General features: G+C 74.2%; 54 protein-coding genes and 1 pseudogene (2 of these 55 running past the window's edge). 32 read left to right on the plus strand and 23 right to left on the minus strand.

All coding sequences use genetic code 11. The features are described 5' to 3' along the window. The 3 genes from FHX73_RS36135 to FHX73_RS36145 form a co-directional block, all read right to left on the minus strand. On the minus strand, positions 1-239 hold the 5' portion of the coding sequence (locus tag FHX73_RS36135) for a cupin domain-containing protein (RefSeq protein ID WP_145910231.1). The gene continues 145 nt to the left of window position 1, outside the view; only the first 239 of its 384 coding nucleotides appear in the window; its start codon is at positions 237-239; the stop codon falls past the left edge of the window. Between the two features lie 28 nt (positions 240-267). Further along, positions 268-1,665 carry an NAD(P)/FAD-dependent oxidoreductase gene (locus FHX73_RS36140; protein ID WP_145910232.1) on the minus strand — a complete coding sequence of 466 codons (1,398 nt, stop codon included), beginning with the start codon at positions 1,663-1,665 and terminating at the stop codon, positions 268-270. A gap of 119 nt (positions 1,666-1,784) precedes the next feature. After that, on the minus strand, positions 1,785-2,483 hold the full coding sequence (locus FHX73_RS36145) for a TetR/AcrR family transcriptional regulator (RefSeq protein WP_145910233.1): 699 nt from the start codon (positions 2,481-2,483) through the stop codon (positions 1,785-1,787). Between the two features lie 220 nt (positions 2,484-2,703). Here FHX73_RS36145 and FHX73_RS36150 point away from each other — a divergent pair, with 220 nt between their 5' ends. Both FHX73_RS36150 and FHX73_RS36155 read left to right on the plus strand, forming a co-directional pair. Continuing rightward, positions 2,704-4,137: an APC family permease gene (locus tag FHX73_RS36150; protein WP_145910370.1), complete on the plus strand. Its 1,434-nt coding sequence runs from the start codon at positions 2,704-2,706 to the stop codon at positions 4,135-4,137. Positions 4,138-4,181: 44 nt separating this feature from the next. Further along, on the plus strand, positions 4,182-5,819 hold the full coding sequence (locus FHX73_RS36155; RefSeq protein ID WP_145910234.1) for an amidohydrolase: 1,638 nt from the start codon (positions 4,182-4,184) through the stop codon (positions 5,817-5,819). A gap of 3 nt (positions 5,820-5,822) precedes the next feature. Here FHX73_RS36155 and FHX73_RS36160 read toward each other — a convergent pair whose 3' ends face one another. From FHX73_RS36160 to FHX73_RS45735, 3 genes are all read right to left on the minus strand, one after another. Next, complete coding sequence (locus tag FHX73_RS36160; RefSeq protein ID WP_246214094.1) at positions 5,823-7,160, minus strand: MATE family efflux transporter; 1,338 nt, start codon at positions 7,158-7,160, stop codon at positions 5,823-5,825. 100 nt (positions 7,161-7,260) lie between these two features. Next, positions 7,261-7,647, minus strand: coding sequence for a hypothetical protein (locus tag FHX73_RS36165; RefSeq protein WP_145910235.1), 387 nt, complete (start codon positions 7,645-7,647; stop codon positions 7,261-7,263). A 97-nt stretch (positions 7,648-7,744) separates the two neighbouring features. Continuing rightward, positions 7,745-8,008 (minus strand): hypothetical protein, encoded by a 264-nt coding sequence (locus tag FHX73_RS45735; RefSeq protein WP_211786439.1) that lies wholly within the window; start codon positions 8,006-8,008, stop codon positions 7,745-7,747. Between FHX73_RS45735 and FHX73_RS36175 the strand changes: the two are divergent. Both FHX73_RS36175 and FHX73_RS36180 read left to right on the plus strand, forming a co-directional pair. Continuing rightward, positions 7,968-8,306, plus strand: a pseudogene (locus tag FHX73_RS36175) (SDR family oxidoreductase); the annotation flags it as partial. The gene FHX73_RS45735 and the pseudogene FHX73_RS36175 sit on opposite strands and share 41 nt — an antisense overlap. 34 nt (positions 8,307-8,340) lie before the next feature. After that, positions 8,341-8,772 carry an NUDIX hydrolase gene (locus FHX73_RS36180; protein WP_145910236.1) on the plus strand — a complete coding sequence of 144 codons (432 nt, stop codon included), beginning with the start codon at positions 8,341-8,343 and terminating at the stop codon, positions 8,770-8,772. A gap of 3 nt (positions 8,773-8,775) precedes the next feature. Here the strand turns inward: FHX73_RS36180 and FHX73_RS36185 are convergent, their stop codons facing one another. Then, positions 8,776-9,174, minus strand: a complete 399-nt coding sequence (locus FHX73_RS36185; protein WP_145910237.1) for a (4Fe-4S)-binding protein — start codon at positions 9,172-9,174, stop codon at positions 8,776-8,778. Continuing rightward, positions 9,174-9,476, minus strand: a complete 303-nt coding sequence (locus FHX73_RS36190; RefSeq protein ID WP_246214095.1) for a GNAT family N-acetyltransferase — start codon at positions 9,474-9,476, stop codon at positions 9,174-9,176. Before FHX73_RS36190 ends, FHX73_RS36185 begins: the two co-directional genes overlap by 1 nt. Positions 9,477-9,835: 359 nt before the next feature. Between FHX73_RS36190 and FHX73_RS36195 the strand changes: the two genes are divergently transcribed. The 8 genes from FHX73_RS36195 to FHX73_RS36230 all read left to right on the plus strand — a co-directional run bounded on the left by FHX73_RS36195 (position 9,836) and on the right by FHX73_RS36230 (position 16,465). After that, positions 9,836-10,084 carry a helix-turn-helix domain-containing protein gene (locus FHX73_RS36195; protein WP_170305236.1) on the plus strand — a complete coding sequence of 83 codons (249 nt, stop codon included), beginning with the start codon at positions 9,836-9,838 and terminating at the stop codon, positions 10,082-10,084. A gap of 231 nt (positions 10,085-10,315) precedes the next feature. Beyond that, on the plus strand, positions 10,316-11,854 hold the full coding sequence (locus FHX73_RS36200; protein WP_145910240.1) for an MFS transporter: 1,539 nt from the start codon (positions 10,316-10,318) through the stop codon (positions 11,852-11,854). After that, entirely contained in the window at positions 11,851-12,150 is a 300-nt protein-coding gene (locus tag FHX73_RS36205; RefSeq protein WP_145910241.1) for an NIPSNAP family protein, read from the plus strand. The genes FHX73_RS36200 and FHX73_RS36205 overlap by 4 nt, the downstream gene beginning before the upstream one ends. Positions 12,151-12,341: 191 nt before the next feature. Further along, positions 12,342-13,271, plus strand: a complete 930-nt coding sequence (locus tag FHX73_RS36210; RefSeq protein ID WP_170305237.1) for a formyltransferase family protein — start codon at positions 12,342-12,344, stop codon at positions 13,269-13,271. Between the two features lie 71 nt (positions 13,272-13,342). After that, positions 13,343-14,110, plus strand: a complete 768-nt coding sequence (locus FHX73_RS36215) for an ArsR/SmtB family transcription factor (RefSeq protein ID WP_211786441.1) — start codon at positions 13,343-13,345, stop codon at positions 14,108-14,110. Between the two features lie 67 nt (positions 14,111-14,177). Then, the gene (locus tag FHX73_RS36220) at positions 14,178-14,972 is read left to right on the plus strand and encodes a maleylpyruvate isomerase N-terminal domain-containing protein (protein ID WP_170305238.1); all 795 of its coding nucleotides are present in this window, start codon (positions 14,178-14,180) and stop codon (positions 14,970-14,972) included. A gap of 73 nt (positions 14,973-15,045) precedes the next feature. Beyond that, entirely contained in the window at positions 15,046-15,990 is a 945-nt protein-coding gene (locus FHX73_RS36225) for an isocitrate lyase/PEP mutase family protein (RefSeq protein ID WP_145910244.1), read from the plus strand. Between the two features lie 121 nt (positions 15,991-16,111). Continuing rightward, positions 16,112-16,465, plus strand: a complete 354-nt coding sequence (locus tag FHX73_RS36230; protein ID WP_145910245.1) for a DUF3303 family protein — start codon at positions 16,112-16,114, stop codon at positions 16,463-16,465. Positions 16,466-16,554: 89 nt separating this feature from the next. Here FHX73_RS36230 and FHX73_RS36235 read toward each other — a convergent pair whose 3' ends face one another. Beyond that, the gene (locus tag FHX73_RS36235) at positions 16,555-17,508 is read right to left on the minus strand and encodes a LysR family transcriptional regulator (RefSeq protein ID WP_145910246.1); all 954 of its coding nucleotides are present in this window, start codon (positions 17,506-17,508) and stop codon (positions 16,555-16,557) included. A gap of 201 nt (positions 17,509-17,709) precedes the next feature. On the opposite strand from FHX73_RS36235, the gene FHX73_RS36240 reads away from it, so the two are divergent. From FHX73_RS36240 to FHX73_RS36255, 4 genes are all read left to right on the plus strand, one after another. After that, on the plus strand, positions 17,710-19,251 hold the full coding sequence (locus tag FHX73_RS36240; RefSeq protein WP_145910247.1) for an aminotransferase-like domain-containing protein: 1,542 nt from the start codon (positions 17,710-17,712) through the stop codon (positions 19,249-19,251). Positions 19,252-19,451: 200 nt separating this feature from the next. After that, positions 19,452-20,339, plus strand: coding sequence for a ThiF family adenylyltransferase (locus tag FHX73_RS36245; protein WP_145910248.1), 888 nt, complete (start codon positions 19,452-19,454; stop codon positions 20,337-20,339). Further along, entirely contained in the window at positions 20,340-21,293 is a 954-nt protein-coding gene (locus tag FHX73_RS36250) for an aspartate/ornithine carbamoyltransferase family protein (protein WP_211786442.1), read from the plus strand. It abuts the gene before it with no gap. Positions 21,294-21,528: 235 nt separating this feature from the next. Further along, positions 21,529-23,484 (plus strand): FAD/NAD(P)-binding protein, encoded by a 1,956-nt coding sequence (locus FHX73_RS36255; protein WP_145910249.1) that lies wholly within the window; start codon positions 21,529-21,531, stop codon positions 23,482-23,484. A gap of 272 nt (positions 23,485-23,756) precedes the next feature. Here the strand turns inward: FHX73_RS36255 and FHX73_RS36260 are convergent, their stop codons facing one another. The 5 genes from FHX73_RS36260 to FHX73_RS36280 form a co-directional block, all read right to left on the minus strand. Further along, positions 23,757-25,187, minus strand: a complete 1,431-nt coding sequence (locus FHX73_RS36260) for a nucleobase:cation symporter-2 family protein (protein ID WP_145910250.1) — start codon at positions 25,185-25,187, stop codon at positions 23,757-23,759. 409 nt (positions 25,188-25,596) lie between these two features. Further along, positions 25,597-26,328 carry a DUF5995 family protein gene (locus FHX73_RS36265; RefSeq protein WP_145910251.1) on the minus strand — a complete coding sequence of 244 codons (732 nt, stop codon included), beginning with the start codon at positions 26,326-26,328 and terminating at the stop codon, positions 25,597-25,599. Positions 26,329-26,446: 118 nt separating this feature from the next. Continuing rightward, positions 26,447-27,022 carry a GNAT family N-acetyltransferase gene (locus FHX73_RS36270; protein WP_145910252.1) on the minus strand — a complete coding sequence of 192 codons (576 nt, stop codon included), beginning with the start codon at positions 27,020-27,022 and terminating at the stop codon, positions 26,447-26,449. Between the two features lie 41 nt (positions 27,023-27,063). Further along, positions 27,064-27,633 carry a GNAT family N-acetyltransferase gene (locus FHX73_RS36275; RefSeq protein ID WP_145910253.1) on the minus strand — a complete coding sequence of 190 codons (570 nt, stop codon included), beginning with the start codon at positions 27,631-27,633 and terminating at the stop codon, positions 27,064-27,066. A 155-nt stretch (positions 27,634-27,788) separates the two neighbouring features. Then, on the minus strand, positions 27,789-28,343 hold the full coding sequence (locus tag FHX73_RS36280) for a hypothetical protein (protein WP_211786443.1): 555 nt from the start codon (positions 28,341-28,343) through the stop codon (positions 27,789-27,791). Positions 28,344-28,499: 156 nt separating this feature from the next. On the opposite strand from FHX73_RS36280, the gene FHX73_RS36285 reads away from it, so the two are divergent. The 4 genes from FHX73_RS36285 to FHX73_RS36300 all read left to right on the plus strand — a co-directional run bounded on the left by FHX73_RS36285 (position 28,500) and on the right by FHX73_RS36300 (position 32,368). After that, positions 28,500-29,555, plus strand: a complete 1,056-nt coding sequence (locus FHX73_RS36285; protein WP_145910254.1) for a sensor histidine kinase — start codon at positions 28,500-28,502, stop codon at positions 29,553-29,555. Further along, complete coding sequence (locus FHX73_RS36290; RefSeq protein WP_145910255.1) at positions 29,552-30,244, plus strand: response regulator; 693 nt, start codon at positions 29,552-29,554, stop codon at positions 30,242-30,244. The genes FHX73_RS36285 and FHX73_RS36290 overlap by 4 nt, the downstream gene beginning before the upstream one ends. Positions 30,245-30,284: 40 nt before the next feature. Beyond that, positions 30,285-30,917: a GNAT family N-acetyltransferase gene (locus tag FHX73_RS36295; RefSeq protein ID WP_145910256.1), complete on the plus strand. Its 633-nt coding sequence runs from the start codon at positions 30,285-30,287 to the stop codon at positions 30,915-30,917. Positions 30,918-30,997: 80 nt separating this feature from the next. Then, the gene (locus FHX73_RS36300) at positions 30,998-32,368 is read left to right on the plus strand and encodes a cytochrome P450 (RefSeq protein ID WP_246214096.1); all 1,371 of its coding nucleotides are present in this window, start codon (positions 30,998-31,000) and stop codon (positions 32,366-32,368) included. On the opposite strand, the gene FHX73_RS36305 is transcribed toward FHX73_RS36300, so the two are convergent. Next, positions 32,335-33,369: an MDR family NADP-dependent oxidoreductase gene (locus FHX73_RS36305; RefSeq protein WP_145910375.1), complete on the minus strand. Its 1,035-nt coding sequence runs from the start codon at positions 33,367-33,369 to the stop codon at positions 32,335-32,337. The two genes, FHX73_RS36300 and FHX73_RS36305, sit on opposite strands and share 34 nt — an antisense overlap. Positions 33,370-33,477: 108 nt before the next feature. Between FHX73_RS36305 and FHX73_RS36310 the strand changes: the two genes are divergently transcribed. After that, a complete protein-coding gene (locus tag FHX73_RS36310; protein WP_145910258.1) occupies positions 33,478-34,464 on the plus strand; it encodes an Lrp/AsnC family transcriptional regulator in 987 nt (328 codons plus the stop codon). 121 nt (positions 34,465-34,585) lie between these two features. Further along, positions 34,586-37,012 carry a SpoIIE family protein phosphatase gene (locus FHX73_RS36315; protein ID WP_145910259.1) on the plus strand — a complete coding sequence of 809 codons (2,427 nt, stop codon included), beginning with the start codon at positions 34,586-34,588 and terminating at the stop codon, positions 37,010-37,012. Positions 37,013-37,087: 75 nt separating this feature from the next. Here FHX73_RS36315 and FHX73_RS36320 read toward each other — a convergent pair whose 3' ends face one another. Further along, positions 37,088-37,657, minus strand: a complete 570-nt coding sequence (locus FHX73_RS36320; RefSeq protein WP_145910260.1) for a helix-turn-helix domain-containing protein — start codon at positions 37,655-37,657, stop codon at positions 37,088-37,090. Between the two features lie 48 nt (positions 37,658-37,705). On the opposite strand from FHX73_RS36320, the gene FHX73_RS36325 reads away from it, so the two are divergent. Next, positions 37,706-38,620: a class I SAM-dependent methyltransferase gene (locus tag FHX73_RS36325; protein WP_145910261.1), complete on the plus strand. Its 915-nt coding sequence runs from the start codon at positions 37,706-37,708 to the stop codon at positions 38,618-38,620. Positions 38,621-38,659: 39 nt separating this feature from the next. Here FHX73_RS36325 and FHX73_RS36330 read toward each other — a convergent pair whose 3' ends face one another. Further along, positions 38,660-39,709, minus strand: coding sequence for an alpha/beta hydrolase (locus FHX73_RS36330; protein ID WP_145910262.1), 1,050 nt, complete (start codon positions 39,707-39,709; stop codon positions 38,660-38,662). Between the two features lie 162 nt (positions 39,710-39,871). On the opposite strand from FHX73_RS36330, the gene FHX73_RS36335 reads away from it, so the two are divergent. The 3 genes from FHX73_RS36335 to FHX73_RS36345 all read left to right on the plus strand — a co-directional run bounded on the left by FHX73_RS36335 (position 39,872) and on the right by FHX73_RS36345 (position 42,318). Continuing rightward, positions 39,872-40,228, plus strand: coding sequence for a SpoIIAA family protein (locus FHX73_RS36335; protein WP_145910263.1), 357 nt, complete (start codon positions 39,872-39,874; stop codon positions 40,226-40,228). Between the two features lie 111 nt (positions 40,229-40,339). Further along, positions 40,340-41,338: a zinc-dependent alcohol dehydrogenase family protein gene (locus FHX73_RS36340; protein WP_145910264.1), complete on the plus strand. Its 999-nt coding sequence runs from the start codon at positions 40,340-40,342 to the stop codon at positions 41,336-41,338. Positions 41,339-41,466: 128 nt separating this feature from the next. Continuing rightward, positions 41,467-42,318 carry a metallophosphoesterase gene (locus tag FHX73_RS36345; protein ID WP_145910265.1) on the plus strand — a complete coding sequence of 284 codons (852 nt, stop codon included), beginning with the start codon at positions 41,467-41,469 and terminating at the stop codon, positions 42,316-42,318. 48 nt (positions 42,319-42,366) lie between these two features. Here FHX73_RS36345 and FHX73_RS36350 read toward each other — a convergent pair whose 3' ends face one another. Continuing rightward, positions 42,367-43,461, minus strand: coding sequence for a hypothetical protein (locus tag FHX73_RS36350; RefSeq protein WP_145910266.1), 1,095 nt, complete (start codon positions 43,459-43,461; stop codon positions 42,367-42,369). An 88-nt stretch (positions 43,462-43,549) separates the two neighbouring features. Further along, positions 43,550-43,951 (minus strand): hypothetical protein, encoded by a 402-nt coding sequence (locus FHX73_RS36355; protein ID WP_145910267.1) that lies wholly within the window; start codon positions 43,949-43,951, stop codon positions 43,550-43,552. 307 nt (positions 43,952-44,258) lie between these two features. On the opposite strand from FHX73_RS36355, the gene FHX73_RS36360 reads away from it, so the two are divergent. Continuing rightward, entirely contained in the window at positions 44,259-44,849 is a 591-nt protein-coding gene (locus FHX73_RS36360) for a hypothetical protein (protein WP_145910268.1), read from the plus strand. 68 nt (positions 44,850-44,917) lie between these two features. Here the strand turns inward: FHX73_RS36360 and FHX73_RS36365 are convergent, their stop codons facing one another. Then, on the minus strand, positions 44,918-45,307 hold the full coding sequence (locus tag FHX73_RS36365) for a hypothetical protein (RefSeq protein ID WP_145910269.1): 390 nt from the start codon (positions 45,305-45,307) through the stop codon (positions 44,918-44,920). Positions 45,308-45,530: 223 nt separating this feature from the next. On the opposite strand from FHX73_RS36365, the gene FHX73_RS36370 reads away from it, so the two are divergent. The 3 genes from FHX73_RS36370 to FHX73_RS36380 all read left to right on the plus strand — a co-directional run bounded on the left by FHX73_RS36370 (position 45,531) and on the right by FHX73_RS36380 (position 49,059). Beyond that, the gene (locus FHX73_RS36370; protein WP_145910270.1) at positions 45,531-46,472 is read left to right on the plus strand and encodes an alpha/beta fold hydrolase; all 942 of its coding nucleotides are present in this window, start codon (positions 45,531-45,533) and stop codon (positions 46,470-46,472) included. Positions 46,473-46,486: 14 nt separating this feature from the next. Further along, the gene (locus FHX73_RS36375; RefSeq protein ID WP_342795352.1) at positions 46,487-47,725 is read left to right on the plus strand and encodes a glycosyltransferase; all 1,239 of its coding nucleotides are present in this window, start codon (positions 46,487-46,489) and stop codon (positions 47,723-47,725) included. A gap of 62 nt (positions 47,726-47,787) precedes the next feature. After that, positions 47,788-49,059: a wax ester/triacylglycerol synthase domain-containing protein gene (locus FHX73_RS36380; protein WP_145910271.1), complete on the plus strand. Its 1,272-nt coding sequence runs from the start codon at positions 47,788-47,790 to the stop codon at positions 49,057-49,059. A 104-nt stretch (positions 49,060-49,163) separates the two neighbouring features. Here FHX73_RS36380 and FHX73_RS36385 read toward each other — a convergent pair whose 3' ends face one another. Beyond that, complete coding sequence (locus tag FHX73_RS36385) at positions 49,164-50,567, minus strand: MFS transporter (RefSeq protein ID WP_246214097.1); 1,404 nt, start codon at positions 50,565-50,567, stop codon at positions 49,164-49,166. Positions 50,568-50,709: 142 nt separating this feature from the next. Between FHX73_RS36385 and FHX73_RS36390 the strand changes: the two genes are divergently transcribed. Then, complete coding sequence (locus tag FHX73_RS36390) at positions 50,710-53,394, plus strand: excinuclease ABC subunit UvrA (RefSeq protein ID WP_170305239.1); 2,685 nt, start codon at positions 50,710-50,712, stop codon at positions 53,392-53,394. 41 nt (positions 53,395-53,435) lie between these two features. On the opposite strand, the gene FHX73_RS36395 is transcribed toward FHX73_RS36390, so the two are convergent. Both FHX73_RS36395 and FHX73_RS36400 read right to left on the minus strand, forming a co-directional pair. Continuing rightward, positions 53,436-54,383, minus strand: coding sequence for a Gfo/Idh/MocA family protein (locus FHX73_RS36395; protein WP_145910272.1), 948 nt, complete (start codon positions 54,381-54,383; stop codon positions 53,436-53,438). 53 nt (positions 54,384-54,436) lie between these two features. After that, entirely contained in the window at positions 54,437-54,751 is a 315-nt protein-coding gene (locus FHX73_RS36400) for a UBP-type zinc finger domain-containing protein (protein ID WP_145910273.1), read from the minus strand. A gap of 298 nt (positions 54,752-55,049) precedes the next feature. On the opposite strand from FHX73_RS36400, the gene FHX73_RS45175 reads away from it, so the two are divergent. Beyond that, positions 55,050-55,199 carry the start of a ricin-type beta-trefoil lectin domain protein gene (locus FHX73_RS45175; protein WP_170305240.1) on the plus strand. The gene runs 1,236 nt beyond the window's last position, so the window shows 150 of its 1,386 coding nt (coding positions 1-150); it begins with the start codon at positions 55,050-55,052; the stop codon falls past the right edge of the window.

Below are 55,199 nucleotides of genomic sequence, written 5' to 3' on the forward strand. Positions count from 1 at the left end.
GGCCCGTCCTCGATCTCGATCGTCGCCCGTCCGCTCACCACGACGAACAGTTCGTCGGCCGCGACGTCGGACAGCACTCCGGGCGTGAGCTGCCGGATCCCGCGCACGGTCCGCCCGTCCGGCGACTCCCAGAGCACCCGTCCCGAGGCCTCGGGCGTCCCGGCCAGCACCCGGGCCGGGGCCAGCGGCTCGGGGTCGAGCTCCGCGTTCGGGACGTACACGGCAAAACTGTCATACATTCAGATCACAAACTTTCAGCACGGGGTGTCAGCTGTCGAAGCCGAGGCCGACCCGGTCCAGCGCGCGCAGCCAGGGGTTGCGCCGGCCGCCGTTCGCGTCCGCCCGGGCCAGTGACCACTTGGTGAGGCCGATCCCGATCGACCGGGCCGGCTCGGGCGGGAACGGCAGCGGCTTGCGGCGGACCATCTCCAGCCCCGTCCGCTCGGTCCGCTCCCCGGCCAGCAGGTCGAGCACCACCTGCGCACCGAACCGGGTCGCACCCACGCCGAGACCGGTGTAGCCCGCCGCGTAGGCCACCCGCCCGCGGTGCGCCAGGTCGAAGAAGGCGCAGAACCGGGTGGAGGTGTCGATCGCGCCGCCCCAGGCGTGGCTGAACCGGACCCCGGCGAGCTGCGGGAAGGTGCGGGCGAAGTGCCGGGCCAGGGTGGCGAAGGTCTCCGGCCGCTGGTCGCGCTCGGCCCGCACCCCCGCGCCGGGCCGGTACACCGCGTCGTAGCCGCCGAACAGGATCCGGTCGTCCGCGCTCAGCCGCACGTAGTGGAACTGGTTGGCGCTGTCCGCCCAGCCCTGCCGGCCCCGCCAGCCGACCGCGGCGAGCTGATCGGCCGTCAGCGGCTCGGTCATCAGCGCGTAGTCGTAGACCGGCACGGTGTACGGGCGGTGGCGGCGCAGCAGGGCGGGGAAGGCGTTGGTGGCCAGCGCGACCTTCGCCGCCCGCACCCGCCCGTAAGGGGTGCGCACCGCGATCGCGGGGCCGGACTCGGCGAGCGCGGTGGCCGGCGTGTGCTCGTGGATCCGCACCCCGAGCTCCAGGCAGGCCCGCTTGAGCCCCCAGGCGAGCCGGGCGGGGTTGACCATCGCCACCCCGTCCCGGTCCCAGAGTCCGCCGAGGAAGGTCGGCGAGTCGATCTGGGCCCGCACTTGTGCCCGGTCCAGCAGCGTGAGTTCGCTGCCGTGGCGCGCGGCGAGCGCCTGGTGCTCGTGCAGGCCCGCCAGTTGGTACGGCTCGGTGGCGACGGTGATCGAGCCGGTGCGCTCCCAGTCGCAGTCGATGCCGTAGCGCTCGACGGTCCGCTCGATGCCGCGCAGGTTGTCGGCCGCCAGCCGCTCCAGCAGCCCGAGTTCGGCCGGCCAGCGCTGGTGCCCGTTGCCGAGTCCGTGGGTGAGGCTGGCCTCGCAGAAGCCGCCGTTGCGCCCGGAGGCGGCCCAGCCGACTTCCCGGGCCTCGACCAGCAGCACCTCGCGCTCGGGGTGGCGCTCCTTGGCGAGCAGCGCGGTCCACAGGCCGCCGTACCCGCCGCCGACCACCAGCAGGTCGCAGTGCGCCTCGCCGACCAGGGCGGGCAGCGCGGCGGGGCGGCCGGGGTCGTCCAGCCAGAACGGGACGGGTCGCGCGTCCGCGAGGGCGTGGACGGGGTCGGCCATGGTGGCGGGCTCCTTCGACGGGAGGTGCTGGGGGTGCCATCAAAGGAACGTCATCGGAGCGGCTAACGTCAATGGTGTTGTCATAAGCGGGCCGAACGTCCCCCGCGTCCCTGCGCAGGTCAGCTGGGCAGTCGGGCCGCGATCGCGTCCAGCATCAGCTCCAGCGCCACCGGGTAGCCGCTCAGCCGCATGTCGGCGGCGAGCAGCGGCACGGTGGCCGCGATGTGCGGGTGGGTCGCGGGCTCCAGCCGGGCGTAGGCCTGCTGCCAGACGGCCAGGTCGGCGGCCTGCGCGGCGGCGGGCAGCGAGAACACCGCGGAGTCCAGCGCGGCGAAGGCCAGCGCCTGGTCCACGAAGGCGTGGTAGATCCGCACCGCCTCCGGGTCGGCCAGGCCGGCCCGGCGCAGCACGCCGAGGATCGCCTCGACCGCCCTTATCTCGTTCTCCCGCCCGGTGGTGCGGTGCGCGGCCAGCAGCGCGGCCTGCGGGTGGGCCTGGTAGCAGCGGTGGATCCGCAGCCCGATCTCCGCCAGGTCGGCCCGCCAGTCGCCGGTCGGCTGCCAGCCGTGCTGGGCCCGGCCGATCAGCTCCTCGGCGAGCGCCAGCAGCAGGTCGTCGGTGCTGCGGAAGTAGCGGTAGATCGAGCTGGGGTCGGCGCCGAGCGCCAGGCCGAGGCGCCGCACGGTGAGCGCCTCCGCGCCGTGCTGGGCGACCAGGCGCAGCGCGGTCTCCACGATCAGCCGCTCGGAGAGCACGGTGCCCTGCTTGGTCGGCCGCCGGCGCCGCCGGTCCGGCTCGGGAACCACCCGGTCTGTCATGGCGGGGAGCTTATGACAACGGCATTGACCTGTGAAGCACCTCACGGGTTTCATGGCGAACCCCGCTTCCGGGCGTCCCCCACCCCGCACCCGGACCTCTCCCCCACTCCCCCACGAACACGGCGGTGATCCGTTGGCCACCAGAGCCAGGAGCACGGGCAGCGACCCGACCTCCTCCACCAGCACCACCGAATCCACCAGCTCCACCGAACCGGCCGCGATGCGCAAGTCGCTCGGGGCCACCGGCGCGATCGTGATCGCCGCCTCCAGCACCGCCGCCACCAGCAGCATCGGCATCGGTCTCGGCCTGACCGCGGGCGTGGTCGGCCTGCACCTGCCGGCCATCATGCTGCTGGCCTTCCTGCCGGTGCTCTGCATCGCCGGCGCCTACGGCCGGCTCAACCTGGTCGATCCGGACGCCGGCAGCAGCTACCGCTGGGTCGGCCAGGTGCTCAACCCCTGGCTCGGCTTCCTGACCGGCTGGGTCAACGTGGTCGGCACCGTCGTCTTCATGGCCTACACGGTCGCGGTGACCGGCTCCTCGATCATCCAACTCGCCGGCCAGGCCACCCTGCACCGGATCGGCGGCCTGCGGCTGGACCCGGACTCCACCCTGCAGTGCACCCTGCTCGGCCTGGTCGTGCTGTTCGCCGCCTCGCTGGTCGCGGTGCGCGGGGTCGACCTGGCGGCCCGGTTGCAGAAGTACCTGCTGGCCTTCGAGTACCTGGTGCTGATCGGCTTCCTCGGCTACGGCCTGGTGGTCGGCACCCAGCCGTTCTCCTGGGGCTGGTTCGACCCGTTCGGCATCCCCTCGCTGCACGCGCTGGCCCAGGGCATGGTGCTGGCGGTCTTCTGCTACTGGGGGTTCGAATCGGTCTTCAGCATCGGCGAGGAGGTCAGCGACCCGCGCCAGGCCTCCCGGGGCGGCTTCATCTCGCTGACGGTGATGATGCTGCTCTTCGTCTTCGCCTCGGTCGCCTTCCAACGCGTGCTGCCGCTCCAGGAGTTGGCCGACAACGGCGCCCAGGGCCTGACCTACTACGGCAACAAGCTGGCGCACCAGCCGCTGGCCGCACTGCCGTTGGTCGCGCTGATGTTCTCCGCCGCCGCCTCGCTCCAGGCCTCCGTCATCCCGACTGCGCGCGGGATGTACGCGATGGGGCGCGACCGCACCCTCGGCCCGGTCTGGACCAGGCTGCACCCGCGCCACCGCACGCCCGCCGCGGGCACCCTGCTGATCACCGCGATCGCCGCCGCGCTGGCCGTGCTCGCGCTGGTCATCCCGACCGTCAACTCGCTGATCTCGGCGGCCGTCAACGCGATCGGCATCGTGGTGGCGCTCTACTACGCGCTCACCGCCACGGCCGCCGCCGTCCGGTTCCGCCACCTGCTGCGCAGCGCACCGCTGGAGGCCCTGCGGGTGGTGGTCGCCCCGCTGCTCGGCGCGCTGGTGCTGCTGGCCGTCGGCGGCTACCTGGCCTGGAGCTTCTACGACTCCGCGGACCACTTCGAACTCAACGCCGACAACGGCTGGTTCGAGCTGCTGGTGCCGGTGATGATGATCGCCACCGGCCTGCTGGCCGCCGCCTGGGCGCGCTGGCGGCGCCGCTCGCCGTACTTCACCGAGCGCCACAGCACGCGCACCACCTCCTGATCCACCGTTCCTGATCGACCGTCACATCGTTTGGAGCAGCACAGATGTCCAAGGCAGACCTGGTCTTCACCAACGGCCCCGTGCACACCGGCGACCCGGCCCGGACCCGGGCGAGCAGCCTGGCCGTCACCGGCGAGCGGATCACCGCCGTCGGGCACGACGAGGTGCTGGAGCTGATCGGCCCGCGCACCGAGGTGGTGGACCTGGCCGGGCGCCTGCTGCTGCCCGGCTTCCAGGACGCCCACGTGCACGCCGTCTTCGGCGGCCTGGAGCTGGCCGACTGCGACCTCACCGGCACCACCGGGGTGGACGAGTACCTGTACCTGGTCCGGCAGTTCGCCGAGGCCAACCCGGAGCGGGAGTGGATCACCGGCGGCGGCTGGTCGATGGAGAGCTTCGCCGGCGGGCTGCCGACCCGGCAGCTGCTCGACTCGGTCGTCCCGGACCGGCCGGTCTACCTGCCCAACCGGGACCACCACGGCGCCTGGGTGAACTCCCGGGCGCTGGAGCTCGCCGGCCTGACCCGGGACACCCCCGATCCGGCCGACGGCCGGATCGAGCGGGAGGCCGACGGCACGCCCAGCGGAGTGCTCCAGGAGGGCGCGACCGGCCTGGTCGCCAAGCTGATCCCGCCGCACAGCCCCGCCGACCGGCTGGCCGCGCTGCTGCGGGCCCAGCGGCTGCTGCACTCGCTCGGCATCACCGGCTGGCAGGACGCGCTGCTCGGCGCGTTCAACGGCAACCCCGACCCGTCCGACGCCTACCTGGCCGCCGCCCGGGACGGCAGCCTGACCGCCCGGGTCACCGGCGCGCTCTGGTGGGACCGCGACCGGGGCACCGAGCAGATACCCGAACTCGTCCAGCGCCGCCGGGACCTGACGCACGGTCGGTTCCGGGCCGGCTCGGTCAAGGTCATGCAGGACGGCATCGCGGAGAACTTCACCGCCGCCATGACCAGCCCCTACCTGGACGGCTGCGGCTGCGCGACCGCCAACTCCGGCCTGAGTTTCGTGGATCCGGTGGCGCTGCGCGAGTACGTCACCGCGCTGGACCGGCTGGACTTCCAGGTGCACTTCCACGCGCTCGGCGACCGCGCGGTGCGCGAGGCGCTGGACGCCGTCGCCGCCGCCCGCGCCGCCAACGGCCGCCGGGCCACCCGGCACCACCTGGCCCACCTCCAGGTGGTGCACCCCGAGGACCTGCCCCGGTTCGCCCGGCTCGGCGCGGTCGCCAACATCCAGCCGCTGTGGGCCGCCCACGAGCCGCAGATGGACGAGCTGACCATCCCCTTCCTCGGCCCCGAACGCGCCGCCTGGCAGTACCCGTTCGGCGCCCTGCTGCGGGCCGGCGCGACCCTGGCGGCCGGCAGCGACTGGCCGGTCAGCAGCCCCGACCCGATCGCCGGCCTGCACGTCGCGGTCAACCGCCGCGAGCCGCACACCTCCGACGAACGGGTCTTCCTGCCCGAGCAGCGCCTGGACCTGGCCACCGCCGTCGCCGCCTACACGGCCGGCTCGGCGCACCTGAACGGCCACGACGACGCGGGCAGCCTGGGCGCCGGGCAGCTGGCCGATCTGGTGGTGCTGGACCGGGACTTCTTCACGGCGCCGGCCGAGGAGATCTGCGAGGCCCGGGTGCTGCGGACCTTCGTGGGCGGCGAGCAGGTGTACTCGGCCGACTGACCGTCAACTCACGGGTGCGACGGGCGCCGTCGTCGAGGCGCGGACCTCGGCGACGGCGAGTGCACTCTGCCGCGCGAACTGCAGGCCCTGGGTGCCGATCAGCAGCAGGTTGGCCAGTGCCAGCGCGCCCCAGAGGCCGGTCAGCCCGCCGAGCGAGCCGACCGGCGCGGCGGCGAGCGCCAACAGCCCGTAGCAGCAGGCGAAGTTGACCAGGCTCCGACCGGTGCGCCGGACCCCGATCATGCCGAAGCCGAGCTGGGCCTGCACCGCGTCGCCCAGCACCGCGACCAGCACCAGCGGCAGCAGGCGGGCGACCTGCCCGCGCAGCACCGGGTCACCGCTGAAGACCCGCAGCACCACGCCGTGCAGGCCGAGCAGCACGGCCCCGAGCGCCAGCACGGCGGTCACCGCCACCAACACCCCCGCCCGCACCCGGACCCGCAGCCCCGGCAGGTCGCCGGCCCGGTGCCGGTCGGCCACCAGCGGCACGGTCGCCTGCCCGACCGCCACCGCGACCGTGAAGAGCAGGTTGACCAGCGAGACCGCGACCGAGTGCACGGCGGCGGCCCGGGTGCCGATCCGCGCCGCGACGAAGGCCAGCACTCCGAGCACCGCGAACTTCACCAGCACCGTCGCGGCCAACGGCAGCCCCACCTTGGCGAGTTCGACCACCTCACGAACGGGCGGGCGCACCCCGGCCGGGCGGACAGCCACCAGCGGCACCCGACGCAGGGCGAGTTGGGCCACCCCGGCGTTGATCGCGCTGGAGGCCACCATGGCCACGCCCGCGCCGGCCAGCCCGAACGAGGGCACCAGCACCAGCGAGAGCACCACCGCGACACCCGTGCCGGTCAGCCCGGCCCGCATCACCAACCGGCCCCGGTCCAGCCCGATCAGCGTGGCCGTGGCCGCACAGCCGACCGCCGTCAGCAGCGCACTCAGCGCCAACAGCCAAGGAAACACGCCAAGCTGGCCGAGCGTCGCCGCCGGCACCCCGCCCACCCGACCGATCAGCGGCACCAGCGCCACCGCGACCGCACCGAACACCCCGACCGACCCGCCGAGCCGGAACCCGTTGCGCACCACTCGCGCCAACTCGACCGGCCGGTCCGCGTTCTCCGCCACGAACGGCATCACCCCGCGCATGCTCCCCGCGATCGCAGCCGTGGCCGGTCCGTACACCGCCATGGTCACCCCGAAGGCAGCGAGCGTGGCGGTGGCGTGCCGCCCGAGCACGGCGGTGTCGACGACGGCGCCGGCCGAGGCGGCGATCATCGAGAGGTAGAGCGGCGCCGCCGTGCCCGCCACCTTGCGCACCACACTGCCGAATCCGCTGTCCACCGAACGCCCCCGTGGTCGCCTCAGCTGACGCCTCGTGTGTTTCCGCGCCTCTCATACCATGTCACACATCATCCGATCACCGCCGACCGGCCCGTGCGGCTCAGTGGTGCCCCTGCCCCCAGAGCGGCACGCCCAGCGACGACAACACCGGAAGCAGCAGCATCACGCCCATCAGCACCAACATCGCGATCACGCAGCCGGGCAACCTGCCCTGCTCACCCTCCTCGGCGGCCGGCTCGCCCTCCTCCTCGGCAGCCGACCCGCTCTTGTCGAAGGGATCCGGCTCCGGCTCGGGCGGCGGCAGCGGCTGCTGGGACAGGTGTTCCCGGAGGTGCTGCTCCGAGCAGAAGAGAAGGTAGAGGGGGACAGCGCCATGGCGGTCGATCTCGACGTCGATCGCATCCTCGGCCTTGACCGGTTCGGCGCAGACCTCACAGGGCGGCGGGGGTTCGTCGAGTTCTTCTTCGGTCAGTGGGCCCTTGAACATGAGCTGATCATTTCACGCATGCATCGTGCCCGATGCACCGGCCATGATCGGTCACCAGGCCGCTGACCTGCTCCTATCCGTCCGTCCAGACGCCCCGTCACACCGTCCGCGCGGCTTCGACCGCCGTCCGTTCGTCCAGGGCTTCGACCCCGGGCACGGCGCGGAGCCGGTACAGGCGGGCGCGCATGTCGTGCACGGCGTCCCGCACCTTCACGGAGCGGATGCCGTCCGCACAGTCGAGGAACTCGCCCCAGGAAGCGACGGCGCCGTCGATGTCGTCCTGACGCAGGCGCACGGCGCCGAGGTCGGCCAGGACGATCATCGGCAGCGTCAACGCCCGCACCGGTCGGCCCGGACTCACCGCCTACAGCACCGCCAAGGCCGGACTGATCGGCTTCACCAGGTCCCTGGCCAGGGAACTTGGACCCGCCGGAATCTGCGTGAACACTGTCCTCCCAGGGGCCATCCGGGTGGAGGCGGAGAACGACCTGCCCGCCCACCACCGCGCCCGACCGGAGGACCAGATCCGCCGCCAGTGCATCCAGCGCCGGGGCCGCCCCGAGGATGTCGCCGCTGCCGTCGCCTTCCTCACCGCCCCCAGCGCTTCCTTCATCACCGGTCAGTCGTTGCACGTCGACGGCGGCTGGATCCTCCACTGACCGCTCGTCAGCACCGCACCGGAAAGGTACCGCCTTGCAGCACCGCGTCCGCGCCGTTCTCCTCACCCCGAACAACACCGTCCTGCTGATCAAGCGCATCCGCCCCGGCATCGACCCGTACTGGGTGGTCGTCGGCGGAAAGATCGAACCCACCGACGCCAGCCCCGAGGATGCGCTGCGGCGCGAGGTCCACGAGGAGGTCGGCGGCGAGGCCGAGATCGTCTCGCTCCTCCGCACCATCGAGACCGACGAGGAACGCCAGGACTTCTACCTCGCCACCATCGACGAGTGGAACTTCGAGGACCGCACCGGACCCGAGTTCAGCCAGGAAGGCCGGGGCGAATACCTGTTGGAGGAGGTCCCCCTCACCACCGACGCCCTCGACGCGCTCAACCTGCTTCCCCGGGAGATCGCCGGCGTGCTGCGCGGGGCCGTCGAGCGCGGGGAGCTCGGCGCCGCCAACTAGCGCTCAGCCCCCGCACGCCCCGCTGCGGTCGCAGTACGGCTGCTCCGCGCTGGTTCCGCAGCCGCACAGCATCGCGCGCATCAACTCGCGTTCGCCGTCCGGCCCTTCCACCACCAGCTCGCCGCGCAGCAGCAGGCGGCCGTCGGGGGTGCGGCGGATCGAGGTGGGCCGGTCCGGCTGCTCGGGGTGGCCGTCCGTCAGGTCGTAGGTGAGGGCGTTGGTGGGGCAGCGGCGGATGACCTCGGCGATGGCGGCCGGGGGTTCGGCGGCGGGGTCGATCCAGGGGCGGCGGGTGGTGTCGAAGACGCGGGGCAGGCCCTGGACGCACTCGGCGGCGTGGCGGCACAGGGCGGTGTCGTAGTGGACGGTGATGCCTTGCGCCGCATAGGACTTGACGGCCATCAGTCGCTCACCCGGCTCCGGTTCTCGTAGGCGAGGTCCGCGTACTCGGGGTGGCGGACCATCCAGGCGCGGATGAACGGGCAGACGGCGAGCACCGGGAGCCCCCGGTCCCGGGCGTCGTCCAGGGCCGCGCGGGCCAGGGCCGAGCCGACGCCCCGTCCCTCGAAGGCGGGCTCGACGACGGTGTGCGGGTAGACGACCAGGTCTGCGCTGCGCAGGTACTCGGCGAAGCCGGCGAGCTTGCCGGACACCCGGGCCTCGAACCGCTGCTCCACCTCGGCGTCCCGAATCTCGATCTCCATCGCCCCATGATCGCGCGGGCGGTCCGGATGGCCCGGCCGACGCGCCGTCACCACTCCTCCCCCTCGGGCGCGGCCACCGTTTCCCCGTCCCCTCCCGCAATCCGGGCGCGCGTTTTCCCGCATACGCCACGACCATTGCAGCGCTCTTCCGGGATCGTCCCGCGGATTTCCGTTCCCGGTCGCCGACGACCGATCCCAGCTGCATCTATGCGGCGCGCGCATAGATGGACCACCGAAGGCACTTCACAATTCCGCAGGACGAAATCTAGGCTCTTCCCCCGTGGCCCGCTCCGGCGCACCGCTGCGAATCACGGAAATCGGGCCGCTCCGCATCGCAAATCCAGTGGAAGGGCTGCACCGTGTCCAATGACGCACACGAGGGTCGCATCCGCACGCTCAGGACTCCCGAGGAACTCAGTGCGCACGAGATCCGCATAGCCAGGCTGGTGGCGGCCGGTTCGTCGAACCGTCGGGTGGGGGAAATCCTCGGCGTCTCGACCAGGGCCGTGGAGCACCAGCTGACCCGGGTCTACCGCAAGCTCTGGATATCCGGACGGGACCAACTCCACTTGGCGCTGGGCCCGGAGCCGGACTCCTGGGCGGGCTGAGTCGGCGACCCGAGTCGGGCTGCCGGTCGGCCGTCCCCGGCCGGTGGCGGCGATTCCGCATGTCGCGCGCTATTGACTCCAATTCGTCGGCCAATCGGATTGAATGATGGCAACCGGGAAGACGCCCCCGGGGTTACCGGAGTTCACCGGACCGGGGCGCGCGGCCCCGTCGTTCCGCAGGGGGCCGATGATTCGACCCGGGTCGAATCGTTTCGGTCCTAGGGTCGGAGCATGCCAACCGGAGACCGGGAAAAAGACGGGCAGCACCAGACGAGCCGGGCAGCACCCCCGGGGCCCGGAGCAAGACTGACCGCGGCGGCGGCCTCACGACCGGGCATCACCCTGCTCGCCACGTGCCTGGGCCTCTTCCTCGGACAGGTGGACACCACCGCCATCAACCTGGCCCTGCCGGCCATCCACCGCGATCTCTCCGGTGGCATCAGCAGCATGCAGTGGGTGGTCGACGCCTACAACGTCACCTTCGCCGCACTGCTGCTGACCGGCGGGACGCTGGGCGACCGGTTCGGCCGGCGCAGACTGTTCCGGATCGGCGTGACGGTCTTCGTCCTCGGTTCGCTGCTCTGCGCGCTGGCCGTGAACCTGCCGATGCTGCTCGCCGGGCGCGTCATGCAGGGCATGGGCTCGGGCATGATGCTGCCGCAGAGCCTGGCGATCCTCGCGACCGCCTTCCCGGAACGGCGCGAGCGCAACCGGGCGATGGCCGCCTGGTCGATCGTGGCCGGCTCCGGACTCGCGGCCGGCCCCACCCTCGGCGGGCTGCTGGTCCAGACGCTGGGGTGGAACTCCATCTTCTGGGTCAACCTGCCGATCGGGCTCACCGCGCTGGTGCTGAGCTTCCGTCACGTCCCGGAGTCCCGCAACCCGCAGGCCCGCAGCCTGGACCTGCCCGGGCAGCTGCTGGCGGCGGTCACGCTCGGCCTGCTGACCTTCATCGCGGTGGACGGCCACAACCTCGGCTGGCTCTCCGTCAGCACGCTGCTCTGCGCGGCCGTCTGCGTGGCCTGCCTGCTGGGCTTCCTGTGGACGGAGAGCCGCAGCCCGAGCCCGATGGTCCCGCTGCACCTGATCCGCCGCGGTCAGCTGCCGGTGGCCAGCATCGTCGCGATGTGCATGACCTTCGGCATGTACGGCCTGTTCATGCTGATCAGCCTGGCCTTCCAGCAGGAGCGCGGCACCTCGGCGCTGGTCGCCGGCCTGGAGATGCTGCCGCTGCCGGTGGTCTTCACGCTGCTCTCGCCGACCGTCGGCAAGATGGTCAACCGGCACGGCCCGCGCCTGCCGATGACGGCCGGCATGCTGCTGATGGGCCTCGGGCTGCTGATCTACGCGGTCGTCGGCGCGGACGCCAACCTCGCCGTGATCGAGCTGGCCTTCGTGATCGTCGGCATCGGCCTGGCGCTCAACACCGGTCCGGTGGTCGGGGTCGCGGTCTCCGCGGTCCCGGGTGAGCTCGCCGGACTCGCCTCCGGCATCGCCAACCTCTCCCGGATGCTCGGCGCCACCCTCGGCGTCGCCGTCCAGGGCACGGTGCTGGCCATCGTGGGCCACAACGCGAGCCACGGGCCCGAGTTCGTGCACGGCCTGCGGGTGGCCATCCTGGTCGGCTGCGCGGCGGAGTTCCTCGGCGCGGTCGTCGCCTTCTACGGCGTCAACCGGACCAAGGGGTCCGCCGCCGAACCGGCCGCACCGGCCGCCTCCCCCACCGTCTCCCGCCCCACCGGGGCCCTCAAGGAAAGCCCGGCGAAATGATCACCTGTTACATCCAGTACACGCTCGACCCGCACCAGCTGGACGACTTCGAGAAGTACGCGACGACCTGGCCGGCGATCATCGAGCGCTGCGGCGGCGACCTGGTGGGGTACTACCTGCCGAAGGAGGGCGCCAACGACTTCGCCCTCGCGCTGATCAACTTCCACAGCCTCGCCGAGTACGAGAAGTACCGGGCCCGGCTGGCGGCGGACCCTGAGGCGCAGGAGAACATCGCGCACGCCCGCCGCACCCGCTGCATCCTGGCCGAGCGCCGGAGCTTCCTGCGGCTGGTCTGACCCGCACGGCCCCCGCCCCGGCGCACCGCCCCGACCAGCTCCCGCACCAGCTCGAACAGCTCCCGCACCCCGCACCACCGGTCCGAACCGCTCCGCGCTCCGCGACATTGAGAGGACATCTCATGGAGAACAAGCGTCCAACCGTTCGGAGCACGGACGGGCGCGACAGACCACTCAAGGTCCTGTTCCTGATGGGGAGCGACGTCACCAGCCACCTGATCGTCAACCGGCTGATCTCGGTGCTCCGGGGCGCGGACGTCTCCTTCGTCCTCGGCCTGACCCGCGGCAAGACCAGCGCCGAACGCCCGTTGCCCCTGCGGCAGTTGTTCTTCGTCGAGCACACCCTGCTGCAGGAGCACGCCTACCCCTACATCGACGCCCACGGCCTGCCCGCCGCCGGCCGGTTCAACACCCCGAACGGCTGGCAGCGGCTCGGCCTGCCGGACGTCGAGGTGCGGCACGTGAAGAGCGTGAACGACCCGGAGTTCATCGCCGGGCTGCAGGCCGAGGGGATCGACCTCGCGGTGTCCGTCCGCTGCTACCAGAAGTTCAAGTCGCCGATCCTGCAGGCCCTGGGCGGCCCGGACAGCGGCTCGCTCTTCGTCAACCTGCACCCGGGGCTGCTCCCCGAGTTCCGCGGCGTCAACACCTTCCTGCGCTCCATGCAACAGGGCGCCCGGGAGGCCGGGTTCACCCTGCACCACCTCGAAGAGGGCTGGGACACCGGCCCGGTGATCGCCCAGACCCGGTTCCCGCTGAGCTACTCCCGTTCGGTGCACGAGAACCTGCTGGCCCACGTGGCCGACGCCGCGAGCCCGATCCTGCAGCTGATCCTGGACCTGGTGGACGGTCAGAAGGTCTCCGCCTCCGAGCAGGACCACAGCCTGGCACGGTACTTCAGCTACCCGACCGAGGACGAGCTGGACGCGCTGCGCGGCGGCGGGATCGAGATATTCCGCGCCTCCAGCGTGGTGGACGCCCTGACCGACGCGTTCTTCGGCTCCCTGCCGGACCCCGCCGGTCTGCGCGAACACCTGACCGCCGCGCTGGAGGCGGAGGGAATCCCGTACGAGTACCCGCGCGGACCGCGCACCTCGGCGGTGCTGGTCGGGGAGCATTGACCCCATCAGTCGCCGCCGGGCGAACCGCCGAGCTAGCCGGCGGCCGATCGGCACGGAGAAGGAGAACGCACGTGCAGGATCTGGACGGTGGAGTCACCACGGTGCTGGGCGATGCCGAGATCTCGGAGATCGGCTCGCTGCTGGCGGACCGCGCCCGCTGCCGGGTGCTGATGGCGCTCAACGACGGCCGCGCGCTGCCGGCCAGTGTGCTGGCCGACGAGGCCGGCATCACCCGGTCCACGGCCAGCAGCCACCTGGGCAAGCTGGCGGACGCCGGCCTGCTGCAGGTGGAGACGCACGGCCGGCACCGCTACTACCGGCTGGCCGGCCCCCAGGTCGGCGAACTGCTGGAGATCCTGGTCCGGATGGCACCGGCCCACCCCGTCCGGTCGCTGCGCGACGGCAACCGGGCCGCCCGGCTCCGGCAGGCGCGGACCTGCTACGACCACCTGGCCGGGCGGCTCGGCGTCGACCTCATGGCGAGCGTCATCAAGCTCGGCTTCCTCACCGGCGGCGACGGGATCTTCCACCCCGAGCTGGCCGAGCACGACAAGGTCCGCGGCTACGGCAGCGACCTGGAGTACAGCCTGGACCCGGCCGGCGAGCGGTTCCTGACCGAACTCGGCGTCCAACTCCCGGTCGGCAAGCGGCGGTTCATCCGCTACTGCGTCGACTGGAGCGAGCAGCGCCACCACCTCGCCGGCGCGCTGGGCCGGGCGCTGCTGGAGCGCTTCCTGCAGGCGGAGTGGGTGGTCCGGCAGGAGCGGGGGCGCAGCCTGCGGATCACCCCCGCCGGCCGGGACGTCCTCCTGGAGCAGTTCGACATTTCCTGGCAGTGAGCCGCACCAGCTGGCACCCCCAACTGCCACCCCTCGGGCCATGCCCACGCAAAGGAGCAACAGGACGATGACCGAGACCGTAGCGAGCACCGTGGCCGCCTCGGACGACCATGGCCGGCCGGCCGAGGTGACCGAGTTCCTCAACATCCTGGACACCGCGCGCTCGGACGCGCTGACGGCCTGCCCCGGCCGGACCGTGCACATGATCGGTGCGCACCTGGCGGGCAACTACCTGGAGATCACCCGTCACGTCGACGCGTACCTCAAGGGCGAGCCGCTCAGCCGCACCCGCACCTTCGACGAACGCGAGCCCGAGTTCCGCCGCATGACGGCCCCTCAGCTGACCGCCTCGATCGCCGACGGTGAGCAGCGCATGCGGCGCAGCATGGCCGAGCTGCTGGAGCGCGAGGAGGACCCGGTGCTGCGCTGGACCAACCGCGAGGTCCACGCGGCGGGCTTCCTCAAGCACAGCCGCAGCGAGTGCGCGGTGCACCGCTGGGACATCGGCGGCGACGACGAGCTCGGCGACGCGCTGCTCTCCCAGCCGGAACTGCTGGAGCACGTGGTCGCGTTCATCGGCCCGCTGCCGATGACCGCCCGCGGCATGGCGGCCGGCGCGGGCACCGGCAAGCCGTTCCAGGCGCGGCTGCGCTCGCCCGGCCAGCCCGACATCGTGCTGCGGGTGCACGACGGCCCGAAGATCGCCCTGGTCGAGCCCGAGGGCGAGGCGCTGATCGAGGGCGACCCGGCCGCCCGGCTGCTCTTCCTGTGGGGCCGCCGCGCCGTCCCCTTCCACCGGCTGACCTGCAACGGTTCCGTCGAGGAACTCTCCCGACTGCAGTGGCTGCTGTCCGGTTACTGATTGCTTTTCGATTTGCTTGTCGATCGCCGATCTCGGCGATGACCCCTGTGAGCTGGGAGCGAGGTGCGTGCTGATGGACACGGCGAGAGGCGAGGAGCCGGAGCGGCTCGTCGGAGGCCTCGACGGCATCGGGTCGGACCCCGACGCGGTGCGGGCGAAGGCCAGGCTGTTCCAGCGGCTCCACCAGGGGCCCGAGGTACTGGTGCTGGCCAACGTCTGGGACCTCGGCAGCGCCGCGCTGATCTCCCGGCTCCCGGGGGTCCGGGCGCTGGCCACCACCAGTGCGGGGATGGCCGCGGTGCACGGCCTGCCGGACGGCGAGCGGCTGAGCATCGACCAGTTGCTGGCCACCCTGGCCGTGCTCACCCGGTCGGTCGCGCTGCCGGTCAGCGTCGACCTGGAGTCGGGCTACGGCAGCACCCCGCGCGAGGTGGCCGACACGGTGGCCTCCGTCGTCGAGTTGGGCGCCGTCGGGGTGAACCTGGAGGACGGCGCACCCGACACCGCCGAGCGGCTGGTGGCGCCGCAGGCGCACGCCGAGCGGATCACGGCGGCGCGCACGGCCGCCGATCAGGCGGGCGTGCCGGTGGTGGTCAACGCCCGCACCGACACCTACTGGCTGGCGGCCGGTCCGGCCGACCGGCGGTTCGCCGACACGGTGCGGCGGCTGAACCGGTATCAGGAGGCGGGCGCCGACTGCGTGTTCGTCCCCGGGTTCCCGCCGGTCGGCCCGACCGTCGACGAACAGCGCCGGATGATCGGGGAGTTGGTGGCCGCCACCGACGGCGTGCCGCTGAACCTGCTGCTGCGACCGGACCTGCCGCCGATCGAGGAGTTGCGCCGGCTCGGCGTGCGGCGGGTCTCGGCCGGGTCCGCCGTCTACCGGCTCGCGATGGCCGCCGCCCGGGCGGCCGTGGTCGAGCTGCTGGCCGGCGGCCGGCCGGCCGCCCTGGGCGGCGCCGCCGAACTGTCCTACCAAGAACTGGCCGCCGTCCTGGAGGCGGGTGAGGAGCCGTGAGCCGGCCGGCACCCGTTGCGCCGCCGCCGGTGGCAGCACGGCCGCGGGACCGGCAACTGCCGGTGCCCGGGCACCTGATAGCCCCGTAGACCTGACAACCACGTAGAAGAAGAGGTGTCGCATGCTGTGGTACTGCGCCTACCAGGCCCTGCCGCAGGTCCGCTCGACCGATCTGGCCCGGCGCTTCCTCCAGCGGCACGATGCCGGGTCCAACCAGCCCGCGTTCCTGCGCGGTTGGTACACCTTCCCGACCGGCTCGGCCGGCTTCGTGCTGATCGAGGTGGACACGCCCAAGGAGTTGGCGGCGATACTCGACCCGTACTCGACCATGGTGGAGTGGCGGGTCGAGGCGGTGAGCGAGTTCAACTACAACCAGGTGCTGGAGGAGCTGCGGCGCAACGCCCGCCGGGCCGCCGAGGAGGACCTGAAGGCCGGCATCCCGCCCGAGGTGGTGGCGGGCCTGCTGGCCCGCTGACCCGGCGTCGCCCGCGCGCCGGGACGGCGCGAAGCGACGCGCGGGCGAGCGGACCGGGCGAGCGACCCGGGCGAGCGACCCGGCGTGGATCACGGCGGATAGGCGTAGGCCGGGCACTTGGCGGACCGGGCGGCCTCGACGAAGGCGCCCACCAGCGGGTGCGCCCCCTGGCGCGGGTACACCAGCCGCACCGGCACCAGCGGCGCGCCGCGCAGCGGCAGGAAGCGGACGGCGGGGTGCGCGACCCGGTGCACGGCAATTCCGGGAACGACGCCGATGCCGCGCCCCGCCGCCACCGTCTCCAGCCATTCGTCGAAGTTCTGGCACAGGCTCGACGCGGTGGGCCGGGAACCCTCCGGCCACTGGTCCAGGCGCGTCGTCCCACTGACCACGTTGATGACCAGGGAATGCTGGGACAATTCTGACCAGGCGATATTCGACTGCTCGGCGAGCGGGGAGGTGCGGCTGACCGCGATGACCCTTCTTTCGTGGAAGAGCAGGACGCTTTCCAGCCCCGGCGGCGCGTTTCCGCGGATGACCGCGATATCGGTGAGCCCGCGGTCGACGCCGGCCAGCGCCTCGTCGTACCGGATCAGGTCGAGCCGCCCGCCGGTGGCCGCCTCGAATACCGTCAGCGCCTCCTGGGCCCACAGGTCGGGGAGCAGCCAGGCGAATCCCAGCCGGAGCGGGTGGAAGTACCGGTTGACCTCCAGCGCGGAGTCGAGGTCCCGCAACAGCCGGTCCAGCGTGGTCTTGAGGTACTCGCCCTCCTTGGTGAGGGCGACGCTGCGGGTGGTGCGCCTGAGCAGTCGTGCGCCGAGGCTCTTCTCCAGTGCGTCGACCGCGCGGGTGAGGCTGGATTGGCTCACGCAGAGCCGTTTCGCGGCCCGGGTGAAACTGAGCTCGTCGGCGACCGCGACGAATCCTCTCAGGTGTCTCAGCTCTATTTTCCCGGACGCCGGTGCCGTGGATACCTCGACGGATTCGACCGGTACCGCCGGTCTACGATGTTCCGCCTGGTCAACCGCACCCTGGGAACTCATCGAACATGTCCCTCCCTACGGGCTCTGCCGCCCCTGGCCCCATGACCGACCGTCAGATGATTCCGTTTGTGACGGTAACATGGAGAACACACCCCGACAACAAAAGCAGGGTATCCGGAAAATGATCAGCACGCCCCATTGATGTCCAGAGTTTCGCCCCCCGATAACTTTTGTGACGCCTTTCTGGGTGAGGTGGTTTGAATGAGCGCCAGGACCGAGGGAACGGCCGCCGGCAGCCTGCCGCTGAAGATCAGCAGTCTGACGGCCTGTCGGGACGTGATCCTGCGGGACAGCGACGAGCCGCTCTACCACCAGCTCTACACCCAGCTGCGCCACCTCATCGTGGCGAGCGGCCGGGTGGGACCGGGCAGCCGGCTGCCGTCCTCGCGCGCCCTGGCCGCCGCCCTCGGCATCTCGCGCAACACCGTGCTGCTCGCCTACCAGCGGCTCCAGGAGGACGGCTGCGTCGAGGGCCGGGCGGGCGGCGGAACGGTCGTCAGCACCACGCTGCGGGCCCCGCACCGGGGCCCGGCCGTCAGGTCGGCCACCGCGCCGGGCAGTTGCTCCGGCCCGACCCCGGCGCCCGCCCGGACCGCCGCCCCCGCGCCGCGCCCATCCGCGGTGGGCACCGCGTTCCCCGTCGACGTCCCCCCGCTCGACCTCTTCCCGATGCAGCTGTGGACGGCCCTGCTGAGCCGCCGGCTGCGGCTGTCCGGCGAGCGGCTGCTGGTCGGCGCGGACCGGTTGGGCCTGCCGGCCCTGCGGGCCGCCATCGCGGCGTTCCTCGGCGCCTCCCGCGGCATCGTCTGCTCGCCGGACCAGGTGGTGGTCACCCGCGGGGTCGAGGCCACCGTCGAACTGCTGGCCCGCAGCCTGCTCGACGTCGGCGACACCGTCTGGTGCGAGGACCCCGGCGATCCCCGGCTGCGCCAACTGCTCTGCTGGAACGGCGCCGAGCCCGTCGCCATCCCGGTCGACCAGGACGGGCTGAACGTCTGGCACGCCGTGGAGCACCACCCCGGCGCCCGGCTCGCGGTGGTCTCCGCCGCGCACCAACTGCCGCTCGGCGCGGCGCTGTCACCGGCCCGGCGCACCGCGCTGCTGCGCCACGCGCGCGAGCACGGTGGCTGGATCGTGGACGTCGAACGGGACGGGCCGTTCCTCAACTCCCGTGCCGACCGGGCGCTCTGGAGCGAGGCGGGGCACGACCAGGTGATCCACGTGGGCAGCTTCGACTCGGTGCTGTTCCCGCAGGTCCGGCTCGGCTACTGCGTCCTGCCGCCCGAACTGCTGGACCGGGTGGACCGGGTGGCCGGCGTGATGGACACCGAGGCGTCCGCCGTGACCCAGGCCGCACTCGCCGACTTCCTGGAGCACCACCGGTTCGTCGGCTTCCTGCACCGCAGCGCCGAGGCCTGCGCCGAGCGGCGCGCCGCGCTGCTCCGGGCCCTGTGCGAACTGCACGGCGACGACCGGCACTTGGTCGGCCACGAGCAGGGCGGCGGCTTCCTCACCGTCGCCCTGCCGAACAGCGCCCGGCTCGGCCCCGTGCCGGCGCCGGCCGGACCGGCCACCAGGCCGCCGGTGCACCTGGGCCGGTACGCCTTCCACCGGCCCGCGCTGCCCGGCTTCGTGCTCGGCTTCGCCTCGCTGCGCGAGGCGCAGATCCCCGCGGCCGTGCGCGCCTGGGCGCCGCTGCTCGCCGCGGGCGACCAGCCCCGGCGCGGCCGCCTGGCCGGCTGACCTGCTGACCTGCTGACCTGCTGACCCAACGGCGAACCATCCGGCCCGACTTGGCCCCGTCGAACTTGACCTCGTCGAACTCGACCCCTTCGAACTTGGCTCCGAAGCCAGCTCCCCATTGGACCTGTCCGCAGCACGCGCCGGCGCCGACCCTTGAGTCAGCAGGGCGGGCCTGCGACACCACCGGAGAGGAAGACCCGATGGCTTCGAATTCCTTCTACAGTTTCCCGAGCGAGTACGACGAGGAGCTCTACTGGGCACGGGTGAGCCGCAACCTGGGTTGGCTCGGCGACACCGAGGACGAGGCCCGGGCCCGCCAGACCACGCTGCGGGACGCGGTGGTCGGCGTCGCCGGCTGCGGCGGCATCGGCGGCTCGATGGTCGACCGGCTGGCCCGGCTCGGCGTGCTGAAGCTGCGGATCGCCGACCTGGACACCTTCGAGTACTCCAACATCAACCGCCAGCTCGGCGCCGGCTTCGGCACCATCGGCAAGAGCAAGGCCGAGGTCGTCGCCGAGGAGGTGCACAAGATGGCCCCGGACGTGGCCATCGACGTCTTCACCGGCGGGATCACCGAGGAATCGGCGGACGCCTTCCTGGAGGGCTGCGACTACGTGCTCGACGAGATCGAGCCGTACGAGGTCAAGGCCCGCTACGCGCTGCACCGCGCGTTCCGCCGCTCCGAGCGCTGCAAGTTCATGATGACCGCGCACGTCTACGGCAACCGGACCTTCCTGTGGAAGTGGACCCGCGACTCCATGCCGCTGGAGGAGCTGCTCAACGTGCCCGAGGACGAGGAGATGTCGCCCGAGCGCGCCGAGAAGCTGATGAGCCGGCTGATCCCGGAGTGGCCGACCTTCCCCGCGGACAGCATGCAGCGCTACTGGCTGATCGAGCGGGCCACCTGCCCGATCATCCCGGGCGCCCCGCCGATGGCCCAGGGCCTGCTGCTGGACCGGCTGATGCTGGAGATCGCCGGGATCGCGGAGCAGGGCGGCGACACCATGGACTTCCCGGTCTCCCCCGGCTACGCCATGGTGGACTCCCGCACCTGGACCGCCAAGTCCGTGCAGGGCCGGTGGTGGTAGGTGTCCTCGGCGCCAGGCGCGGCCGCCCCCTCGGGCGGCTTCGCCGGGAGGCACGCGCTGTCGATGCGCCAGTACGGCCGGGAGGACCTGGAGCTGCTCTTCCGAACCGCTGACGTCATGGCCGACCGGCTCCAACGCGCCTTCCTGAGGCGCCCGTTGGACGGCCGGATCATGATGACGGCGTTCTTCGAGCCGAGCACCCGGACCCGCCTGGTGCACGAGACCGCGATGCTGCGGCTCGGCGGCACGGTCTCCGGCTTCGCCGACCCGTCCGTCACCCGGGCCGAGGGGAGCACCGCCGAGTCGGACGAGGACATCCTGCGGATGCTCGACTCCTACGCGGACGTCATCGTGCTGCGCCACCCGACCACCGGCCGCCCGGCCGAGCTCGCCGCCCGGCTGACCGGCGCCCTGCTGATCAACGGCGGCGACGGGACCGGCGAGCACCCCACCCAGGCCATGGTCGACCTCTACACCCTGTACCGGCGGTTCGGCTCCATCGACGGGCTGCGGCTGCTGCTGGTCAACGACCTGCGGATGCGCTGCGTCAACTCCCTGCTGCTGGGGCTGCGGAACTTCGACTGCGAGGTCAGCGCCGTGGCCACCGACGGCATGGACCGGCCGGAGGGCGAGGAGGCCGACTGGGCCTCGGACGGGCCGCCGGTCACCATCGGCGGCAGCGTGGTCGAGCTGCTGCCCAAGGTCGACGTGCTGTACTCCTCCCCGACGGTGTCGCTCCGCTCGGCCGCCGGGGACCGCACCCGGCCGCTGACGATCGACCGGCGGCTGCTGGAGGAACACGCGGGCCGGCACCTGGCCGTGCTGCACCCGCTGCCGCGCAAGGGCGAGTTGGCCACCGACGTGGACGACACCCCGTTCAACGCCTACTGGGCCCAGGCCACGTACGGCGTGGCGGTGCGGATGGCACTGCTGACGCTCATGTTCGACGCCTGACCAACGCCTGACCGACGCATGACCGACGCATGATCAACACCGGCGCGGCGCAAGATCGACACCGGACCGGTCCAACACACCGTCACCGCAGGGCCAGCACAACGCCGTCGCACCCGATTGGCGTACCTTCAGTGCACACCGCCGCCGCACCGCCGCCACCAGCGGCCGTGCGGCGGCGGCGTCCGGCGCCGCGGCCCCGGACGCCGGGCCAAACCCCATCAGCGGAGGAATCGAAGTGGAAGCGAGCACTTTGCGCGTATGCATCGTCGGCGCCGGGCCGCGCGGACTCTCCGTCCTAGAACGGCTCTGTGCCAACGAGCGGAAGTCGGCCGCGCACCCGGCCGTGGTCGTCCACGTGGTCGACCCGTCGGCCCCCGGCCCGGGACGGGTCTGGCGGGTCGCGCAGTCGACCCAGTTGCTGATGAACACGGTGGCCTCCCAGATCACCGTCTACACCGACCACAGCGTGGAGATGGAGGGGCCGGTCGAGAGCGGCCCCAGCCTGTACGAATGGGCGGTGGCGACCCGTGCCGCCGCGCCGGCCGGCGCCGGCCGCGACGAGTCCCTGCGGGCCGAACTGGCCGCCCTGGGGCCCGACTCCTACCCCACCCGCTCGCTCTACGGGCGCTACCTCAGCGACGCGTTCCGCGAGATCGTCGCCGGCGCGCCCGAGCACATCTCCGTCCGGGTGCACCGCTCCCGGGCGGTCACCGTGGACACCGTGGACGGCGCGCAGGTCGTCACCCTGCAGGACGGCACCCGCCTGGACGCCCTGGACGCGGTGGTGCTGGCCCAGGGGCACGTGCCGGCCGTGCCGGTGCGCGCGGAGCGGGAGTTGGAGCGGACCGCGCAGCACCTCGGCCTGCTCTACGTGCCGCCCGCGAACCCGGCGGACGTGGACCTGGCCGTGATCGCCCCCGGGCAGTCGGTGCTGCTGCGCGGGCTCGGCCTCAACTTCTTCGACTACATGGCCCTGCTGACCACCGGTCGGGGCGGCCGGTTCGAGCAGAGCGGGGACGGGCTGGTCTACCACCCCTCCGGCCGGGAGCCCCGACTGTTCGCCGGCTCGCGCCGCGGCGTCCCGTACCACGCGCGCGGGGAGAACGAGAAGGGCGCGTACGGCCGCCACGAGCCCGGCCTGCTGATTCCGGAGGTCGTCGCCGAACTGCGCCAGCGGGCCGCCTCCGGCGATCCGTTGATCTTCAGCGCGGACCTGTGGCCGCTGATCGCCCGGGAGGTGCAGGGCGTCTACTACGGCGCGCTGCTGGCCGCCCGCGGCGAGACCGAGGAGGCCAAGCACTTCGCCCCCCGCTACCTCACCGTCCAGGCCGGGCAGGAGGAGGAGGCGCTGCTGGCCGACTTCGGCATCACCCCCGCCGACCACTGGGACTGGACCCGGATCGCCTACCCGTACCAGGACCGCACCTTCACCGACCGCCGGGACTTCCACGACTGGCTGCTGCCGTACATGGAGCAGGACGTCCGGGAGGCCCGGGCCGGCAACGTCAGCGGGCCGCTCAAGGCCGCCCTGGACGTGCTGCGCGACCTGCGCAACGAGATCCGGCTGGTGGTGGACCACGGCGGCCTCGAAGGGCGCTCGCACCGCGAGGAGTTGGAGGGGTGGTACACCCCGCTCAACGCCTTCCTGTCGATCGGTCCGCCGGCCTCCCGGATCGAGGAGATGGCGGCGCTGATCCGGGCCGGCCTGCTGGAGGTCGTCGGTCCCGGCATGCGGCTGGTCGTGGACCAGGACCGGGCGGCCTTCACCGCGCACTCCGACCGGGTCGGCGGCGCACCGGTGTCCGCCTCGGTGCTGATCGAGGCCCGGCTGCCGGAGCCGGACCTGCGGCGCACCGCCGACCCGCTGCTGGCCTACCTCAAGGCCACCGGCCAGTGCAGCACCTACCGCATCCCCGGCAACGACGGACGCAGCTACGAGACCGGCGGGCTCGCGGTCACCGAGCGCCCGTACCGGGTGATCGACGCCCAGGGCATGGCGCACCCGCGGCGCTTCGCCTTCGGCATCCCGACGGAGTCCGTGCACTGGGTGACCGCGGCGGGGATCCGACCCGGCGTCAACTCGGTCACCCTCGCCGACTCCGACGCGATCGCCCGCACCCTGCTGGCCCTGACCCCGGTCCCGGGCCGGCCGACGGACCGGCCGGTCGCCCTGGTGGAGCTCCGGGGCTGACGGGCCGCCGGCCACGACACCGTCGCGCGGCAGCCGCCCGCCCTCCCGGGTCGGGTGACACTGCGCGACGGTGTCGTCGGCGCAGCCCGCCCCGGCGGTGGGCGTCTTCGAGGAAGGCCATGGTCGCCAGGGCAGCCGCCCGGTCAGCGGCAGCCAGATCCGGGTGGAGAGCACCCACGGGCCCCGGGGAAAGGCGAAGCCGGGAGTGCGCTTCCGGCCCGCGTGGGGGTCGGGTCGGGGCGGCGCACTCCCGGCGGTCCGTTCGGGTCCGGCTAGCGGACCGCCACCGCGTGCTCCGCGGCCGCTGCCCGGCGGCGGGCGCCCAGGTGGTTGAAGACCAGGTTGAGCAGCACGGCGGTGAGCGCGCCGGCGCTGATCCCGCTGCCCAGGATGGTCTGCGCCCAGGACGGGAAGTCGTGGTAGATGCCCGGGGTGACCAGCACCCCGTGCACGTCCCGGACGTCCGGCGCGGCCAGCGGGATGATGCCGACGGCCAGCGAGACCGCGATGATCACGATGTTCGGCGCGTCGTCCAGGTTGATCTTGACCAGCGAGCGGATGCCGCCCACCGCGATGGTGCCGAAGAGCACGATCCCGGCGCCGCCGAGCACCGGCATCGGCACCAGCGCGACGGCCGCGCCGAGCTTCGGGAAGAGCCCCAGCACGACCAGCACCAGGCCGGCCGACGCCACCACGAACCGGCTGCGCACCCGGGTCAGCTGCACCACGCCGACGTTCTGCGCGAAAGCGCTGGTGGCGCAGGAGCCGAACATCGAGCCGAGGAAGGTGGCCACGCCGTCGGTGCGCAGGCCCCGGGTGACGGTGGAGCGGTCCACCGTGCGGTCGGTGATCTCGCCGATCGCCAGCATGCCGGCCGAGCTCTCGGTCATCAGCACCAGCATCACGATGCACATCGAGACGATCGCGGCCGGCTGGAACTCCGGGGCGCCGAACCGGAACGGGGTGGGCAGTGCGACGGTGGCGGCGTTGGTGAAGGCGCCGGTGTTCACCTTGCCGAACGGGATCGCGGCCAGGGTGCCGACCAGCATGCCGAGAAGCAGCGCGATCTGCTTCAGGAAGCCGGTGAAGAACCGCTGCATGGCGATGATCACCACCAGGGTGAAGCCGGCCAGCGCCAGGTTGCCCAGCGAGTTGAAGTCGGGCGCGGCGGCGCTGCCGCCGCGGGCCCACTGCACCGGGACCGGGATCAGCGTGACGCCGATCAGGGTGATCACCACGCCGATCACCTGGTGCGGGAAGAACCGCATCAGCCGGCCGAAGAACGGTCCGACCAGCAGGCAGAAGGCTCCCGCGATCATCACCGCGCCGAGGATGGTGGGCAGCCGGTGGGTGCCGTGCGACTGGTCGGCGATCGCCAGCATCGGGCCGATGCCGGCCGAGGAGGCGGCGTTGACGAAGGGCAGCCGGTTGCCGACGAATCTGCCGAGGCCGAGGGTCTGCAGCATGGTCGCGGCCCCGGCCACCAGCAGGCTGGCGGCGATCAGGAAGGTCTGGTCGCGGGCGTCCAGCCCGCAGGCCGGGCCGATGATCAGCGGCGGGGCGACCACGCCGGCGTACATGGCGGCGATGTGCTGCAGGGCAGCGGGCACCAGGCGGCGCGCTGGAAGTCGTTCGTCGACGGGGTGGACGGCACCGGGGTGGGTCGTGGCTTCCGACTCCGCTGGGCGGACGGATTCGGGCATGCTGGTCCCCCTCCTTACTCGGCCTGCCTCCCGGGGCAGACTCTCGGAAGGGCGCGGTGTGGTGGTGGTGTGACGAGGGCGCGGCGATTCGCCGGGCCTGGCGTGGCAATGTGGCTGCCGAATCTCAACTCGCTTGCAGCGAAGGGCATTACGCTCGTGGCGCCGCGGCCCCGCTGCCGTGTTGACGCCCAGCTAAGCGTCTCGGAAACATCGCGTCAACACTCTGTTGAATATTGCCCCTCGTTGACCCCGCCCTTGACCTCGACGCTGGTCACGGTGCCGGTTCGCGCGCTCACCGAGGGTGCCGGAGGGCATGCGGAAACACCCCGGCGCCGTCGGCACCGGGGTGTTTCCTGGGAATTGACGGGGTGTCAGATCACGGGCAGCTCACGGCCGACTCACGATCGGCTCACCGGGCGGACGGCGGGGCCACCGGGGTCAGCAGCAGGTGGCCCGCCACGCCGACCGTCCGGGCCAGCGCGTCGCAGGAGAGGTCGAAGGCGAACGGGAGTTCGCGCTCGACCCAGAGCGACTGGGCCGAGAGCCAGGCGGCGTCGCGCGCACCGTCGATGGTGCAGTCGGAGAGCAGGTGCTCCAGCGCCTGCGCGTCGGCGGTGGCGAGCCGGAGCCGCTCGGGCTCGAACTCCTCCCGCACCTGGACCTCCACCTGGGCGAGCAGCTGGTCCACCTTCTGGTAGTCGGCGTGCACCGGCGCGGCGTCCGGGCTGGTCCGCCGCTCCTGGCAGGTGAGCACCACGGCGAGCGCCAGGTCGTGGTTGATGTGGGCGTTCATGCCGGCCATCGCGAACTGGATCGGCCAGAGCCGGTCCCCCTTGCCGCGGTCGGCGATCAGCGGCTCCCAGGCCGGGTTCACCGGGCGGCCGGCCGCGGCCGCGTCCACGTTGCGGAAGTACAGCCCCGCGAAGATCACGTCCATCCGCTCGATGAACGCGCCGTCCTGGAAGAAGCCCTCGGTCAGCTTGGCGGCGACCAGCTCGGTGACCGTGAGGTACATCCGGTTGAAGCAGGCGACGCCGTCCGTGGCGGGCAGCTCGGCGTCGATCCGCTTCATCCGCTGGATCACCTCGTCCACCGACTCCGGGAGCGCGGTCAGGGGCGCCGGGGCCGGCTCGGTGCTCATGGGGCCTCCAAGGTGACGGTGCGTAATATGATGATCGTACCGTGTCACCGTCGAATGGTTCCCTGCCCGGAACGCCTATGCCTGAACGCCCCTGCCCGGGCTGCCCTTGCCCGGCTGCTCAGAACGGCAGCGAGCGCAGCCGGACCTCGCCCTCGGACCACTCGGCCCCGTCGGCCAGCGGCGCCCACATCGCGCTCATCGGCATGGCGATCGGGCCGTCGGGCTGCTCGATCCGCACCCCGCCCGCCACCTGCTGCCAGCCCAGGCCGCCGTACAGCGGGAACAGGCGGGGCCAGCAGAAGAGCAGGCCGTGGGTGAGGCCGGCCGCGCGGGCGTGCGCCATCGCCGCCGTGACCACCGTGCCGGCCAGCCCGCGCCGGCGCAGGTCCGGGGCCACCGCCACGCCGCCGAGCCCGGCCACCCGCAGCACCCTGCCGCCCAGCTCGACCGGCACCTCGACCCAGCCCGCGTGCGCCACCAGCCGCTCGCCCGCCCGCAGGCCCAGGTGCTGCTCCTTCGGCCGCCAGGTCAGCTCCAGGTGCGCGATGCCGACCGGGTCGGGCTCCTCGCCGACGATCCCCCGCCAGTCCTCGGGCGTGTAGGTCGCCAGCTCCACCGTCTCGAACGACGTCTCGGTCGGCGTCTCGAACGGCGCCGACTGCTCGGCCGAGGGCTGCTGCTGGTGCTCCGTCATCTTCTGCTCACTCCCGTTGGGTTGGGCCTGTCGCCCGCACCCTACGCCCGGGTAGCCGCACCGCCCTTCCACTCCTCGACGAGCAGCCCGAGCAGCACCTCGTCCCGGAACTCCCCGTACACCCAGGCGGATCGGCGCAGCCGGCCCTCGACGGTGAAGCCCGCGCGGGTGGCGGCGGTGATCATCGCCGTGTTGTCCTCCAGGGTCTCCATCTGGAGCCGCCGCAGGCCCTCCACCGTGAAGCCGAACTCGCAGAGCACCCGCACCACATCGGTGCCGAGGCCGCGCCCGCGCCGGCTCGGCAGGATCGAGATGCCCAGGTGGGCACCGCGGTTGTACTGGTCGATCCCCCAGAGCGACGCGGCGCCGGCCAGCACCCCGTCCGCCGGGTCGTCACTGCCGGCGGGCATCTCCAGCACCGAGAAGACCGCCGCCTCGGGCGTCGGCCCGGCGGGCGCGAACGGCGAGGCCGCACCGTCCACCTGGCACGGCCGCCAGGGCCGGTCGGTGGTGCGGACCCGGGCCGCGATGTCGTCGTGCAGCTCACGGTGGAGCAGCGGCACGTCGTCCGCGTACCGGGCCCTGAGCAGGATCTTCTCGCCACGAAGCATGCCACCTGTCTAGCACTCACATGCGCTGCGGGCGAACGAATTACCGCAGGCCGGGGGCGGGCCGCTCCCCTGCGGCGGCCCGCCCCCGGCGCGCGGCACCCGGCCGCGGTCGGCACCGCAGTCGGCTCCGCGGTCAGCGCCGGGTCAGCGCCGGGTCAGCGCCGCGACCGGCGGTAGTAGTCGACGGTCACCACCGCCAGCAGCGGCCCCCAGCCGAGCAGCGGCGCGTAGCAGGCCGTCATGACGAACCCGGCCAGCCCGTGCGGCGATTCGGGGTCGCTCATGTTGCGCGCCCACGGTCCGAGCGAGGCCCACCAGACCACCACGGTGACCGCCGTCGCGCCGAGCCCCGCCACCGTGACCGCCACCCACGGCGGCACCCGCCGACCCCCGAGCCACGGCAGCCAGCGCACCAGCACCTGGCCCCACGGCCGGACCAGCCCCAGGCTCAGGAAGCCCAACAGCTCGGCCAGTCCGCTCAGGCAGAACACGTACACCGTGCCCCACCCGGGCATCGACCGGCCGAACATCCGCTCCAGCGAGCCGCTGAACCCGACCGGCACCCCGAGCCCCAGCACCACCCGCCAGACCCCCGACGGCACCACCGTCAGCGCCGCGGCCCTGGCCGTCCACACCGCCCAGCGCGCCGGCTCCCGGACCGGCCGCACCGCCGCCCGCCCGACCGGGCGCACCCCCTCCTCGATCGCCATCCCGCTCGCTCCCCTTCCGGTCCCGTTCCGTTGATCCGCCGTCAGCCTGCACAGGCCGGCCCACGGTCCGTCAGATGCCGATCGGCCCCGGTCGGACCGGCGCAATGTGCCGATCGGCACGGGCGCGGGGGTGCCCGAACTGCCTACGCTGGGGCCATGGCGAACGGGGTGGCGGTCCTGGTGACCGCGGGGGTGCTGATCGGCCTGCTGCTGGCCCGATCGGGCGGACGGCGGGCGGCGGTGGCGGCGGCCACGGCCGGGACGGCCAGCGCGGCGCTGACCGGGTACGGCTGGTGGGCCCGCCCGTTCGGCGAGGCCGACCGGCTGGCAGGGCTGGCCGGAATGGTCGAACTGCTCGCGCTGCTGGGCCTGGTAACGATCGCCGCGCGGGCCGAGCGGCCGGGGCCGGCCGCGCTCGCCGGCGCGGCCGCCGCGTTCTGGCCGCTGCGCTTCGTGCACCAGCCGGGCTCCTGGCAGAACCTGGAGCTGCTCGGCTTCGGCACCGGCGCGGCCGCCCTGGCCGCCGTGGTCGGCCGCTACCTGGCCGGCCTGGACCAGCGCCGGCACCGCGAGGTGGCCGCCACCCGGCGCGACCAGCGCCTCGAACTCGCCCACGACCTGCACGACTTCGTGGCGCACGACGTGAGCGGCATGGTCGCCCTGGCGCAGGCCGGCGCGATCGTCGCCCAGGCCTCCCCCGAGCAGGCCGCCGCCGTGTTCGCCCGGATCGAGCAGGCCGGCCGGCAGGCCCTCGCCTCGCTGGACCGCACGGTCACCCTGCTGCGCACCGAGCAGCCCGGGCCGGCCCGCGGCCCGCAGCCGGGCCTGGCCGACCTGCGGGAGCTGACCGACCGGTTCACCGCCGCCGGCCCGGCCACCGCCCAACTGCGGCTGCCCGCCGGACCGGTGGACCGGGAGGCCGGCGCCACGGCCTACCGGATCGTCGCCGAGGCGCTCACCAACGTGCGGCGGCACGCCCCGACCGCGCGCCGGGTCGCGGTCGCCCTGGAGCCGGTCGCGGCCGGCCTGGCGGTCCGGGTGACGGACGACGGGCGGGCGGCGGCCGGGCGGCCGGGCCCGCGCCCCGGCGGCGGGAGCGGCCTGGCCGCGCTCGCCGCGCGGGTCGAGGCGCTCGGCGGCAGCTTCACCGCCGGGCGCACCGCGCAGGGCTGGCAGGTCTCGGCGGTGCTGCCGCACGGGGGTGCCCGGTGACCATCCGGGTGCTGCTCGCCGACGACCACGAGGACATCCGCACCGCGTTCCGGATCATCCTGGACGCCCAGCCCGACATCACCGTGGTGGCCGAGGCCGCCGACGGCCGCAGCGCGGTCGACCAGGCCCGCGCGCTGCGCCCCGACGTGGTGCTCGCCGACATCCGGATGCCCCGGCTGGACGGCCTGGAGGTGACCCGCCTGCTCGCCGGCCCGGAGGTGGCCGACCCGCTGCGGGTGGTCGTGGTGACCACTTTCGACCTGGACGAGTACGTCCTCACCGCGCTGCGGGCCGGCGCGACCGGCTTCCTGCTCAAGCGCTCCGGCCCCGCGCTGCTGGCCGAGGCGGTTCGCGCCGCCGTCGCCGGTGACGCCCTGCTCAGTCCGCAGGTCACCGTCCGCCTGCTCAGCCGCCTGACCGCCCCCGCCGCCCCGACCGCCACCGCGCCCGGCAGCGCACCCATCACCGCGCCCAGCACCGCGCTCAGCCCGCGCGAGACCGAGATCGCCGCCCTGGTGGCAGCCGGCGCCACCAACGCCGAGATCGCCGCCCGACTCTTCATCGCCCCCGGCACGGTGAAGAACCACCTGGCCGCCATCCAGCGCAAACTGGGCGTCCGCAACCGGGTCGGCATCGCCTCCTGGTCCTGGGAGCACGGCAATCCCCTGGACCGGCGCCCGTCCGGCTGACTAGCGTGCACCCGGAACCGACGATCATGGGGGCACGCTGATGGACTTCCGACTGGTAGGACCGGTCCTCGAAGGCGAGTTGGTGCGGCTGGAGCCGCTGGAGCACCGGCACGCCGCCGATCTCGCCGAGGCGGTGGCGGGCCCCCGGGAGAGCTACGGGTTCACCTGGGTGCCCACCCCCGAGCAGGTGCCCGGCTACGTCGACGCCCAGCTGGCGCGCCACCGGGACGGCAGGCTCGCGCCGTACGCGCAGGTGGACCTCGCCACCGGGCGGGCCGTCGGGGCGACCGCCTTCTGGGACCCCCGACTCTCCGACACCGGTGAACTCTTCGCCATCGAGGTGGGGTTCAGCTGGCTCGTGCCCGCCGCCCAGGGCACCGGGCTGAACACCGAGGCGAAGTTCCTGCTCTTCCGGCACGCCTTCGAGCAGTGGCGGGTCAGCCGGCTGGACCTGAAGACCGACGCGCGCAACGCCCGCTCCCGGGCGGCGATCCAGGCGGTGGGCGCGACCTTCGAGGGGGTGCTGCGGAACTGGTCGCGCTCCTGGGCGCCCGGCGAGGACGGGCGGCTGCGGGACTCGGCGATCTACTCGATCACCGCCGAGGAGTGGCCACTGGCCCGGACCCACCTGACCGAGCGGCTGGACCGGATCCACGCCCGCCGTGCCGCCTGAGTGCGCCGGTGCGCCCGTCCGTGCTCCGGGCGTCTCCTGACGGCCCGTTAGGCGGCCGGGCCGCTGGGCAGGCCTTGACCGTGCCGACCACCTACACCGCCGCCACCGCCCCGGGTGCGCTCCCGCTGCTGGGGCACGCGGTGGCGTTCGCCCGCCGCCCGCTGGAGTTCTTCGCCGCCCTGCCCGCGCACGGCGACCTGGTGCGCATCCGGCTCGGCCCGCGCGACGCCCACGTGGTCTGCCACCCGGACCTGGTGCACCAAGTTCTCACCCAGGACCGGGTGTTCGACAAGGGCGGCCCGTTCTTCGACAAGCTGCGCGAGGTGATCGGCGACGGCCTGGCCAGCTGTCCGGCGCACGAGCACCGGCGCCAGCGGCGGATGCTGCAACCCGCCTTCCACCGCGACCGGCTGCCCGGCTACGCGGCGCTGATGGCCGAGGAGATCGCCGCCGCCACCGCCGACTGGCGGCCGGCCGCCGAGGTGGACGTGCCGGCCACCATGTACCGGATCACCACGGCGGCCACCCTGCGCTGCCTCTTCTCCGCGCACGACCAGGCGGGTTCGCTGGCCGTGCACGAGAGCATGGAGCTGATCACCAAGGGCGTGGCGACCCGGGTGCTGCTGCCGGTGCCCGGGCTCGACCGGCTCCCCACCCCGGGCAACCTGCGGTTCCGCCGGGCCCAGCAGGACCTGCGGCGGATGACGCAGCGGGTGATCACCGACTACCGGGCCCGGGCCGGCGACCGGGACGACCTGTTCTCGATGCTGCTGGCCGCCCGGGACGAGGACGGCCGCGGCCTGACCGACGACGAGATCCACGACCAGGCGGTCACCTTCCTGCTCGGCGGCATGGAGACCACCGCCGCGCTGCTCGCCTGGGCCTGGTACCTGATCGCCACCCACCCGGCCGTCCGCGCGGAGCTGCACGCCGAGCTGGACCGGGTGCTCGGCGGCCGGCCCGCCGCCTACGCCGACCTGCCCGAGCTGCCGGTCACCGGCCGGATCGTCGACGAGACGCTGCGGCTCTACCCGCCGGGCTGGATGTTCACCCGCTCCACCACCGCCGCGACCGAGCTGGGCGGCCACCGGCTGCCGGCCGGCGCGATCGTCGTCTACAGCCCCCTGGTGCTGCACCGCGACGCCGGGCTCTTCCCCCGGCCGCTGGAGTTCGACCCGGGCCGGTGGACGGCGAAGGACCGCCGCGGCAACGACACCTCCTTCATCCCGTTCGCGGCGGGCGCCCGCCGGTGCATCGGGGACGGGTTCGCCGTGACCGAGGCCACTCTGGTGCTGGCGAGCGTCGCCGCCCGCTGGCAGCTCGACCCGCTGCCCGGTCAGCGGATCCGCCCCGCGCTCAACGCCTCGCTCACCCCCCGCGCCTACACCGCCCGGCTCTCCCGGCGCGTCCCGAGCGATCAGAGCTCCACGATCACCGCGCCGAACCGCTGACCGGCCATCAGCTCGACCAGCGCCTGCGGGGCCCGCTCCAGCCCCGCCACCCGCTGGTGCGGGAACCGGATCCGGCCGTCCCGCAGCCAGCGGCCGAAGACGGCGGGCCACTCGGCCGCCACATCCGGGTCGTCGTCCGCGCTGTAGCCGCGCAGGGTCAGCTTCTTGACCAGCAGTTGGAAGGAGTCGAGAGTCACCGGCGCCGACCGCCCCGCGCCGCCCGGGGCCAGCTGTCCGGCGAGCGCGCCGATCAGCGCGATCCGCGCGCCGGTCCGGGCGGTGGCGACGGCGGCGGCCAGCTGCTCGCCGCCCGCCGCGTCGAGCACCGCGTCGAAGCCGGCCGGGGCGGCCCTCGCGAGCTGCTCGGCCAGCGGCTCGGCCGCGCCCCGGACCACGGCGGCGTCGAAGCCGAACTCGGCGACCAGCCGCGCCGCCTTGGCCGCCGAACCCGTGGTGCCGACCACCCGGCCGGCGCCGAGCAGCCGGGCGAGCTGACCGGCCATCGAGCCGATCGCCCCGCTCGCCGCGGTGACCAGCACGGTGTCGTCCCGGCGCAGCGCCAGGCCCCGGGTCAGTGCCGCGTAGGCGGTGGCGCCGTGGCCGAGCTGGGCGACCGGGTCGGGCAGCTCGTCACCGACCGGGAGGCAGGCGGCCACCGGCACCGCCGCGTACTCGCGCCAGCCCAGCGGGTGGCGGACCAGCTGTCCGGCGCGCAGCCCGCTTCCCGCGGGCGCGGCCAGCACCTCGCCGAGCGCCTCGCCGCCCAGCACGTCGCCCGGGCCAAGTGCGGGCAGCGGCACGCCCTCGACCTCGGTGGCGCCCTCGCTGATCATCATCCGCAGCGAGGCGGAGAGCCGGAACCAGCGGTTGCGGACCAGCACCTGGCCGGGGCCGGGGTCGGGTACGGGCGCCTCGACCAGGGCGAAGTGCTCGGGCCCTGGCAGGCCGGCGGGGCGGGCGGCGAGGCGGATCTCGCGGTTGGCCATCGGGCGGGCGGTCATCGGGTTCTCCTGTTCGTAGGGCACTCCCCCACCCTCGACCCGTCCGCTCCCGGCCTCCGTCCGCGCGGCTCGTTCCGTCGGATTCCGACACCGCTAGGCTCGTTCGCCATGGATTCCCTCGACCTGCGCCTGATCCACGCGCTCCAGCTGGACGGCCGCGCCCCGTTCAGCCGGATCGCCGAACTGCTGGAGGTCTCGGACCAGACCGTCGCCCGCCGCTACCACCGGCTGCGCGAGCGGGCCGGGCTGCGGGTGCTCGGCCGCCCCGACGCCCGGCGGCTCGGGCAGGTGGAGTGGCTGGTCCGGCTGCAGTGCGTGCCCGGCGCGGCCCTGCCGGTCGCCGAGGCGCTGGCCCGCCGGGCGGACACCCAGTGGGTGCGGCTCACCTCCGGCGGCACCGAGGTGGTGGCCAACCTGCGCGCCGACGGCGAGCGGGACCGGGACGCCCTGCTGCTCGGCCGGCTGCCCGCCACCCGGCAGGTCACCGCGATCGGCGCGCACTGCCTGATCCACGTCTTCCGCGGCGGTCGGACCGGCTGGCCCGGCACCACCTCGGCGCTCACCCCCGAGCAGGCCGCACTGCTGGCCCCGCCCGCACCGCAGACCCGGCCGGACGACCAGCCGAACGACCGCCCGGACGGCCCCCCGGTCGTACTCACCGCCGAGGACCGGCGGCTGCTCGCCGAACTGGCGCTGGACGGCCGCGCCCCGCTGGCCCGGCTGGCCACGGCCACCGGCTGGCACGAGGCCGCGGTGCGCCGCCGGCTGGCCGCGCTGCGGGCGACTGGGGTGCTCTACTTCGACCTGGACCTGGACGACCGCGAACTCGGCTACGGCTGCCCGGCCCTGCTCTGGCTGACCGTCGAGCCGTGCCGGCTGGCCGAGGCCGGGCGGGCACTGGCCGAGCACCCGGAGGTGGCGTTCGCCGGCGCGACCACCGGCACCGGCAACCTGGCGGCCTCGGTGCTCTGCCGGGACGTGTACGCGCTCTACGACTACCTGGCCGGCCCGGTCGGCGCGCTGCCCGGGCTGCGCGAGCTGGCCTCCGCGCCGATCATCCGGACCGTCAAACGCACTGCGGCAGCGCGGGTCTGACGCCGTCACACCGTCGTACCAACGCATCACACGGATGCCGCGCGGCACGGGCGTTCGCTGGCACCCGACGGTGGGTCAGCGGAGAATCGAGCACACACCCCCGTTCCAGGAGGCCCCGCGGATGCCCGACCCGGACCGCCTCGCCCGGCTCGACGACGATCCCGGCACCGGCCTCCCGTCCGCCCCACCGCCCTTGGACCAGGCACCGTTCGACCTGGTGCCCACCGCCACCGCGGTGCTCGACCGCAAGGGCACCGTGGTCGGCTGGTCGCCGGCCGCCGCCCACCTGCTCGGCCGCACCGCCGCCGAGGTGCTCGGCCGTCCGGCCCGCGAGCTGCTGGCCGAGCCGGGGCCCGACGGACAGCGCTCGACGGGCGTGCTCCGGCTGCGGCACCGCGACGGGTCGGTGCGCACGGTGGGCGTCGAGGCCGGTCGGCTGGCCGACATCGACGGCACCGACCGCTGGCTGCTGCGCGGCCTCGACCTGGCCACCGCCCCCTGGTGGAGCACCAGCCACTCGGTGGTCAGCCGGTTCCTGGCCCACTCCCCCTACGGCATCGCGGTGCTGGGCACCGACCTGCGCTACCTCTGGCTGAACGAGACGCTGGCCGCCATGGCCGGGGTCGGCCTGAACGAGCGGATCGGGCGCCGCTTCGCCGAGGTGCTGCCGGACCTCTCGCCCGAGCTGGTCGAAGCGCAGATGCGGCGCACCCTGGAGACCGGCCGGCCGGTGCGGCGGCTGGAGTACCGCGGCCGGCTGCCCGGCGACCCGGAGCGCGAGCACGTCTACTCCTGCTCGATGCTGCGCCTGGACGACGCGCACGGCCGGGTGCTCGGGGTCTGCTACATGGGCGTGGACATCACCGACCGCTGGCGGATGCGGCAGCGGCTGAGCCTGCTGACCGACTCCGGTGCCCGGATCGGCACGACCCTCGACCCTGTCACCACCAGTCGGGAGCTGGTCGAGCTGGTGGTGCCCCGGTTCGCCGACTTCGCGACCGTGGACCTGCTGGAGCCGGTGCTGCGCGGCGAGGAGCCGGTCGCCCCGACCGCCGCCTCGGCCGCCGCACTGCGCCGGATGGCCCACCTCTCGGTCCGGCCCGGCAGTCCCGAGGCCGTCACCCCGATCGGCGAGCCGCCGCACTACCCGGCGAACTCGCCGATGGTGCGCTGCCTCGCCGAGGGGAACACCGTGCTGGCCGGCTACGACGACCACACCGACTGGCTCGACCCGGAGCGGATCGAGGCCACCCGCACCTGGCGGCTGCGCGCGGTGATGGCGGTGCCGGTGCGGGCCCGCGGCGTGGCGCACGGCGTCGCGATGTTCGTCCGGGCCGCCGGCTCGCCGCCGTTCGAGGCCGGTGACGTCTCGCTGGCCGAGGAGCTGGTCTCCCGGGCCGCGGTCTGCCTGGACAACGCCCGCCGCTACACCCGCGAGCACGACACCGCGCTCACCCTGCAGCGCAGCCTGCTGCCGCAGGCGCTGCCCGCCTGCCCGGCGCTGGAGGTGGCGCACCGCTACCTGCCGGGCGACTCGCACGGCGGGGTCGGCGGGGACTGGTTCGACGTCATCCCGCTCTCCGGCGCCCGGGTGGCGCTGGTGGTCGGCGACGTGGCCGGCCACGGCATCAACGCGGCGGCGGCGATGGGCCGGCTGCGCACCGCCGTGCACACCCTGGCCGACATGGACCTGCCGCCGGACGAACTACTGGCCCACCTGGACGACCTGGTGCTGCGGCTGACCGACGAACGTACCGCCGGCGGCGACCTGACGGCCGGTGAGGCGCACAACGCCAAGTGCCTCTACGTGGTCTACGACCCGGCCAGCCGGCTCTGCACCATGGCCAGCGCCGGCCACGTGCCGCCCGCCCTGCTGCTGCCGGACGGCCTGGTCGCCTTCGTCGACCTGCCGCCGGGCCCGCCGCTCGGCGTCGGCTCGCTGCCGTTCGAGTCGGCCGAGTTCGAGCTCGCGGACGGCACCACGCTGGCGCTCTTCACCGACGGCCTGCTCGGCCACGCCACCCGCGACCCCGACCGGGCCGCCGAACTGCTGCTCGCCACCCTGGCCACGGCCCGCCCCGGCCTGGACGACGCCTGCGCCGACCTGCTGGCCGGGATGCTGCCGGAGCGGATCGAGGACGACATCGCCCTGCTGCTGGCCCGGCCGCGCTCGCTGACGCCCGATCAGCTGGTCACCTGGGAGCTGTCGGCCGACCCGGCCCTGGTGGCCGACGCCCGGGCCAAGGTGGCCGAGGTGCTGGACGGCTGGGGGCTGACGGAGCTGGCGTTCACCACCGAACTGATCGTCAGCGAGCTGGTCACCAACGCCATCCGCTACGGCGCCTCCCCGATCCGCCTGCGCCTGATCCGCCAGTCCGCCCTGATCTGCGAGGTCTTCGACGGCAGCTCCACCTCCCCCCGCCTGCGCCACGCCCGCACCACCGACGAGGGCGGCCGCGGCCTCTTCCTGGTCGCCCAACTCGCCCGCCGCTGGGGCACCAGGTACACGCCGGACGGCAAGATCATCTGGGCCGAGCAAAGCCTGTAGCGCGGGCCGTTCCCCGGCGAGGCTCCAGGAGGGCCACCCGCCCCGCTTCCAGCCGAGCACGCCGGTGACACCGCGTCAGTCCGCCGCGTCCACGTGGGTGCGGCGGGCGTCGGGGTCGAAGATGCCGAGGATCTCGGCCGGGCCGCCCTGGGCGCCGATGGCGTGCGGGGTCATGGTGGAGAACTCGGCGGCCTGGCCGGCCTCGATGGTGATGCGGCGGTCGGCGAGTTGCAGGACCAGGGTGCCGGAGAGCACGGTGAACCACTCGCGGCCCGGGTGGGCCTTGAGCTCGGCGGTGCCGGTGGGGGCGGGGCGGGTGATCCGCATCCGGGCGGCGGTGACGCCGGTCTCCCGGTTGAAGGTCCAGCTGGTGACGCCGCGGCCCGGGTCGTAGCGCGGGTGGATGACCACGTCGTCGTCGCTGGAGGTCTGCACCAGCTGGTCGAGCGTGGTGCCGAGCGCCCGGGCCAGGGCGACCAGCTGGTCCAGGCCGATCCGCCGCTGCCCGGTCTCGATCCGGCTCAGGGTCGAGGCGCTGAGGTAGCAGCGGGCCGCCAGCTCGTCCAGCGACCAGCCCATCGCGGCGCGCAGGCCCCGGATGCGTTTGCGCACCAGGGCGTCCAGCTGCTCGTCTTCTTGCGTCATACGCAAGATGCTATGCCGTAGGCGCAAGGCGTGCGTATGGTCGGAGCCATGGCAGACCACAACCACCAGCCCCATGCACACGGACACCAGCACGGCCACGATCACGATCACGGGCATGAGCACGGGCATGACCCCGCTCGGGAGGCCCAGCTCGCCGAGATGCTCGACCTGGACGCCGAGCTGCTGCACCAGCCGCTCACCGAGGTCACCGACTGGCTCGCCGAGCTCACCGCCGACACCGGCGCGACCGGCGCGACCCGGATCCTCGACCTCGGCGCGGGCACCGGCGCCGGGACCCTGGCCCTGCTGCGCCGCTTCCCCGACGCCACCGCGACGGCGGTGGACATGTCCGCGGGGATGCTGGAGCGGGTGCGGGCCAAGGCCGACGCGGCCGGGTACGGCGAGCGGGTGCGCACCGTCGAGGCCGACCTGGACGGCGACTGGCCCGAGCTCGGCCCGGTGGACCTCGCCTGGTCCGCCGCCGCCCTGCACCACGTGGCCGACCCGGACGACGCGCTGCGCCGGCTGCGGAAGACCATCCGCCCCGGCGGCCTTTTCGCCCTGGTGGAGATCGACGGGCTGCCCAGCTTCCTGCCCGAGGACCTCGGCCTCGGCGAGCCCGGCCTGGAGCGGCGCTGCCGGGCGGTCGTCGCGGCCCGGCTCGCCGAGGAGCTGCCGTACCTGGGCGCGGACTGGGCGCCGATCCTCGGCCGGGCCGGCTTCGAGGTGCTGCCCGAGCGCCGGTTCGCCGTCGAGCTGACGTCCCCGCTGCCGGCCGACGTGGCCCGCTACGCGCAGCTGGTGCTGGCCCGCAACCGCGAGCGGATCGGCGAGCAGCTCGACCCGGCGGACCGGGCCGTGCTGGACGCGCTGATCGACGGCCCGGGCGAGGAGAACGTGCTGCGCCGCAAGGACCTGGTGGTCCGTGCGGAGCGCCGGGTGTGGGTCGCCCGCAACGTCTGAGCGGGCGTCAGGTCAGAGACCAGATCAGATCAGATCAGGTCAGCTCAGCGCCAGCCGCAGCGCCCCCGCCGCCTCGGCGGTGGCCTCGCGGAACCGGTGGCCGATGCCCAGGTAGCTGATGTAGCCGTGGATCAGGTCGGCCTGGCGGCTGAGCGCCACCGAGACGCCGGCCTCGCGCAGCCGCTCGGCGTAGGCCTCGCCCTCGTCGCGCAGCGGGTCGAAGCCGGCGGTGGCGATGTAGGCCGGCGGCAGGCCGGTCAGGTCCTCACCGAGCAGCGGGGAGATCCGCGGGTCGGTGCGGTCCACCCCGGGCGGGGCGTAGTGGTCGCCGAACCAGTCCATGTTGTCGCTGGTCAGGAAGAACCCGTCGCCGAACAGCTCGCGCGAGCGGCGCCAGCGCGAGGCGTCGGTGGCGGGGTAGAAGAGCAGCTGGAAGGCGGGCGACGGGCCGCCCCGGGCCACCGTCTGCTGGGCCACCACGGCGGCCAGGTTGCCGCCCGCGCTGTCGCCGCCGACCGCGATCCGCGCCGGGTCGACGCCGAGCTCGGCGGCGTTGGCGTGGGCGAAGTCGAAGGCGGCCAGCGCGTCGTCCACGGCGGCGGGGAAGACGTGCTCGGGCGCCAACCGGTACTCGACCGAGAGCACCCGTACCCCGGCGTGCCGGGCCAGGAACCGCGCGGTGTTGTCGTAGCCGACCCGGGAGCCGATCACCCAGCCGCCGCCGTGGAAGAAGACCAGCAGGCCGGAGGGCTCCTCGGCGGTCGCCGGGGTGTACAGGGTGGCCGGCACCGAGCCGTGCGGCGCGGGGATCGCCACCTCCCTGGTGCGGACCGGCTCGATCCGCCGGCCGCCGACCAGGTGGCGCCCGACGTCCAGGTGGGAGCGGGAGGGTGCGACCTCGCCACTGCGGTGCACCAGCGTGGTGCCCGCGATCTGCTGGAGCCGCAGCAGCAGCTGGGCGTCGAGCGAGAGCACCTGCCCGTCGCGCCGCAGCTCGGGGCCGGCGATCGCCCGCCGGAGCACCTGGGGCAGCGCGTACGCCGCCCGGACCACCGCAGCCTGCACCCGCACCTGCACCGGAACCGCCATCGCACCGCCCTGCCTGTCCGCACCGTCGACTGTCCGCGACAAATTACCCGACGGTAGCCCCAGTTGGGCAGAGGCGTGCAGCACTGCACCGCCGTGGCGGTGCGCACCGGGGCGGGTGAGCCGTCGTAGGGTCGATGCCCCCGGAGGCACGAGGAGGCTGCTGTGATCAAGGAACTGGACGACCTGCCGGACGGTGTGATCGGCTTCGAGACCGGCGGGACCATGGAGGCCGAGGACTACCGGGACGTGGTGATCCCGGCGGTGGAGCACGCGGCGGAGCACGGCGAGGTGCGCTTCGTGATCGTGATCCCGGAGTTCGCCGGGATGACGGGCGGGGCGATCTGGCAGGACCTCAAGGTCGGCTTCGAGAACGTCCACCGCTGGAAGCGCACCGCCGTGGTCACCGACATCCCCTGGATCACCCACCTGACCACCCTGTTCGGCTGGATGAGCCCGGGCGAGACCCGCGCCTTCCGGCTCGCCGAGCGCGCCGCGGCGGTCGACTGGGCGGCCGGCTGACGCAGCGCACCACTCGACCCCAGGTGTTTGACAAGCATCGAACACTTGGGGTTGAGTGGTCGTCAACTCCCGGAGCACGGAAGGTTTCCGGGGTGACGGAAGGACGGGGCGATGACCAAGGCGGTGCTGTTCCACGAGCTCGGCGGACCCGAGGTGCTGCGGCTGGAGGAGGTGGCCGTCGGCGAACCGGGTCCGGGCGAGGTGCGGATCCGGGTGGACGCGATCGGACTCAACCGGGCCGAGGCGCTCTTCCGCGCCGGCCGGTACATCGTGCCGGTGACCGGCTTCCCGGCCCGACTCGGCACCGAGGCGGCCGGCCTGGTCGAGGCGGTCGGCGAGGGCGTCACCGGGTTCGCCCCCGGCCAGCCCGTCAGCACCGTGCCCGGGTTCTCGCAGAACGACCACGGCGTCTACGGCGAGCGGGCGATCGTCCCGGCGGCCAGCCTGCTGCACCGCCCCGAGTGGCTGGACGCCGTCGCCGGCGCCGCCGTCTGGATGCCCTACCTGACGGCGTACGGCGCCCTGGTCGAGGTCGGCGGCCTGCGCCCCGGCGACACCGTGCTGCTCAACGCCGCCTCCAGCAGCACCGGCCTGGCCGCGATCCGGCTGGCCGACCGGATCGGCGTCCGCGCCATCGCGCTCACCCGCACCGAGGCGAAGCGGGCGGCCCTGCTCGACGAGGGCGCCGCCGAGGTGATCGTCACCGAGCGCGAGGACGTCCGGGAGCGGGTGCTGGCCGCCACCGGCGGGCGCGGCGTGGAGTTCGTGCTGGACGCGGTCGCCGGCCCGGGCCTCACCGAGCTGTCCCGGCTGGTCGCCCCCGGCGGCACCCACCTCGTCTACGGCGCGCTCAGCGGCGAGCCGACCCCGTACCCGGGCATCGAACTCGGCCTGCCGGCGCTGAACCTGCGCTCCTTCACCATGCTGGAGACCACCGGCGACCCCGAACGGCTGCGCCGGGCCGTGGCCTTCATCACCGCCGGGCTGCGCTCGGGCGACTTCCGCCCCGTGGTGGACCGCACCTTCGCGCTGGACCAGGTGGTCGAGGCCCACCGGCACCTGGAGTCCAACGCGCAGATCGGGAAGATCGTGCTGACCGTGCCGCGGTGAATCGTGCCGACCGTGCGACGGTGAACAGTGCCGACCGTGCCGCAGACCGATCGCCCACCGACGGCTGATCGGGAGAAGTTCATCCGGCCGACCCCGGACGGCCACCTGGGCGGACCAGGGTCGACCGGATGGACTACCAGTACTCCCTGCTCCACCTGACCGACGTGCACGTGCTGCCCGAGGGCCCGCTGTTCGGCTCCGCCGACACCCGGGCCGGGCTGGCCGCCGCGCTGGACGCGGCCGTCGCCTCCGGCCGCCGGTTCGACGCGATCGTCCTCTCCGGTGACCTCACCGACGCGGGCGACGAGCCCTCCTACCGGGCCGTCGCCGCCCTCGTGGAGGCCGCGGCCGAGCGGCTCGGCGCCCGGATCGTCTACGCGGCCGGGAACCACGACGAGCGCGGGGCACTGCGGGCCGGCCTGCTCGGCCTCGACCCGAGCACCGAGCCCTACGTCCACGTGGTGCGGATCGGCGGGCTGCGGATCATCACACTGGACACCTCGGTCCCCGGCCGCAGCCACGGCGAGCTGGACGCCGCCCAGCTCGCCTGGCTCGCCGCGCAGTTGGCCGAGCCGGCCGAGCACGGCACCGTGCTGGTGCTGCACCACCCGCCGCTGGCCGGCCTCAGCCCCGGCTTCGAGGACCCCCGGCACGGCCCGCTGCTGGACCTGCACGAACCGCACCGGCTGGCCGAGGTGGTCCGCGGCACCGACGTCCGGCTGATCCTGGCCGGCCACACCCACAGCGCCGCGGCCGGCCAGTTCGCCGGCATCCCGCTCTGGGTCGGCCCCGCCACCTCCTACGCCGCCGACCCGCTGGCCCCGGCCGACGAGGTCCGCGGCCTGCCGCTCCAGGCCTGCACCCGGGTGGACATCACCCCCGAGGGCTTCCGCGCCGTGCTGGTGCCGCTGCGCCAGGAGCCGGCGGTCTACCGGATGCCGGTCGACAAGCTGGTCGGACTGCTGTCCGGCGACCACTGAAGGCCGAGCCCCGGGACCGGCCGGGGGTCGGCGCGGGTCGACGGCCGGTCAGGAGACCTCCAGCAGCAGGCAGCTGAGACCGTGTCCGGTCGCGACCACCAGCCGGCCGTCGCCCCCGACGGCCAGCGCGTGCACCGGGGCGCCGAAGCCGAGGTCGAGGGCCGTGCCGCGGTTCGGGCGGCCGATCCGGACCAGGCCGTCCGCCCACGCCGTCACGACCAGCAGCCCGCCGGGCGTCGCACCGGTGGCGGCCAGCGCCGTCACCGGGTGCGGGCGGGCGTCGAGCAGCGCGGGGAGCGAGCGGACACCGGGGATCCAGGCGGCCACCCGGCCGTCCTCGCCGCCGCTGAGCACCAGAAGGTCCGAGCCGTCCTGGGTCTCGATCAGCGCGACCGCCCGCACCGGCCCCTGGTGCGGGGGCGGTGCCGCGCCGATCCCCTTGCCGGCGGCGCGGAAGAAGTGCACCCGCCCGGACGTGTCACCGACCGCCAGGCCCGGGACCGCACGACCGCCGTAGAGCGGGGAGACGGCGCCGAGCCGGCCGTCGAGCTGCTCGGCGACCGAGTCGGCGAGGTCGGCCACGGAGCGCTCGGGCGCCTCGACCCGGCGCACCGTCAGCCGGCCGTCCGGACGCAGCAGCAGGAGGTCGCCGGCGATGGTGCAGCCGAGCGCGCCGGCCGGCCCCCACTCCCCCGCGCCCGCCAGTTCCCGGCCGTCGGCTGCGGCGAGCCGGCGCAGCCGCCCGGCGGCGTCGAGCACCAGCAGCGCACCGGGCTGCCGCTGGTCCCAGGCGAGGGAGCGGGTCACCAGACCCGCCGTCCAGAGGGTGCGCCACGACGCCGACGGAGCGTCAGTGGCGGTGGGCGAGGCGGGCGGAGCGGGCCGGCGCAGCGCGTGCGCAGCGCCGTGCTCCGGGTCGTGGCGGATCTGCGCGGCGAGCGAGGGCCGGTACCCGGGGTTGGGCCAGAACCGCAGCACCTCGCCACGCGCGTCCACTTGCCAGCTGCCGAGCACCCCGTCCGGAGGCACCGTGTCGCGCGGGCCGTACGCCAGGTCGTTGACCGGCACCCAGCCGCCCGGGCGGCGGCGCGCCTCCTCGCGAACCCGTGGGGTGAGGGGCGGCCGCGGCGCTTCGGTCGTCATGCTCGGTGCTCCCCCGGGTCGGCTCGTGACGCGGTCGTCGATCCTAGCGGGGTGGTCCCCGGCGCCGGGCCCTCACCAGCGCGGGTACTCACCAGCAGGAGCCGGCGAGCTCGGTGCCGGGCAGATCGTTGCGGGCGAGCAGCGACCAGAAGACCCAGCCCGTCACCCCGGTGCGCCGCACCAGCACCTCGCGCCAGCGCACGCCCACCGGGGAGGACCACTCGTCCACCAGGTCCACCAGGTCGCCGCACTGGGCGATGCCCACCACGACGGCGTCGGCGGAGTGTGCGCGGCGCACGTTGGCGGCCGAGGCGGTGACCGTCCAGGGGGTGGGCGGCGCGGCCGGGTCGTTGACGGGGGCCGCGGCGGGGGCGGGCGGCCGACCGGGGACAGGAGTCCGGCCGGGGGCCTCGGCGTCGAGGGTGAGGACGGGGACCAGCAGGACCAGCAGGGAGAGCGAGGCCGCCGCCGTCCGTCCCGCCAGGTGCATCAGGTCTCCCGCCGCCGCGCCAGCGCATGTAGGTCCGTACACAGAACGACTGTTGTCGGCGCGGGCGGCGGGCGGACGTCGGCAAATCACCCGGGCGGCCCCGTGGTGCGGCCGCTCCCGTGCGCCGCCCGTTCGAGCACGCGCCCGCCCGTTCGAGCGCCGACCGGGCGGGTGGCCCTGCTTGACGGTCGGTCGGTTCGTCGCTGCCCGCCGCTAGGCTCCGGCCGGATGCCGGATGCCGGAGCGGCGCGGCGACCGGTGGGAGCGGTGCCCGGAGGCGGGGCGGGACGGGACGGGAGTAGTGGGCGTGGGCTGGAACGGCCTGTGGGTGGTCGGCGCACTGCCGGACGGCGAGGTGCGGGCGCTGCGCGAGCGGTACGGCGACGCACCGTGGGACCGGGGTGCGGCGGACTACCGGGCGGAGCTGGCCGGTTGGAGCGGCCCGGCGACGGACCGGGCGGCGGCGCAGGGCCTGGCCGACCTGATGCTCGGTCACGTCGAGCTGCCGGAGGCGGAGGAGGCCGAGGAGGCCTGCCTGGACCTGTTGAAGGCGACGCCCCCGGCCGGGGTCTTCGTCAGCAGCGCGCGGAAGACCCACCCGGCCGCCGCGCTCTGCCACGCGCTCGGGCCGGCGGCCACCGCCCGGCTGCCGGGCCGGTTCGGCTCCTTCCTGCGCACCGCCGCCGAGCTGCGCACCGAACTGCCCGGGGCACAGGGCGTGTTGGAGGTCGACGGTGCCCGCCGGGCGGCGGTGACCGCACTGGTCGACCGGTGGCTGGACGACTTCGGCGACGGCTCGCTGGACCCGGCCGACGAGCTGTTGGACGGCCCGCTGCGGGTGCTGCGGTTCGCGGCCGCGACGGGCTGCGGGGCCGTCGGGCTCTGGCGGACGTACTGACGGCGAACAGTCCGGCTGACGGCGGCTCAGGCTCGACGCCGGGTTCAGGCTCGACGGTGCGCTCAGGCTCAGAGCTGGTACGGGTGCAGCGAGACCTGCTCCACCCCCACCGTCAGCTCGACCCACTCGTACCCGGGCAGTTCCCGGTACTCCAGCAGGACGGACTCGCCGCCGAGGTCGAGCAGGACCGTGCCGTCGGCCGGGGCGTCGAGCCGGCCGCGCAGGCGCAGCAGGCCGCCGTGGAGGGCGAGTCCGGGCCGGTGGATCCCGGCCGCGGTGGTGTTCTGCCCCGGGTGGAGCGGCGGGTCGACCGTCCACTCGACGTGGTAGCGCCCGGGTCCGGCTCCCGGCTCCCCGCACCAGAGCGCCTCGGCCGGCCCGAGGGCGGTGGCCACCCGGGCCAGCGGTGGGTGGGGCCGGGCGGTGCCGACGCGCAGGCCCAGCAGCTCGATCAACACCGGCCGATCCTGCCACAGTTGCGCACTGGCGTGCCAAACCTCCGTTCGCCAGCAGTACGTTCATCGCAACAGCGGCAAGGTGGCGGGACACATGGAGGAGTGGCCTCGGCGCTCTGGGCCGTGTCGTGGCTGTCGGTACGCTGCCATCCGCATAGCGTGATCGGCATTGCCTTCTCTCCGGCAATGGCCCTGGTGGTCCGATCACTCCGAAGGTGTTGCTCGCATGACAATCACCCTGACACCGCCCCCGCCGGCGGAACCGCTCGTCATCGGGCACCACTGGCGCGGCTACCGCTGCGCCTCCCGGCTCGTGCACTCCACCGACCCCCGGCTCGCCCCGGTGGTGCTGATCGGCGGCGCCTTCCAGACCAAGGAGAGCTGGGGACGGATCGAGCGCGGCCTGACCGACCACGCGGACCTGCTCGCCGTCGACCTGCCCGGCTGGGGCGCCGGCGAGCCGCTGCCGGAGCGGTTCGGCGCCGACTTCATGGCCGAGGCGCTCTGCCACATGCTCGACGAGCTCGGACTGCCCCGGGTCAACGTGGTGGCCGGCTCCTACGGCACCGCGGTCGCCTACCTGCTCGCCCAGCGCTGCCCAGAGCGGGTGGAGAAGATGGTGCTGGCCGGCACCATGACCTCGATCCCGAGCACCGCCCGGGCCGCGATGCAGCACACCGTGGACCTGCTGACGGCGGGTCGGACCACCGAGTTCGCCGAGGCCACCGCCGCGCTGCTGGTCAACCCGGAGCGGCTCGACGCCGTCACCCGGGGCAGCCAGGTGCGCCGGTTCCTGATCCGCCGGATGACCTCGCTGACCCCCGACGAGATCGAGCAGCACCTCACCAACACCCGTCGGCTGCTGCGCCACCAGCCGCTCGACCCGTCCTGCCCGCCGGCCGCCCCCGTGCTGGTCACCACCGGCGAGCACGACGGGTTCACCACTCCCGAGCTCTGCCGGGAACTCGCCGCGACCTGTGCGGACAGCTGGTTCGCCCGGGTCGCCGACGCCGACCACATGCTGCTGCTGGAACGGCCGGACGAGCTGGTCGACCTGATCCTGCGCTTCCTCTCCGGCCGGCCGCTGGCCGGACTGCCGTACTGCCGCTCGGTGGAGCGGGTCTCTCCGACGCCGGCCAAGGTGGTCGGGCCGCGCGGGCGCGGCTGATCCGGCGTCGGACCATGTCGATGCGGATCCAGATCGTCACCGTCGGCACCACCGGCTCGGTCGCGCCCTACACCGGACTCGCGCACCGCCTGCTGGCCGACGGCCACCAGGTGGAGCTCGCCACCCACGCCGCCTTCGAGCCGATGGTGGCCTGCTGCGGGCTGCGCATGCGGCCGCTGACCGCCGACCCGTTCGCCGGGCTGATCGCCGCGCACGCCGGACGGGCCCGTGGCCTCGCCGGGGCGCGGGCGCTGGTGAGCAGCACTTCGCGGGCCGCGCGGGCGCTGGTGGACGACCTGCTGGCGGCCGTGGACCCGGCCGCCGACCTGGTGCTGCTCTCCACCCTGGCCACGCCGGTCGGCTGGCTGGCCGCCGAGCACCACGGCGTGCCGAGCGCCGGGGTCTACCTGCAACCCGACGCGCCCACCCGGGAGTTCGGCCCCTCCACGCTGCCCTGGCGGGACCCGGGCGCCGGGAACGTGCGGCGGGCCCAGCTGGCCAACGGGGTGCTGGACGCGCTGCACCGGTCGGCCGTGCGGACCGCCCGGCGCCGGCTCGGCGTCCGGGCGAGCGGCGCCCACCGGCTGCGGCTCCAGCGGGAGCGGGCGCACTGGCCGATCCACCACGGGATCAGCCCGAGCGTGCTGCCCCGGCCGGCCGACTGGCGGCCCGAGTTGACCATGGACGGCTACTGGTGGCCGCACCTGTGCCCCGACTGGCGACCGCCGGACGAGCTCGTGGACTTCCTCGCCGCCGGCCCGCCACCGGTGCTGATCGGCTTCGGCAGCATGATGCCCGGCGACCCCGAGCAGCTCGGCAAGCTGGTGGTGCGGGCGCTGCGGGCGGCCGGGCTGCGCGGCATCGTGCAGTCCGGCTGGGCCGGGCTGCGGGCGAGCGGCGACGACATCCTCACCATCGGCGCCGTGCCGCACTCCTGGCTGCTGCCGTACACGGCCGCCGTGGTCCACCACGCCGGCGCCGGCACCAGCGCGGCCACCCTGCGGGCCGGCGTGCCCAGCGTCCCGGTGCCGGTCTTCACCGACCAACCCTGGTGGGCCGCCCGCCTGGTGCAGCTCGGCGCGGCCGGCGGCGTGCTGCCGATCGAGGCGCTGACGGCCGACCGGCTGGCGGACGCGCTGCAACAGACGGTGCGTGACGGCTCGTTGACCCGCAACGCGCGGGCGCTGTCGGCGAAGCTGGAGCACGAGGACGGGGCCGGCGCGGTCGCCCGGGCCGTCGGGAGGCGCGGGTGAAGCGGGTGAAGCGGCTGGAGCGCGTCGAGCGCGTGAAGCGGCTGGACAGGAGATTTGACGACATGTCGGCTGACGGACTGCCGTGCGATGACGCGCCGATGGCCCCGCAGGACGCCTGGCTCTACCGCCAGCAGCGCCGCTCGGCGGCACCCGCACCGATCGGGCTGGTCGCCTGGTTCGCCGGGCCGGCGCCCGACCTCGACCGGCTGCGGGAGCTGGCCGACCGGCGACTCGGCGGGCTGGAGCGGCTGCGGCTGGTGCCCCGGACGGCGCCGACGGGCTGGCCGCACTGGGTGCTCGGCGGGCGCTTCGCCGTCGAGCGGCACGTGCTGGCCGGCTCGGGCAACGGCCTGGAGGTGCTGGTCGGCGAGTTGGCCGCCGCCCCACTGCCGACCGGCCTCCCGCCCTGGCAGCTGCACCTGCTCCCGGCGGCCGGCGGGTTCGCCCTGCTGCTGCGGGCCCACCACGCGCTGCTGGACGGCGTGTCGCTGAACGCCGTGCTCGACCTGCTGCTGGGCGTCGAACCGGCCGAGCCCGTCGGACCAGCCGAACCCGCCGTACTGCCGGGCCCCGTGCACCCGGCTGCGCCCGGACCCGTCCGGCGGGCGCGGCGCCTGGCCTGGCTCGCCGACGACCTGCTGCCCAAGGGGCTGCGGCTGCCGATCCACGGCTCGCCCGGTACGGGGCGCCGGGTCTGCTTCGCCACCGTCGACGCCGCCGAACTGGCCGCCGCGCGGGCCGCGTTGCCCGGCACCCGGTGTTCCGGCACCGCCGTCTTCCTCGCCGCCACGGCGGGCGCGCTCGACCGGCTGGAACTGCTGGGGCGCGGGCGCGGCGCGACGGCGCTGGTGCCGATCGACGCCCGGCCCGGCGACGAGCGCGCCCTGCTGGGCAACCACTACGCGACCGTGCGGATCCCGCTGCCGGTGCGCGCCGAGCGGCGGGCCCGGCTGGCCGCCCTCGCCGACCGCACCGCCCGTGACCGCCTGCTGCCGAGGGCGCTGGCCCAGGCCGCCACGGTCGCCGGGCAGCCGCACCGGGTCACCGCCGCCGGCGCGGTGCTCTCCCGCTACCTGGACTCCTCCGCCTACTTCTCGCTGCTCTGCAGCAGCCTCCCGGCGCCCGCCGGCCCGGACCGGGTGCTCGGGTCGGCCCAGCTGGTCGGGCTCAGCGCCCTGCCTCCACTCGGCCCGGCCCACCCGGTCGCGCTGACCCTCCATCACCACCCCACCGGAGCGACCCTGGCCGCCGTCACCGACGACCGCTTCGCCCACCTCGCCGCCCCGCTGGCCGCCGCCGTCCGCACCGAGATCGCGCTGCTCGCCGCCCGCTGACCACCGGTGCGGTGGCCGGCCGACGCCGGGGCAGGCGTCGCCCTGGTCGGCCGCGGGCTCTGCAACGGCGGCCGGCCAGGCTCGCGGCGTTCCGACCCGTGCCGTCAGGGGCGCGCCCGGGCCCGGGCGGCCAGCGCCACCACCAGCAGACAGGGCAGCACCAGCACGGCGAACACCACCCGGAACGGGCCGACCCCGTGCGCCGGGCCGCCCAGCGCGTCGAACAGCGCGGACGCCAGACCGAGCACCCCGATCTGCCCGAGGTTCTGGGTGGTCTGCATCGCGCTGCTGGCGTACCCCTGACGGTCCGTCGGCGCGTGGCCGAGCGAGAGCAGGGTGAGCGAGGGGGCGAGCACGCCCATCCCGATCGCCGCGAGCACCATCGCCGCGCCCGCCACCGGGGCCGGCACCGCCCGCACCGTGGCCAGCGCGCCGAGCGCCGCCGCGCCCGCCAGCACCAGGGCGCCGGCCGCGACCAGCCGGTGCCGGGCGACGCCCTCCAGCCAGTGGCTCTGCACCCAGGAGGCTCCCGCCCAGGCCACCGCGGCGCCCGTGAACGCCAGCCCGGGCACGATCGCCGGCACCCGCCGCACGGTGTCCAGCAGCAGCGGGACGAACGCCTCCACCGTGAAGTAGACGCCGGAGCAGAGTCCGCGCAGCAGCACCGAGGCGGGCAGGCCGTGCGCCGCCCGCCAGGTGCCGAGCGGCAGCAGCCGGCGGGCGAAGACCGCGAGCAATGCCAACCCGGCGGCGCCGCAGGCCAGCTGGGCGGTGCCGGACCCGGAGACCGCGTACTGCCCGAGCGCCGCGCCGAGACTGACGGCCGCCGCCGCGCCCAGCCCCGGTCGCTCGCCGGCCGCCTGCTCCGGCGAGCCGCCCCCACTGCCGCGCCGCAGCACGGCGACCACGGCGAGCGACGGCAGCACGGTCAGCGCGGCCAGCCCGAAGAAGACCGCGCGCCAGGACCACCAGGAGGCGACCAGCCCCGCCAGCGGCGGCCCGACCAGCGAGGGGATGATCCACGAGGAGCTCATCAGCGCGAGCGCCCGGGCCCGCAGCCGGTCGGGGTAGGACTGCCCGATCGCGGTGTTGATCGAGACCGCGACCAGCCCGGCGGCGATGCCGTCGAGGAACCGGCCGGCCGCCAGCTGCCAGATCGTGGTGCTGGTGGCGGAGACCAGCAGCGTGACCACCGAGAGCACCACGCCCACCGCGAGCGGGCGGCGGGCGCCGGCGCGGTCGGCCCAGCTGCCGCCGACCACCCCGCCGAGCAGGCTGGCGGCGATGAAGCAGCCGGCCGCGAGCGGGTAGAGCGGCAGCGCGTGCAGTTCGCGCGCGGCCACCGGCAGGGTGGGGAGCACGGCGAGCGCGGCGAAGCCGGTCAGGAACATCACGGCCGTGAAGCTGACCGTCGCCGCCAGGTGGGGGCGGTCGAACAGCCCCGGCTCGGGCCCTGCCGCGACGGGCCCGACGGTGGCCGCTGGTTCGGTGACCTTGACCTTGCGCATGGACAGCGAAGCTACGCAGCACCGCACTGCCCGTGCCACCGGAATTAATCCGGTCAGGTCTAGACCAATTATGACCAATCGTGTCACCCGGTCACCGGCCGTCGGCGTCGAGCGGCGGGCCGGACCCGCTACGTTGCCAGGTATGGCAGCACACGCACAGCCGGACGCCGAGGCAGCTGACGGATCGTCCGCCGAGGTCGGCCACGACGGGTCGACCCCCGGCCACGACGAGTCGACCGTCGGCCACGACGGGCTGATCAAGGTCCGCGGCGCGACCGAGCACAACCTGCGCCGGCTCGACGTCGACCTGCCCCGGGACCGGGTGGTCGCGTTCACCGGCGTCTCCGGCTCCGGGAAGTCCTCGCTCGCCTTCGCCACCGTCTACGCCGAGGCGCAGCACCGCTACCTGGAGTCGGTCGCGCCCTACGCCCGGCGGCTGATCGACCAGGGCACGGCGCCCAAGGTCGGCTCGATCACCGGACTGCCGCCCGCGGTAGCGCTGCGCCAGCAGCACAGCAGCGGCAGTTCGCGCTCGACGGTCGGCACGGTCAGCCGGGTCTCCAACCTGCTCCGGATGCTCTACTCCCGGGCCGGCAGCTACCCGCCCGGCCGCACCCCCGAGGAACTGGCCGGCACCTTCCCCCGGGACGCGGCACCGCTGGACTCGGACGCCTTCTCCCCGAACACCGCCGCCGGCGCGTGCCCGAGCTGCGCCGGTCTCGGCCGGCTGCACACCGTCGTGGTGGACCGGCTGGTCGGCGACGACTCGCTGAGCATCCGGGACGGCGCCATCGCCGCCTGGCCGGGCGCCTGGCAGGGCAAGAACTACCGCGACATCCTCGCCGAGCTCGGCGTGGACATCGACGCGCCGTTCCGCACGCTGCCCGCCGCCAGCCGGGAGTGGCTGCTGACCACCGAGGAGCAGCCGACGGTCACCGTCCACCCCGTGCGCGAGGCGCACCGCATCACCCGCCCGTACAAGGGCACCTACCAGAGCCCCCGCAGCTGGGTGCTGCACACCTTCGCCACCACCAAGGCGGCCCACCTGCGGGCCAAGGCCGCCTCCTTCATGACCGAGGAGACCTGCCCGGCCTGCCACGGCAAGCGGCTCAACGCCCGGGCGCTGGAAGTGACCGTCGCCGGGCGGGACATCGCGGCCGCCACCGCGATGCCGCTCACCCGGCTCGCCGCCTTCCTGCGGTCGGCGCGCACCCACCCCGACACCGCGGCCCTGCCGCCCGAACGGCGCCAGGCCGCCCGGACCCTGATCACCGGTCTGGGGGAACAGCTGGACGCCCTGATCGGCCTCGGCCTGGGCTACCTGGCGACGGCCCGCACCACCGCCAGCCTGTCCGCCGGGGAGCTGCGACGGCTGCACCTGGCCACCCAGCTGCGCAGCGGGCTGTTCGGGGTGCTCTACGTGCTGGACGAGCCCTCGGCCGGTCTGCACGCCGCCGACACCGAACTGCTGCTCACCGCGCTGCGGCGGCTCAAGGGGGCCGGCAACAGCGTCTTCGTGGTGGAGCACAACGCCCAGGTCCTGGGAGCCGCCGACTGGGTCGTGGACCTCGGTCCGGGCGCGGGACGCCACGGCGGCCAGGTGCTGTTCAACGGACCGGCCGGGCAACTGCGGCAGGTGCCGGAATCCGTGACGGCCCGTTACCTCCCGCCCTCCACCCCCGTCGCCCCCGGCCCCGACCGGCCGCGCACCCCGCGGGGCTGGCTGCGGCTGACCGGCGTCACCGGGCACAACCTGCACGAGCTGTCCGCCGGCTTCCCGCTCGGTGCGCTCACCGCCGTGACCGGCGTGTCGGGCTCCGGGAAGTCCACCCTGGTGGGCCGCGCCCTGGCCGGCGCCGTCCGGGCCCACCAGCACGCCGACGGCGAGCCGCCACCGCTCCCCGACGACGAGGACGGCGAGGAGGACGGCGGTGCGCCGGCCGCCGACCCGGCGGACCGGGTGACCGTCCGGTCCGGCGAGGGGCTCCAGCACATCGACCGGCTGGTCGTCGTCGACCAGAAGCCCATCGGCCGCACCCCGCGCTCCAACCTCGCCACCTACACCGGGCTGTTCGACAGCGTGCGCAAGCTGTTCGCCGCCCAGCCCGAGGCCCGGCGGCTCGGCCACACCGCCAGCCGCTTCTCCTTCAACGTGGCGCAGGGGCGCTGCCCGAACTGCCTGGGCGACGGCGTGGTCAGCGTCGAGCTGCTCTTCCTGCCGACCGAGGCCGCGCCCTGCCCCGTCTGCCACGGAGCCCGCTACAACCCGGAGACCCTGACGGTCCGCTACCGCGACCGGAGCGTGGCGGACGTCCTGGCGATGAGCGTGGAGGAGGCGCGCGAGTTCCTGCACGAGGTCCAGCCCGCCGCCCGGATCCTCGACCTGCTCGCGGACATCGGCCTGGGGTACCTGACGCTGGGCCAGAGCGCCACCACGCTCTCCGGCGGGGAGGCCCAGCGCATCAAGCTGGTGAGCGAGCTGCACCGCGCGCCGCGCGGCCACACCCTCTACCTGCTGGACGAGCCCACCAGCGGCCTGCACCCCGCGGACGTCGACCTCCTGCTCGGGCAGCTGCAACGCCTCGTCGACGCCGGGAACACGCTCGTCCTGGTCGAGCACGACCTGCGCACCATCGCCGCCGCGGACTGGGTCATCGACCTCGGCCCCGGCGCGGGGGACGAGGGCGGGCGGGTCATCGCCGAGGGGCACCCGCGCGACCTCGCCGGGCAGGGCGCCGGCCCCACCGCGCACCACCTGCGCCGCCACCTCGACGCCCGGTCAGGCGCCGGCTCGCACGCCCCGTCAGACGCTCGACCCGGCACCTGACCCGGCACCTGACCCGGCGCCCGCGCACGGTGCTGGTCGGCTCAGTCCGCGACCACCACCGTGCGGCCGGTGCGCAGCGACTCCTCCGCCAGGGCGAGCAGCCGGACCACCCGCAGCCCGAAGGCCAGGTCGCAGGGCGGCAAGCCGGCACCACCGGACCCGGTACCAGCTCCAGCGGCCCCGGCACCGGCACCGGCACCGGCAGCCTCCGCCAGCAGCTCGTCGATCGCCCGCCCGAACGCGACCCGCGGTCCGGCCGGGAAGTCGGGCAGCCGGGTCACCCCGGCGGTGCCGCGCAGCTCCAGCGAGACCTCGGCGGCCGCGGGCGGCGCGCTCAGGCTCAGCTCGGCCGAGCTGGTCGCGCCACCCGCGTGCCGCAGCACCAGGTGCACGGTGTCGGCGGCGCCGCCCACCGCGGTCAGCCGCTCGACCTCGCCGAGCGCGGGCAGCAGCACCGAGAGCAGGTGCGGGCCGACGTCCCAGAGCGCGCCCTTGGCCCGGCGCCAGGGCGAGGCGGCGTACGGGCTGTCGCTGGTGAAGACGGCGCCGAGCCAGCGCGCGTGGGCGGTGAACCAGCCGCCGGTGGCCGCCTGTTCGGCGATCCAGTCGGCGATCGTCGGGTGGTGGCGCAGGGTGAAGAAGACCCGGCCGACGACCGCCGCGCGCTCGGCGGCCGCGAGCAGCTCGGCCGCCTCCTCGGGCGCGAGCGCGACCGGCTTGTCCAGCAGCAGGTGGCGGCCGGCCTCGGCCGCGCGGATCGCCAACGGCGCCTGCACGTCGGGGGGCAAGGCGATCGCGACCGCGTCCACGGCGGCGAAGAGCGCCTCGGGGGTGTCGAAGACGGCTGTGCCGTGCGCGTCCGCCAGGGCGGCCGCGGCCTCGCGCCGGCGGCCCCAGACGCCGGCGAACCGCACCTCGGGGTGGTCGGCGAGCGCCGGCGCGTGGACGCGCTGCGCCCAGGGGCCGGTACCGAGAAGTCCTATCCGCATGCGGGCCAGCCTGCCACAGCGTGCCGTGGCGACCGCTCACCCGCCGGGAGCGGTCAGCTCGGGTCGGGTTCCAGCATCAGCTCGCAGCGGTAGCACCAGCCCCAGGTCTCGCCGGGTTCGAAGGAGCGGATCAGCGAGTGGCCGAGCCGCCCGAAGTGCGCGGTGGCGTGCCGCTCGGGCGAGCTGTCGCAGCAGCCGATGTGACCGCAGCTCAGGCACATCCGCAGGTGCACCCAGCTGGTGCCCGCGGCCAGGCAGTCGACGCAGCCCTGCCGGGTGGCCGGCAGCACGCCGGGGTGCGCCTCGCCCAGGTGCGGACAGCTCGCGTCGGGCTGATCGGGGTTCGGTGCGACCCTCCAGGCGGCCATCGGCTTCTCCCCTCAGGTGACGCGGTGGCGGTGGTTCAAAGTGGCGGCTCGGGGTGGTGGTCCGGGCCGACGCGGCCACCGTACCGGCCGACCCCGACAGCGCCCGCCACGACCCGCCCAGCCGGACCGGGGGCGGGTGATCACGACATCAGAAGATGCACCAGCCCAGTGAAGCAGTGCCATATTTCTCTACATGACTTGAAGTCAGAAGCGTGAATTCGGCAGCGTTGTCCGCAGGGTTGACGTGTCCTCAACCACAGGAGTTGAATCCGCGTCACATCTACCGAGGGAGTCACCAGTGCGTTCCCGACCCACCGCACCCCCCACTCCACCACCCGACCCCGCCCATGCCCCCGCCCCTGTCCCCACCCGCGGCACGCTCGCGAAGCGGCTGCGCGGGTGGACGGCCGGCGCGGCCGCCGCCGCGCTCGCGGCCGCAGTGCTCTGC

Origin of the sequence: Kitasatospora viridis, assembly GCF_007829815.1 — a bacterium.
GTDB classification, from domain to species: domain Bacteria; phylum Actinomycetota; class Actinomycetes; order Streptomycetales; family Streptomycetaceae; genus Kitasatospora; species Kitasatospora viridis.

What these genes read in the sequence shown, in the direction of transcription:
- FHX73_RS36385 (WP_246214097.1), bottom strand. Translation starts at nt 50,567, where the DNA reads ATGCGCAAGGTCAAGGTCACCGAACCAGCGGCCACCGTCGGGCCCGTC.
- FHX73_RS36275 (WP_145910253.1), bottom strand. Translation starts at nt 27,633, where the DNA reads ATGCTTCGTGGCGAGAAGATCCTGCTCAGGGCCCGGTACGCGGACGAC.
- FHX73_RS36370 (WP_145910270.1), top strand. Translation starts at nt 45,531, where the DNA reads ATGACAATCACCCTGACACCGCCCCCGCCGGCGGAACCGCTCGTCATC.
- FHX73_RS36150 (WP_145910370.1), top strand. Translation starts at nt 2,704, where the DNA reads ATGCGCAAGTCGCTCGGGGCCACCGGCGCGATCGTGATCGCCGCCTCC.
- FHX73_RS36285 (WP_145910254.1), top strand. Translation starts at nt 28,500, where the DNA reads ATGGCGAACGGGGTGGCGGTCCTGGTGACCGCGGGGGTGCTGATCGGC.
- FHX73_RS36245 (WP_145910248.1), top strand. Translation starts at nt 19,452, where the DNA reads ATGGCTTCGAATTCCTTCTACAGTTTCCCGAGCGAGTACGACGAGGAG.
- FHX73_RS36210 (WP_170305237.1), top strand. Translation starts at nt 12,342, where the DNA reads ATGGGGAGCGACGTCACCAGCCACCTGATCGTCAACCGGCTGATCTCG.
- FHX73_RS36295 (WP_145910256.1), top strand. Translation starts at nt 30,285, where the DNA reads ATGGACTTCCGACTGGTAGGACCGGTCCTCGAAGGCGAGTTGGTGCGG.
- FHX73_RS36280 (WP_211786443.1), bottom strand. Translation starts at nt 28,343, where the DNA reads ATGGCGATCGAGGAGGGGGTGCGCCCGGTCGGGCGGGCGGCGGTGCGG.
- FHX73_RS36145 (WP_145910233.1), bottom strand. Translation starts at nt 2,483, where the DNA reads ATGACAGACCGGGTGGTTCCCGAGCCGGACCGGCGGCGCCGGCGGCCG.
- FHX73_RS36260 (WP_145910250.1), bottom strand. Translation starts at nt 25,187, where the DNA reads ATGCCCGAATCCGTCCGCCCAGCGGAGTCGGAAGCCACGACCCACCCC.
- FHX73_RS36265 (WP_145910251.1), bottom strand. Translation starts at nt 26,328, where the DNA reads ATGAGCACCGAGCCGGCCCCGGCGCCCCTGACCGCGCTCCCGGAGTCG.
- FHX73_RS36380 (WP_145910271.1), top strand. Translation starts at nt 47,788, where the DNA reads ATGTCGGCTGACGGACTGCCGTGCGATGACGCGCCGATGGCCCCGCAG.
- FHX73_RS36395 (WP_145910272.1), bottom strand. Translation starts at nt 54,383, where the DNA reads ATGCGGATAGGACTTCTCGGTACCGGCCCCTGGGCGCAGCGCGTCCAC.
- FHX73_RS36325 (WP_145910261.1), top strand. Translation starts at nt 37,706, where the DNA reads ATGGCAGACCACAACCACCAGCCCCATGCACACGGACACCAGCACGGC.
- FHX73_RS36230 (WP_145910245.1), top strand. Translation starts at nt 16,112, where the DNA reads ATGCTGTGGTACTGCGCCTACCAGGCCCTGCCGCAGGTCCGCTCGACC.
- FHX73_RS36270 (WP_145910252.1), bottom strand. Translation starts at nt 27,022, where the DNA reads ATGACGGAGCACCAGCAGCAGCCCTCGGCCGAGCAGTCGGCGCCGTTC.
- FHX73_RS36305 (WP_145910375.1), bottom strand. Translation starts at nt 33,369, where the DNA reads ATGACCGCCCGCCCGATGGCCAACCGCGAGATCCGCCTCGCCGCCCGC.
- FHX73_RS36225 (WP_145910244.1), top strand. Translation starts at nt 15,046, where the DNA reads ATGGACACGGCGAGAGGCGAGGAGCCGGAGCGGCTCGTCGGAGGCCTC.
- FHX73_RS36375 (WP_342795352.1), top strand. Translation starts at nt 46,487, where the DNA reads ATGTCGATGCGGATCCAGATCGTCACCGTCGGCACCACCGGCTCGGTC.
- FHX73_RS36310 (WP_145910258.1), top strand. Translation starts at nt 33,478, where the DNA reads ATGGATTCCCTCGACCTGCGCCTGATCCACGCGCTCCAGCTGGACGGC.
- FHX73_RS36400 (WP_145910273.1), bottom strand. Translation starts at nt 54,751, where the DNA reads ATGGCCGCCTGGAGGGTCGCACCGAACCCCGATCAGCCCGACGCGAGC.
- FHX73_RS36165 (WP_145910235.1), bottom strand. Translation starts at nt 7,647, where the DNA reads ATGTTCAAGGGCCCACTGACCGAAGAAGAACTCGACGAACCCCCGCCG.
- FHX73_RS36220 (WP_170305238.1), top strand. Translation starts at nt 14,178, where the DNA reads ATGACCGAGACCGTAGCGAGCACCGTGGCCGCCTCGGACGACCATGGC.
- FHX73_RS36190 (WP_246214095.1), bottom strand. Translation starts at nt 9,476, where the DNA reads ATGGAGATCGAGATTCGGGACGCCGAGGTGGAGCAGCGGTTCGAGGCC.
- FHX73_RS36345 (WP_145910265.1), top strand. Translation starts at nt 41,467, where the DNA reads ATGGACTACCAGTACTCCCTGCTCCACCTGACCGACGTGCACGTGCTG.
- FHX73_RS36200 (WP_145910240.1), top strand. Translation starts at nt 10,316, where the DNA reads ATGCCAACCGGAGACCGGGAAAAAGACGGGCAGCACCAGACGAGCCGG.
- FHX73_RS36320 (WP_145910260.1), bottom strand. Translation starts at nt 37,657, where the DNA reads ATGACGCAAGAAGACGAGCAGCTGGACGCCCTGGTGCGCAAACGCATC.
- FHX73_RS36330 (WP_145910262.1), bottom strand. Translation starts at nt 39,709, where the DNA reads ATGGCGGTTCCGGTGCAGGTGCGGGTGCAGGCTGCGGTGGTCCGGGCG.
- FHX73_RS36340 (WP_145910264.1), top strand. Translation starts at nt 40,340, where the DNA reads ATGACCAAGGCGGTGCTGTTCCACGAGCTCGGCGGACCCGAGGTGCTG.
- FHX73_RS36140 (WP_145910232.1), bottom strand. Translation starts at nt 1,665, where the DNA reads ATGGCCGACCCCGTCCACGCCCTCGCGGACGCGCGACCCGTCCCGTTC.
- FHX73_RS36185 (WP_145910237.1), bottom strand. Translation starts at nt 9,174, where the DNA reads ATGGCCGTCAAGTCCTATGCGGCGCAAGGCATCACCGTCCACTACGAC.
- FHX73_RS36390 (WP_170305239.1), top strand. Translation starts at nt 50,710, where the DNA reads ATGGCAGCACACGCACAGCCGGACGCCGAGGCAGCTGACGGATCGTCC.
- FHX73_RS36350 (WP_145910266.1), bottom strand. Translation starts at nt 43,461, where the DNA reads ATGACGACCGAAGCGCCGCGGCCGCCCCTCACCCCACGGGTTCGCGAG.
- FHX73_RS36235 (WP_145910246.1), bottom strand. Translation starts at nt 17,508, where the DNA reads ATGAGTTCCCAGGGTGCGGTTGACCAGGCGGAACATCGTAGACCGGCG.
- FHX73_RS36240 (WP_145910247.1), top strand. Translation starts at nt 17,710, where the DNA reads ATGAGCGCCAGGACCGAGGGAACGGCCGCCGGCAGCCTGCCGCTGAAG.
- FHX73_RS36205 (WP_145910241.1), top strand. Translation starts at nt 11,851, where the DNA reads ATGATCACCTGTTACATCCAGTACACGCTCGACCCGCACCAGCTGGAC.
- FHX73_RS36355 (WP_145910267.1), bottom strand. Translation starts at nt 43,951, where the DNA reads ATGCACCTGGCGGGACGGACGGCGGCGGCCTCGCTCTCCCTGCTGGTC.
- FHX73_RS36155 (WP_145910234.1), top strand. Translation starts at nt 4,182, where the DNA reads ATGTCCAAGGCAGACCTGGTCTTCACCAACGGCCCCGTGCACACCGGC.
- FHX73_RS36315 (WP_145910259.1), top strand. Translation starts at nt 34,586, where the DNA reads ATGCCCGACCCGGACCGCCTCGCCCGGCTCGACGACGATCCCGGCACC.